General features: G+C 62.5%; 43 protein-coding genes and 3 pseudogenes. 23 read left to right on the top strand and 23 right to left on the bottom strand.

What is annotated here, in order from left to right; genetic code table 11:
- Positions 1-2,310: conjugal transfer protein TraG N-terminal domain-containing protein (locus VIG90_RS13795; RefSeq protein WP_331594099.1), on the top strand; the 2,310-nt coding region annotated here is incomplete at its 5' end.
- Here VIG90_RS13795 and VIG90_RS13790 read toward each other — a convergent pair.
- Both VIG90_RS13790 and VIG90_RS13785 read right to left on the bottom strand, forming a co-directional pair.
- Positions 2,307-2,507, bottom strand: a complete 201-nt coding sequence (locus VIG90_RS13790; RefSeq protein WP_331594098.1) for a hypothetical protein — start codon at positions 2,505-2,507, stop codon at positions 2,307-2,309. The genes VIG90_RS13795 and VIG90_RS13790 overlap by 4 nt on opposite strands.
- A gap of 204 nt (positions 2,508-2,711) precedes the next feature.
- On the bottom strand, positions 2,712-3,215 hold the full coding sequence (locus VIG90_RS13785; protein ID WP_331594097.1) for a hypothetical protein: 504 nt from the start codon (positions 3,213-3,215) through the stop codon (positions 2,712-2,714).
- A gap of 367 nt (positions 3,216-3,582) precedes the next feature.
- Between VIG90_RS13785 and VIG90_RS13780 the strand changes: the two genes are divergently transcribed.
- The gene (locus VIG90_RS13780; RefSeq protein WP_331594101.1) at positions 3,583-3,918 is read left to right on the top strand and encodes a DUF2322 family protein; all 336 of its coding nucleotides are present in this window, start codon (positions 3,583-3,585) and stop codon (positions 3,916-3,918) included.
- A 79-nt stretch (positions 3,919-3,997) separates the two neighbouring features.
- Here VIG90_RS13780 and VIG90_RS13775 read toward each other — a convergent pair whose 3' ends face one another.
- Both VIG90_RS13775 and VIG90_RS13770 read right to left on the bottom strand, forming a co-directional pair.
- A complete protein-coding gene (locus VIG90_RS13775; RefSeq protein WP_331594096.1) occupies positions 3,998-4,768 on the bottom strand; it encodes an isocitrate lyase/phosphoenolpyruvate mutase family protein in 771 nt (256 codons plus the stop codon).
- Positions 4,761-5,837: a saccharopine dehydrogenase family protein gene (locus VIG90_RS13770; RefSeq protein ID WP_331594095.1), complete on the bottom strand. Its 1,077-nt coding sequence runs from the start codon at positions 5,835-5,837 to the stop codon at positions 4,761-4,763. The genes VIG90_RS13775 and VIG90_RS13770 overlap by 8 nt, the downstream gene beginning before the upstream one ends.
- Before the next feature lie 92 nt (positions 5,838-5,929).
- Here VIG90_RS13770 and VIG90_RS13765 point away from each other — a divergent pair, with 92 nt between their 5' ends.
- Entirely contained in the window at positions 5,930-6,856 is a 927-nt protein-coding gene (locus VIG90_RS13765; RefSeq protein ID WP_331594094.1) for a LysR family transcriptional regulator, read from the top strand.
- A 95-nt stretch (positions 6,857-6,951) separates the two neighbouring features.
- Here VIG90_RS13765 and VIG90_RS13760 read toward each other — a convergent pair whose 3' ends face one another.
- The gene (locus VIG90_RS13760) at positions 6,952-7,170 is read right to left on the bottom strand and encodes a DUF3703 domain-containing protein (protein WP_331594093.1); all 219 of its coding nucleotides are present in this window, start codon (positions 7,168-7,170) and stop codon (positions 6,952-6,954) included.
- A 922-nt stretch (positions 7,171-8,092) separates the two neighbouring features.
- Positions 8,093-8,491 carry a RidA family protein gene (locus VIG90_RS13755; protein WP_331594092.1) on the bottom strand — a complete coding sequence of 133 codons (399 nt, stop codon included), beginning with the start codon at positions 8,489-8,491 and terminating at the stop codon, positions 8,093-8,095.
- Positions 8,492-8,646: 155 nt separating this feature from the next.
- Between VIG90_RS13755 and VIG90_RS13750 the strand changes: the two genes are divergently transcribed.
- On the top strand, positions 8,647-9,549 hold the full coding sequence (locus VIG90_RS13750) for a LysR family transcriptional regulator (protein WP_331594091.1): 903 nt from the start codon (positions 8,647-8,649) through the stop codon (positions 9,547-9,549).
- A gap of 251 nt (positions 9,550-9,800) precedes the next feature.
- Here the strand turns inward: VIG90_RS13750 and VIG90_RS13745 are convergent, their stop codons facing one another.
- From VIG90_RS13745 to VIG90_RS13720, 6 genes are all read right to left on the bottom strand, one after another.
- Positions 9,801-10,712, bottom strand: coding sequence for a hypothetical protein (locus tag VIG90_RS13745; protein ID WP_331594090.1), 912 nt, complete (start codon positions 10,710-10,712; stop codon positions 9,801-9,803).
- Positions 10,709-11,857, bottom strand: a complete 1,149-nt coding sequence (locus tag VIG90_RS13740; RefSeq protein ID WP_331594089.1) for a Gfo/Idh/MocA family oxidoreductase — start codon at positions 11,855-11,857, stop codon at positions 10,709-10,711. The genes VIG90_RS13745 and VIG90_RS13740 overlap by 4 nt, the downstream gene beginning before the upstream one ends.
- An 84-nt stretch (positions 11,858-11,941) precedes the next feature.
- Positions 11,942-12,823 carry a helix-turn-helix domain-containing protein gene (locus VIG90_RS13735; protein ID WP_331594088.1) on the bottom strand — a complete coding sequence of 294 codons (882 nt, stop codon included), beginning with the start codon at positions 12,821-12,823 and terminating at the stop codon, positions 11,942-11,944.
- 1,087 nt (positions 12,824-13,910) lie between these two features.
- Positions 13,911-15,296 (bottom strand): DUF2254 domain-containing protein, encoded by a 1,386-nt coding sequence (locus VIG90_RS13730; RefSeq protein WP_331594087.1) that lies wholly within the window; start codon positions 15,294-15,296, stop codon positions 13,911-13,913.
- Entirely contained in the window at positions 15,293-16,042 is a 750-nt protein-coding gene (locus VIG90_RS13725; RefSeq protein WP_331594085.1) for a hypothetical protein, read from the bottom strand. Before VIG90_RS13725 ends, VIG90_RS13730 begins: the two co-directional genes overlap by 4 nt.
- A complete protein-coding gene (locus tag VIG90_RS13720; RefSeq protein ID WP_331594084.1) occupies positions 16,039-17,007 on the bottom strand; it encodes a mechanosensitive ion channel family protein in 969 nt (322 codons plus the stop codon). The genes VIG90_RS13725 and VIG90_RS13720 overlap by 4 nt, the downstream gene beginning before the upstream one ends.
- A gap of 115 nt (positions 17,008-17,122) precedes the next feature.
- Between VIG90_RS13720 and VIG90_RS13715 the strand changes: the two genes are divergently transcribed.
- Complete coding sequence (locus tag VIG90_RS13715; protein ID WP_331594083.1) at positions 17,123-17,383, top strand: ion channel; 261 nt, start codon at positions 17,123-17,125, stop codon at positions 17,381-17,383.
- 23 nt (positions 17,384-17,406) lie between these two features.
- Here the strand turns inward: VIG90_RS13715 and VIG90_RS13710 are convergent, their stop codons facing one another.
- Positions 17,407-17,925 carry a DUF421 domain-containing protein gene (locus tag VIG90_RS13710; RefSeq protein ID WP_331594082.1) on the bottom strand — a complete coding sequence of 173 codons (519 nt, stop codon included), beginning with the start codon at positions 17,923-17,925 and terminating at the stop codon, positions 17,407-17,409.
- A 384-nt stretch (positions 17,926-18,309) separates the two neighbouring features.
- Here VIG90_RS13710 and VIG90_RS13705 point away from each other — a divergent pair, with 384 nt between their 5' ends.
- The 6 genes and pseudogenes from VIG90_RS13705 (at position 18,310) to arsB (ending at position 21,209) form a co-directional block, all read left to right on the top strand.
- Complete coding sequence (locus VIG90_RS13705) at positions 18,310-18,438, top strand: hypothetical protein (RefSeq protein WP_331594081.1); 129 nt, start codon at positions 18,310-18,312, stop codon at positions 18,436-18,438.
- Complete coding sequence (locus VIG90_RS13700) at positions 18,438-18,776, top strand: metalloregulator ArsR/SmtB family transcription factor (protein ID WP_331594080.1); 339 nt, start codon at positions 18,438-18,440, stop codon at positions 18,774-18,776. The genes VIG90_RS13705 and VIG90_RS13700 overlap by 1 nt, the downstream gene beginning before the upstream one ends.
- Before the next feature lie 12 nt (positions 18,777-18,788).
- Positions 18,789-19,283 carry an ArsI/CadI family heavy metal resistance metalloenzyme gene (locus VIG90_RS13695; protein ID WP_331594079.1) on the top strand — a complete coding sequence of 165 codons (495 nt, stop codon included), beginning with the start codon at positions 18,789-18,791 and terminating at the stop codon, positions 19,281-19,283.
- 16 nt (positions 19,284-19,299) lie between these two features.
- Positions 19,300-19,692, top strand: a pseudogene (gene arsC, locus VIG90_RS13690) (arsenate reductase (glutaredoxin)); the annotation flags it as partial.
- A 57-nt stretch (positions 19,693-19,749) separates the two neighbouring features.
- Positions 19,750-20,148 carry an arsenic resistance N-acetyltransferase ArsN2 gene (arsN2, locus tag VIG90_RS13685; protein WP_414695505.1) on the top strand — a complete coding sequence of 133 codons (399 nt, stop codon included), beginning with the start codon at positions 19,750-19,752 and terminating at the stop codon, positions 20,146-20,148.
- On the top strand, positions 20,148-21,209 hold the full coding sequence (arsB, locus tag VIG90_RS13680; protein ID WP_331594078.1) for an ACR3 family arsenite efflux transporter: 1,062 nt from the start codon (positions 20,148-20,150) through the stop codon (positions 21,207-21,209). Before arsN2 ends, arsB begins: the two co-directional genes overlap by 1 nt.
- Positions 21,210-21,345: 136 nt before the next feature.
- Here the strand turns inward: arsB and VIG90_RS13675 are convergent, their stop codons facing one another.
- Positions 21,346-21,924 (bottom strand): TetR/AcrR family transcriptional regulator, encoded by a 579-nt coding sequence (locus VIG90_RS13675; RefSeq protein WP_331594077.1) that lies wholly within the window; start codon positions 21,922-21,924, stop codon positions 21,346-21,348.
- 604 nt (positions 21,925-22,528) lie between these two features.
- Here VIG90_RS13675 and VIG90_RS13670 point away from each other — a divergent pair.
- From VIG90_RS13670 to VIG90_RS19820, 6 genes and pseudogenes are all read left to right on the top strand, one after another.
- Positions 22,529-23,074, top strand: coding sequence for a peroxidase-related enzyme (locus VIG90_RS13670; RefSeq protein ID WP_331594076.1), 546 nt, complete (start codon positions 22,529-22,531; stop codon positions 23,072-23,074).
- Positions 23,075-23,113: 39 nt separating this feature from the next.
- A complete protein-coding gene (locus VIG90_RS13665) occupies positions 23,114-23,749 on the top strand; it encodes a pyridoxamine 5'-phosphate oxidase family protein (protein WP_331594075.1) in 636 nt (211 codons plus the stop codon).
- Positions 23,746-24,342 (top strand): glutathione S-transferase family protein, encoded by a 597-nt coding sequence (locus VIG90_RS13660; RefSeq protein WP_331594074.1) that lies wholly within the window; start codon positions 23,746-23,748, stop codon positions 24,340-24,342. Before VIG90_RS13665 ends, VIG90_RS13660 begins: the two co-directional genes overlap by 4 nt.
- A gap of 89 nt (positions 24,343-24,431) precedes the next feature.
- Positions 24,432-24,908, top strand: a complete 477-nt coding sequence (locus VIG90_RS13655) for a DUF1348 family protein (protein WP_414695503.1) — start codon at positions 24,432-24,434, stop codon at positions 24,906-24,908.
- Between the two features lie 142 nt (positions 24,909-25,050).
- Positions 25,051-25,281: pseudogene (locus VIG90_RS13650) on the top strand (DUF3363 domain-containing protein); the annotation flags it as partial.
- 130 nt (positions 25,282-25,411) lie between these two features.
- Positions 25,412-25,531 (top strand): annotated as a pseudogene (locus tag VIG90_RS19820) (hypothetical protein); the annotation flags it as partial.
- Between the two features lie 21 nt (positions 25,532-25,552).
- On the opposite strand, the gene VIG90_RS13645 reads toward VIG90_RS19820, so the two are convergent.
- Both VIG90_RS13645 and VIG90_RS13640 read right to left on the bottom strand, forming a co-directional pair.
- A complete protein-coding gene (locus VIG90_RS13645) occupies positions 25,553-25,678 on the bottom strand; it encodes a hypothetical protein (protein ID WP_331594072.1) in 126 nt (41 codons plus the stop codon).
- A gap of 12 nt (positions 25,679-25,690) precedes the next feature.
- Complete coding sequence (locus tag VIG90_RS13640; RefSeq protein WP_331594071.1) at positions 25,691-26,581, bottom strand: AraC family transcriptional regulator; 891 nt, start codon at positions 26,579-26,581, stop codon at positions 25,691-25,693.
- A gap of 85 nt (positions 26,582-26,666) precedes the next feature.
- Here VIG90_RS13640 and VIG90_RS13635 point away from each other — a divergent pair, with 85 nt between their 5' ends.
- Positions 26,667-27,911 carry a putative glycolipid-binding domain-containing protein gene (locus tag VIG90_RS13635; protein ID WP_331594070.1) on the top strand — a complete coding sequence of 415 codons (1,245 nt, stop codon included), beginning with the start codon at positions 26,667-26,669 and terminating at the stop codon, positions 27,909-27,911.
- A gap of 292 nt (positions 27,912-28,203) precedes the next feature.
- Here the strand turns inward: VIG90_RS13635 and VIG90_RS13630 are convergent, their stop codons facing one another.
- Positions 28,204-29,172: an SDR family NAD(P)-dependent oxidoreductase gene (locus VIG90_RS13630; protein ID WP_331594069.1), complete on the bottom strand. Its 969-nt coding sequence runs from the start codon at positions 29,170-29,172 to the stop codon at positions 28,204-28,206.
- A 38-nt stretch (positions 29,173-29,210) separates the two neighbouring features.
- Complete coding sequence (locus tag VIG90_RS13625) at positions 29,211-29,966, bottom strand: SDR family NAD(P)-dependent oxidoreductase (RefSeq protein WP_331594068.1); 756 nt, start codon at positions 29,964-29,966, stop codon at positions 29,211-29,213.
- A gap of 158 nt (positions 29,967-30,124) precedes the next feature.
- Between VIG90_RS13625 and VIG90_RS13620 the strand changes: the two genes are divergently transcribed.
- Positions 30,125-30,736: a TetR/AcrR family transcriptional regulator gene (locus VIG90_RS13620; protein WP_331594067.1), complete on the top strand. Its 612-nt coding sequence runs from the start codon at positions 30,125-30,127 to the stop codon at positions 30,734-30,736.
- A gap of 317 nt (positions 30,737-31,053) precedes the next feature.
- Here the strand turns inward: VIG90_RS13620 and VIG90_RS13615 are convergent, their stop codons facing one another.
- Positions 31,054-31,485 (bottom strand): Rrf2 family transcriptional regulator, encoded by a 432-nt coding sequence (locus tag VIG90_RS13615; protein WP_331594066.1) that lies wholly within the window; start codon positions 31,483-31,485, stop codon positions 31,054-31,056.
- Between the two features lie 86 nt (positions 31,486-31,571).
- Between VIG90_RS13615 and VIG90_RS13610 the strand changes: the two genes are divergently transcribed.
- Entirely contained in the window at positions 31,572-32,351 is a 780-nt protein-coding gene (locus VIG90_RS13610) for a class I SAM-dependent methyltransferase (RefSeq protein WP_331594065.1), read from the top strand.
- A gap of 532 nt (positions 32,352-32,883) precedes the next feature.
- Here VIG90_RS13610 and VIG90_RS19885 read toward each other — a convergent pair.
- The 3 genes from VIG90_RS19885 to VIG90_RS13595 form a co-directional block, all read right to left on the bottom strand.
- Positions 32,884-33,282 carry an RES family NAD+ phosphorylase gene (locus VIG90_RS19885; protein ID WP_414695504.1) on the bottom strand — a complete coding sequence of 133 codons (399 nt, stop codon included), beginning with the start codon at positions 33,280-33,282 and terminating at the stop codon, positions 32,884-32,886.
- A 62-nt stretch (positions 33,283-33,344) separates the two neighbouring features.
- On the bottom strand, positions 33,345-33,779 hold the full coding sequence (locus tag VIG90_RS13600; RefSeq protein ID WP_331594063.1) for an antitoxin Xre/MbcA/ParS toxin-binding domain-containing protein: 435 nt from the start codon (positions 33,777-33,779) through the stop codon (positions 33,345-33,347).
- Between the two features lie 483 nt (positions 33,780-34,262).
- Positions 34,263-35,153, bottom strand: a complete 891-nt coding sequence (locus tag VIG90_RS13595) for a helix-turn-helix transcriptional regulator (RefSeq protein WP_331594062.1) — start codon at positions 35,151-35,153, stop codon at positions 34,263-34,265.
- A 234-nt stretch (positions 35,154-35,387) separates the two neighbouring features.
- Between VIG90_RS13595 and VIG90_RS13590 the strand changes: the two genes are divergently transcribed.
- The 3 genes from VIG90_RS13590 to VIG90_RS13580 all read left to right on the top strand — a co-directional run bounded on the left by VIG90_RS13590 (position 35,388) and on the right by VIG90_RS13580 (position 40,701).
- Positions 35,388-37,184, top strand: coding sequence for an acyclic terpene utilization AtuA family protein (locus VIG90_RS13590; RefSeq protein ID WP_331594061.1), 1,797 nt, complete (start codon positions 35,388-35,390; stop codon positions 37,182-37,184).
- A gap of 95 nt (positions 37,185-37,279) precedes the next feature.
- Positions 37,280-39,532, top strand: coding sequence for a TonB-dependent receptor (locus VIG90_RS13585; RefSeq protein WP_331594060.1), 2,253 nt, complete (start codon positions 37,280-37,282; stop codon positions 39,530-39,532).
- Complete coding sequence (locus VIG90_RS13580) at positions 39,532-40,701, top strand: MFS transporter (protein ID WP_331594059.1); 1,170 nt, start codon at positions 39,532-39,534, stop codon at positions 40,699-40,701. Before VIG90_RS13585 ends, VIG90_RS13580 begins: the two co-directional genes overlap by 1 nt.
- 272 nt (positions 40,702-40,973) lie before the next feature.
- On the opposite strand, the gene VIG90_RS13575 is transcribed toward VIG90_RS13580, so the two are convergent.
- Positions 40,974-43,731, bottom strand: a 2,758-nt coding sequence (locus tag VIG90_RS13575) for an autotransporter outer membrane beta-barrel domain-containing protein (protein WP_331594058.1), incomplete at its 5' end; no start/stop codon positions are given.

Here is a 43,731-nt window from a genome sequence, read left to right as displayed (position 1 = left end):
GCGCGCAGCGCCTCGAACCACTTGAGCAGCGAATCGGCACGCATCTTGTTGCCATTGAAGCACTTGGGGTGGCGTTCGCGCTGGGCCGCGATTGGCCCCGGCTCAGCCGGCCGGGCGCAGCGCTGGCTAACGCGCAGCGGCTCAGGCGTCAGCTCAAGCATTGTCACCTGCCAGGAGGCTTACACCGCCCTCGACGGGCAGTGGGTCAACGGCAGCAATGGCATTCTGGATCGCCTTGGCGAGATCTTCGGGCGCTCGCTTTATCCCAAGGCGACGACCAGCATTGCCAAGGCCAAGCTCTTCTCCGAGCTGCCGGGGGCCTATAGTTATCTTACCAGCACCTCGAAGTCTGCCGCGGATATCATGAAGCAGGCGGTGCTGATGAATGCGATGACGCAGTCCATGCATACCATGGCCGGCAGCTCTGGCGCGGCGGCCATCGACGTCTACGCTGCGACCCGGGCGGACCTGCAGACCCAGAATGCCTACCGGGCGATCAGCCATGCGGCCATGAAATGGGTGCCCATTCTCCAGATCGTCCTGACGGTCGTCTTTTATGCCATGTTCCCCGTGCTGTTCCCGCTGTTCCTGATGCCGCGCCTGGGCCCGTTGATGCTGCGCGGTTATCTGATGGGGTTCTTTTATCTGGCCGCCTGGGGGCCGCTGTACGTCGTCCTCAACATGATCCTGATGCTGAAGGCAGGCACTGACGCCACCGGCGCCGGCGTTGCCGGCAGCGGCGGGCTGACCATGGCCTCGAGCGCCGGGATTGCAGGGGTCATGGATGACGTGGGCGTGCTGGCCGGTTACCTGGTCGCCTCGATCCCCTTCATCGCTGCCGGCATGGCCAAAGGGGCGATGGCCATTGGCGGCCACGCCCATGCCTTCCTTGCGCCGAGCCAGGAAGCAGCCTCCGAGGCCTCGCGCGAGGCAACGACGGGCAACATCAGTTTGGGGACTACCAACTTTGACACCCACGCCTACAACAGCTTCCAGGGCAACCGCTGGGCAGTTGCGGGCGAGTTCTCCGGAGGCAGCGCATCCTTCGGCTGGCGGCAGGCAGATGGCTCGGTCCTGACCCGGCACGCCGGCACGGATGTCATGGATGTGGCGCGCTCCAACCTGCCGGTGGTGCCGTCGCTGACGCAGGCCATCGGGGCGGAGTACGGCCAGGCTTCAACCCAGGCTTACAGTCGCGGCGAGCAGCTGAGCCAGACGGCAGCCGAGCGCTTCAGTCAGGCCGTGCAGCAGTTCCGCGACTTCCGCACCCAGTTCAGCCGCGGCGAGACCACAGAGAACAGCTACGGCGTCAGGGATCAGGACAGCATCAGCCGGGCGTTCTCCACGATCGAACAAGCGGCCGAGACCATGGCGGCGCGGTTCGGGATCTCCGTGCAGGCGGCGGAGGAGGCTGCCACAAGATACTACTGGACCGGTCAGTTTAATGCAGGCGGTAGCATTGGAGTTAATGGAGGAGGAACTGGAGCCTCATTAGGTTTGACTTCAATGATCGGTCACCAAAGAAATCGCTCTGAATCAGAGCGTGTTGCAGCCGATACCCATGCCGAAGAAGTGAAGCAGTTTTTAAGAAACTTTGCAGAGGACAACCGCTGGGCCGAGCAACGTGAGGCGTTCAAAAGCGCAGCGGTTCAGAATTCAGACGGGGAGACGCGGACGCTTGCCAGTGCAATGACGGCAAACTTTGAGCAAGGCTCCAGCCTCGCGCGCGAAGCGCGCAAGTATTACGAGCAGGCTGAGCGGTTTGAGGAGAGCCAGCGACTGTACAGCCGAGGCGGAGCGGAGGTTTCGACCAGCATCAGTCAAGCCCTGCTGGAGTTTGCAATTGCCGAGCGGGAACGGACGCCTGAACTCTACGAGAACTTCGATCCGCGCAGCGGCGCGGACTGGAACGCGCAGGGCGGGCTGGTAGCGGCGGAGCGGGACCTTATGCTTCAAAAGTTCATGCAAAGCTTCGAAGAGCGGATCGAGGCGGATGCGAATTTACGTGATCTGCCTTCCTCGACCGGGATCGAGGGACCACGTTCGCTTAGTCAGTCGTCTCTTGAGCGTCGGTTCGAGAAGACGTCGCTTCGAGTTGACAATAACGGACTTGGACCTGACCCCGCGATGTCAAATGATGAAATTTCGAAAGCATATCAAGAGCGTACAGAAAGCTTAGATACTGGGGCTGCATATGTAGCTCCGCGCCTGAAGCACGGTGAAGCTCTGGCAGAGCAAGCCACTAGTCGTGTGGGTGGGAACCCAGCCAGCGTACTCGATAAGGCACACCGAGATGCAAGGCGAAATTAGTCTGCCATTATTATGTAGCGGAAGATATTAAAGGCAATGGCACCACCGATTGCAAAAATCGCAAAGGTCTTAATGCTAACTGGGTGTGGTCTTGGGAGGTTTGCCTCATCCTGTGGTAAGCGGACGCCATTTAGAGCGCGCCAAACGGGATCTTCCATTTGGAACTGCTCTTCGCCTGACGGCTGGTCATCGCGCATGGCTGTGCTCCTGCCATTAAAGGCAGTGCGCATTGTATGCTTAAGTGAAGCCCAGAACAATAACAGGCGGCCTCTCGGGTTTGCTCCGGTCAGAAAATAAAAGCGATATACTGAAGACTTCCTATCCTGTGTCAGGGCCGTGCGCTGGCTAACCAGGCGAATTACTGATTTCAACGACCACTTGACTGGACTGGTGATTACGCCTCAGAGCAAGTGCGTGCCGCGCTGCAGGGCAGCTCTGGTCTCGGCATTGACGATATAGACCGCATGGCGCTGCGCGCCCCGGTTGACGTGGGGGCGCAGGTAGCCTTCGTATTGCCGTTTGATCATGCCGGCAGCTTCAAGATCGGTGACGGCACGCGAGATGATCGTCTTGTTGGTTTGCAGAGCCCGCTCCCGCACAACCTGCTCGATCAGTTTCTCCGCAGCTTCCGGATCAGCAGGCAGCTCATCCTTCATCGTCGTCCGCAGGCGTTGCCGTAGTTCCTGACGGGCGCGGCTCTTGGCCATGAGCGGCAGAAGTTGGATGCCGAGCCAGTCCCTGATCGCAATCGGCTTGCCATCGATCTCGATCCAGGGTCCGGCGCGGCCGTCAGGACCGGCAACCTCTGAGATCAAGTTGAGAATAACGAAGGTCTGACGCGGCCTCTTGGAGACCTCTGCTAACTTCTCAAGGATTTTGCCAACAGAGAGTGCAGAGGTCGTCATAATACAGGTCCGCATCCGGTAATGTCATCAAATAAATGAATAGCAGAATACGCCTTTAATGTAACGTCGAATGCGGCGCAATTCTCCGCAAATTATAGATAAATTAATCTGCTGGATACCTTGGGGATGCCCGTCGGGCAGCATCTTCAATGTCCGTCAAACCGCATGCTGGCTCTCGCAAATTCAAATAAATTCCCTTGGGTGCGCTGCCGTCATGGTCCCTATATGGAGAGTTGGCATTGTCGTGCGCTGTGATTGGGCCCAATGCAGCTGTCGGGTGGCCATTTTTCGTGGGACCGATAGCGGACATCCGAAGATGATGCTACATGTCCGCGCAATTAACTCAGGAGTTCGAGACATGCTGGCGATGATTCAACCAGGCGCGACGTTCAAGGATAACCTTCAGCAGTTGCCGTCTATCGATGGTGTAAAGCGTATCGACCTTGTCGATGCGACAGGCGCTGTGGTTGCCAGCATTGAAAATCAGCCGGGCAAGCAGGGTTCGCTCGCCGTCTACCAATACCTGCACCAGATCTTTGGTACCCTTGATGCAAAAGCGGCCGAACACGGCCTGGCCGTGTTTGCCGAGCATACGGCGGATGCGCGCGGCCGCCCGGGCGCACATCCCAATGTCGACCGCCTGCTGGCGATCGCTGATGGCGGTGCTTCGTTGAGCATTAAAGTCATTGCCGCCAACCGCTGATCCGGCGATTGTACGCCCGAAGCAGGATTGACGGTTACTCTTGTCGATCCTGCATCCGGGCGTTTGCTGCCTTACTTTCTCAATTCGGCCGCCATGCCTTGAGGGTCTGACCCGCGGAATTCTCCAGTGCCTTCATCATGAGCAGGTAGGGTGCAGGGCCGTAGCTCACCCGCGCCACGCCCGCCTGCGCGAATTCGCCCGGGTCGGGCACGTTCGCGTCCAGCATGACATTAACGGGAAGAGTGCTTGCTGCAACCAGCTCCGCGACGCGCTCAACGTCCGTAAGACCGGGGATGAACAGGCCGTCTGCTCCGGCGTCGGCATAGGCCTTGGCGCGCTCGATCGCCGATTGCATGAGCGAAGCGTCGGAATTGCTCGCACCTTTTTGGAAGAACACGTCCGTGCGCGCATTAAGGAAGAAGGGGATGCCAAGCGCGTCAGCGGCACAGCGCGCCTTACGTATGCGAGCGACCTGCTGGGAGACTTCCCGCAGCGTTCCGTCCTGCGGGAGACTGTCTTCCATGTTGGCACCAATCGCGCCGGCCTCAATCGCTCGCTCGACCGTCTTTGCCGGATCATCGTAACCGCTTTCAATGTCGATGCTGACCGGCAAGTCTACTGCGGCTACGATCCGCTGCAGGTTGGCAATGACCAAGTTCAAAGGCAGTTTTTCTCCGTCTGCCAGGCCGTGGGCGGCGGCCACCGCCCAGCTGCTGGTTGCAAGCGCGGGCGTCTGCGTGGCCGCCACGGCACGCGCGCTTCCTGCGTCCCAGACATTGAAGAGCACAAGCGGTTTTCCGGCAACGTGCAGTGCCTTGAACTGTTCAGCCTTGGTCTTCTGATCAGCCATTTTCAGCCTCATTGGATGGAAGATGGATCTTAAAGCCTGGGTAGTGAGCCGCAAGCGCGTCCAGAAACCCGCGCGGCTCGAAAAGCTCGCCCAACGCAAATGCACCGCTGCCCGGGGCTTCGCCTCGCAGGATGCGCTCGGCAGCCTCAACGACGATGGGCGCCGTGATAGCGTAGATATCCTGCCCTAAGGCAAAGGCACGGCGGTGCCCGCCATTGCTCTTCGCGACGACGTCGATCACGAACTTTTGCGGTGAGCGGCCAAGTCCGTCGATTGCAACCGGTGCGGGCGTTTGTGGATCTCTCACCTCATCCAGCGCCCGCAGGTTGATAACGCTGCTGGCATTGGCAACACGCCGATCACGGGCAATTGTGATGATTTCGCTGAACGGCATGGGGGCAATGCTTTGGCGATGAAAAGGCGCCGGAAACTCCCACTCGCTTGGGAAGCCGGACGGCTCGATCCCAACGAACGCGCGATCGGACAACATGACCCGGGGCACCGTATTGCGTTGCCCGGTAATGCGGGTCCCCTGTGTCGGCTGCCAGCTGTCGAGCGCGACGCTGACCTGCACGTGGTCGGCCTTCTCCCAGCCTTCCATCGCCGCATGGGCGAGGAGACTGGCAAGGCCTCCGTAAAAGCTTGCCGCCGGGAGGATCTTGATGCCTGCCGTTCGTGCGGCATCGTCATAATCGGCAAAAGCTTCGCGTGCCGCCTGCTGTTCTGCCGTGACATCCAGATAGTGGATACCGCACCGCAGCGCGGCTTCGATGACCGGACGCGCCGTATCGAGGAACGGCCCGGCGCAGTTGATCACCACTCTTGCGCCGGTCAGCGCCTGATCGAGCGCTGCCGGGTCATCGAGTGCCGCAACGCGGGTCTCGGCGGCATCCAGGAGATCAAGCTTTTCGGCACTGCGGCCGACTGCGATGATGGGCAGATTGCGGCGCTTGAGCTCGGCTACCACGAAGCGCCCGGTGTGGCCCGACGCGCCGTAAACCGCGACCGCGGGAAGCCTCTTCGTCTGCCCTCCCAAGGAGGCCCTGATGTCGTCTGCCTGGTTGGTCATGCTGAATTCCTTCTGCCTGCACAACCGATAGACCCGGGCGACGATTGCGGATATAGCAAAGAAAAGAAATAACTTGTGCGATATCTGCAATAATGAAGCTGGCCAATCTCGAGCTTTTCGAAGACGTCTATCGGCGAGGCAGCTTTAGCGCCGTGGCCCGAGCGCGCAACGTTGCGCCCTCCGTCATCTCGCGAGCGATTGCCGCGCTGGAAGCCGAGCTTGGCACGCTGCTGTTCTACCGAACGACGCGCAAGATTGCCCCGACCGAGGCCGCAACCATGCTCGCCCTCGAGATCGAACAGCATCTGGACGCGCTTCGCTCGCTGCGCACCACGGTTGCGGACATGGCGGATGAACCGAGCGGGCTTCTTCGGGTATCCGCGTCGCACTCCTTCGGCATCCGACACCTCAGCCGCGCGATCCCTGCCTTCTGTGCGCAGTTCCCAAAGGTCAGGATCCAGCTGTCGCTCACAGACCAGCTGGTTGACATTATAGGCGATCGGTTCGATCTCGCGCTTCGGCACGGACCTCTAGCGGATTCCTCGCTGATCGTACGCCCGATTATTCGGACCCGCTACCATGTCTGCGCCAGCCCCGCTTATCTTGCAGCAACCGGCGCGCCGTCTGATCCGTCCGAGATCAGCAACCGGGACTGTCTGACGTTTCCGCTGCCGGGCTTTTCTGACATCTGGCGGTTCAGGGATGCCAATGGCCAGGAAGCAGAAGTGGCTATTGGCAGCGCGATGTCAGCGAACAGCGGCCTGGTTCTCAGAGAGTGCGCGTTGCAAGGCCTTGGGGTCGTCTTGCTCAGCGACTGGTTGATCGGAGAGGATCTCGTCGAGGGTCGATTGGTCGACCTGTTTCCATCCTATGATGTGACGCCGAGTAATTTTCAGACCGTTATCTCGGCCGTTTACCCCAACCGGAAGTACACACCCCAAAAGGTGAAGGCATTTGTCTCCTTCCTGCAGCAGTATTTCAACGCCGCGGATGGCGTCCAGACCGACGAGGATCACTGAGGAAGGAATGCGCCCTGCTAGGCCGGGAAGGGCACAGGACTGCCTGCGAGATGAAGCATTTCACTCTCCGACTGCTTCTGTCGGTCAGGAGGTGATCACCGCTCATCTGTTTTGGCCGCCGACACACCCGCCGCTATCAGCAGATCTCTCAGATCACCGGGAATGGCAGACGGTTCGGAGGGGCTGACATTGGCACGACCCGAGTTGCCCCACGGCAATCGGCCTGTGAGCGCACCAAGGGGCGCCAGTGCCAGGCGCAGGACCTGACCTGCCACTTCACGTCGATTGCCAGTCTTGAGCGCCAATGACAGCATCGCCCACCCGTGAGAATTCTCAAACGGACTCTCACTCGAACTGCTTAAGTCAAGTTGCCGATCAACATTCGGATATAAAGAGTCGGTTCGCTGGCGGACGGTCAGTGTCTCGAAACAGTAAACTGCTCGTAGAACGCCTGGAAGGACTCGACGACTGCCACAGCCACTGACCGACAACAAAGGGCGGCTTTTCCACATTCGTTCCCTACCTGGAAGCTGCTGGGCTGGAGCCGGCCAATTCCGGTTCACGATTTTAAGGAACCAATTCAGGAATTACGGCGCCAGTTTAGGAGTTAAGGAAACCCGACGCTCTCCAAGACGGTTTGACCAAAATGTCACTTTATCGAAAGCCGGCCTGATGAGTCATACTCGATGCTTGCAAGGGGAGGCCGGCTGCCAGTTGTTGGTGTTCCTGAAGAAGCGAATTACGGTGCCTTAACCGCGTACTGTGGTTCCTTAACTGCGTATTGGCGAGACAGCTAATGCCCGCCATCGGCTAAGCACTATATAGCCAGCACTGCGTGGCTCTCTTACGTACCGCTGCATGGGTGAGTGCGCCGTCTGAGCGGGTGTATGCCGGGCTTAGCCGATACGGAACGGCCGCTCCGAAATGATCGTCCTTCCAGAGCGGCCATTGCCAAGCAGCGGGTTTCAGCCGCGCTGGGAATCGAGCATTGCGTGCTCGGTCATAACCTGCTGGGCCTTGGAGGCGACGGCCGCAGTGTCCCTCGGCCGGTCGCCTCTCCTGCGGTAACGAAGTCGGGATTGTCCCACGCGTAACTTTCCCGTGCCTGTATCATCAGTAGGCGGGCGCGTGGCCGTCGCTCATGGGCGCCGCGTCCGCCTGTGCGCTTTGACCATATTTGGTCTGTCCAGACAGCGTGCCGCAGCCTGTTTTATGCTGAGGCCATCGATACCAGCGTCAAGCAGTCTGCGGGATGCGAGCGATGACCTTGATCTCGAAGTCGAAGCCCGCAAGCCAGTTCACTCCCACAGCAGTCCAGTTGGGAAAGGGCTCTTGCGGGAATATCTTTTCCTTGGCCGCTGTTACGACTGCGAACTGCGCTTCGGGGTCGGTATGGAACGTCGTCATGTCGACGATGTCGTCAAACGTGCAGCCCGCCGCCTTCAAGACCTCGCCGAGATTGCTGAAGGCGCGCTGGACTTGCTCCTCAAAGACAGGCTCCGGAGAGCCGTCCTCGCGGCTGCCGACCTGTCCGGACACGAAGAGCAGGTCGCCCGAACGGATGGCCGCTGAGTAACGGTTTATCTCGTAAAGTGCCTGGCGACTGGCAGGAAAGATCGTCTCGCGCTTGGTCATCTTCTTCTCCTTGTTGAGGAATGACGGACGCTGGAAGCGGCAGCCCCATACGGTCGTCCATCGGTCTCTTCCGGCTGGAGATAGAGATACCAAAGCCCGGTTTGTTCGATTAGACATTGAAATCGGGATAGCCTGATGCATAATTGCCAGCAATCATGCGCCCTTCTCTTAATGATCTAGCCGCCTTCGTTGCAGTTGCCACGCATCGCAGTTTCCGCAGGGCGGCTGACGAACTCGGGGTTGCGCCTTCCACGCTCAGTCACACGATGCGTGGGCTGGAAGATCAGCTTGGCGTGCGTCTCCTCAATCGCACGACCCGCAGCGTATCGCCCACCGAGGCGGGGGTTACCCTGCTCAGCCGTCTGCACGGCGTCCTCAGCTCCCTCGACGATGCTCTCGATGCGACGGCTGCATTTCGAGGCAGCGTGGCAGGCCGGGTTCGCGTGAACGCACCACGCGTGACCGCAGCAGCCCTGGTGCGGGACGTCCTGCCGATCATGGCGGAGCGGTTTCCAGACGTTAAGGTCGACCTGGTCGCCGAGGGGCGACTGATTGATATCGTGTCGGGCGGTTTCGACGCAGGCGTCCGTCTTATGGGATCCATCCCCAAAGACATGATCGCGGTGCCTTTCGGCAAACCGGTTGATTTTGTCTGTGTCGCATCGCCGGACTATCTCGAGCGCGCTGGCGAGCCTTCGTCTCCGGATGATCTCAAGTATCATCGCTGCATCGGCCACCGTCTGCCCAGCGGCAAGCTGTACCATTGGGAGTTCCAGCGCGCCGGGCAGGAGGTGACGATCGAGACGGACGGTGCCGTTGTTCTGGACGACGAGGACCTGATGGTTGAGGCGGCCGTGCGGGGCCTGGGCATCGCCTATGTTGCGAATTGGGCCGCCCAATCTGCCGTTGCCAAAGGGCAGGTGCGAACAGTGTTGTCCTCCTGGATGCACGAGCCCGAGAGAGTGGCGGTGTATTATCCAGGCCACCGGGCTGTGCCGCCGGCACTCCGGGCGTTCCTGGATGTGGTCAAGTCCGTATCGCCCCGGTTGGATTTGTGATCGGGTCCGGCCGTTTCCCTGTCCGAAGACGCTGGCCCTGCAAAAGATATGCAGGAAACCGGCGCCTCTTGTCAGCCTACCTGTGTGAAGACTCTCGGGTCATGAGCTGACGGAGCGCCGCATAGGCGTGCTGCCCCCGGGGCGGCGCGATCCGGATTTCCCGGACGGCCGCCCTTGGGTACAAGCAGCAACGGCCCCTTGCTCGTGCACGCACGACGCGCACCGCCCCCTGTCCTATGCGGCATCCTGGATCAGGGAATGATTTCCCGGCCTTCGCCGAAGATGAGCGACGCCTCACGGCTGTCGGTCGGCCCGGTGAAGCCGCGCCAGCCCAGCACCTCTCGCGCCTCAGCGGGCGGCAGGTGCAATATGTCTTCAAACTTTGCGGTGAACAGCATGTCCGACTGCTGTCCGATGGAATAACCATAGCTGAGGTTATGCCACAGTGTCGGCCACGCTCCCGGATAATGAAGCATCGTGCGCGTCATCCAGGGGAACATGATCAGTGTGTTCGTGGTCATCAACGCGCCCGCCAGCTCCGGGGAGAGATGGCGGAAGGCGTTGCCGGTGACGACGCCGGTGATGAAGTATTCGGCGACCGATCCGAAACCGATCTCGCCTAATATATGATAGCAGTCATGGGTCTGTCCCATGCGCAGATTCCAGAAGTCGAACGTGTTCGCCGGCTTCCAGTCGGGATTGGCCAGAAGGCGTGAGTTGAGCTCCGGCGAGAGATCGAACTCGTCCATATATTCGAACAGCTGTCGCCCGACTGACCCTGCCGGATATTGGCGCAGGTCATCCTTGGTGTAGGTGGAGAGAAAGCCTTCGCTCAGCCACTGGTCGAACTGGGGGTTTCTGCGCCGCTCCTCGCTGACGAGCCGTTCGATATGATCCGCATCAACCACCTCGTCCACCGCCTGCATCAGCGTGGGCAGGCCGTAGAGCAGCGGATAGTCATGGCCGTTGCGACGAAGGCTCTCGGTCGCGGTCCACTCGCGCACCCGCGCATCGTTGAGCCAGCGCGAGGAGCTGACGAGCACGCTGCTCTGCGTTCGCACCTTTCGGCGGCCGTTCAGATAGAAGACGGCCTCGCCCGAGGTCACTTCTTCTTCGGTCTCCAGCGGCGCAGCGCCGCCGTCCGCATTGGATTGCAGTGTCATGATCGAACTCCCGCATGTTGCGATATGGTGGGGACTACCGTGGCCGACCGGCTCGCCTCGTCGCACGTGACGAGCAGCCTCTGGATATCGACCGCGCGGCGGAAATCGGGGGAGACCGACCCGCCAGTGCGAATGGCCTCGCCCAGTTGCATGTAAAGGTTGCCAATGGAGGCCAGCGCCTCGCGGGAGGCGGAGGAACCGGGATAGGCGGCGTAACGGTCGGGCTCGGCCGGCACCGCCGGGCAATCGAGCTCGGTCGCGATGGGAATGGGCTCGAACGGGCCGCCGTGGCGCGTACCGTGCAGCACCAGAGATTCGATGGCGGGCAGCGTCGGATCGCGGGTGGAGATGAGAAGCGAGCCCTCCCGTCCGTCGATGCGCCAGCTTGTCCCCATGCCGGTCACCGACACGCCGGCGAGATCGACGTTGAACAGAGCACCGCTCTGCAGCCTGCCATGGAATTGCAGGTGGTCGAACGCGTCGCGCTCAATCGGCGCGCCGGTTTCGTCTATGGGAGGCAGATGGATGGCACCATTCATACGGATGTCGGCCACGCCGCCGAAATAATGATCCAGCGCGTCGAGCAGATGGCCGCCATAGATCGAAAGCAGCGTCGTTCCACCTTGCCGCATCGCCATGGCGCGCATCACCGGGCCGAAGAGGCGCGCCTGCAGCGTGACGCTGAACATGTCGCCGATAAAGCCGCCCGCGATGAGCCGCGCCGCCTGCCGCAGCGCCGGGGCCCCGCGCAAGTGCAGACCGATCATGGCCTTCACGTCCTGATCGCGGGCAAGAAGCGCAAGCTCCTCTGCCTGCGGCACGGTCAGGGCAAGCGGCCATTCGCAATAGACATGCTTGCCTGCGGACAGGGCGGCATGCGCGATTTCGTAATGATGGGGCGCCTTGACGCAGATGGCCACGAGATCGATGTCGGGATGGCGCGCAAGTTCGCCAGCATTGGTGAACCACAGGGGCGCGCCGAAAGCCTCGGATGCCCGCCGGGCACTTTCCTCGCGCGTGGTGCAGACGCCGTGGAGCGTGAAGCCGGGCAGCAGGTCCAGCACCCGGCGGTGAACCCCCGAACCCCAGCCGTAGTCGGGATTTGCGCCGACCATGCCAACCCGTATGGAGTCATCGCGCTGCATCGGCGTGCATCTCCCGTCTCTTTCATGTTTTCTCGGTGAGACTATACTCCGAGTCTAGTTTCGAGTCCAGTGCTGCGCCCGTGGCTATTCCCGCATGAACTCCAGCAGTTCCTGCGCTACGAGCTCAAGGCAGAGTTCGGCCTGCTCGCCTGTCATCTCCTCGCGCGCGATCTCCGCGCTGACCGCCGCCACCCGGTTCATGAGGAGGCGGGCGCGCATGCGCTGGCGCCGCGCCGCTTCATCCGGCCCTCGTGCACGCAGGAAGGCGCCGCTGCCCGCATCGCCAAGTCGATCGATCAGATGTTCTGCATCGTGAAGGATGCGCTGGCGAAAGTCGCTCTCGAAAAGCTGAAGCTGGGCGAGGAGCGGTGTTACGTAGCGGTGCTCGACATGCATATCGATGAAGGCGCGCATCCAGTCCTTTATCGCCTCCAGCCCTTGGGACGCGAGTGCCGGCAACCGGTCAAACAGTTCGACCGTCTGCGGCGCAATCTCGTCATAAATGGCGTGGGCCAGTTCCAGCTTCGATGCGAAATGCATGTAGAAGGTCGCCCGGCTGACACCCGCCCGACGGAAGATGTCCTCAACCCGGGCATCGAGATAATTGGCCTGCGCAAACACTTCGCGCGCAGCCAACAGGATGGCTGCGCGGGTCTTGTCCCGCCGGCGCTGGAGATAAACGGCCCGGCTGGGTGGCAGGGAAGCGGTCTTGGCGGCTCTGTCGTTCACTCGGTCCTCCAGGGCATTTATCCAACCCGGCATAGCGCAGGGATGCGACCGCCTCAATCGCGCCGCCACAAGGAGAACGACCGCCACCGCACGCAGGACCAGAAAGGACGTGCCTGGCAGCACGCCGGACATGAAACGCCGCAAGGGATCGTGCGAGAAGAGATAAGGGGTTGCCGGCTCCTGCCGTTTTGTGCCGTCCAGCCGTTGGCTTTGCTCGCGCAACAGGGCGACATTCAACGCGTCCAGATTGCAGAGAGCCGGCTTTCCCGTATCGGCCCGATGATGGCCGATGCGGAGGTATGGTTGCCAAGAGGCCCGTTCAGGGCAACCTTTGCCGGGCTCCGGCCGACGTCACCCTTGATTCGAACCACCACGCCCCATGGGGCAAGGACGCTTTCTGCCTGTGCCCGTTTCAACCCGCCGAAATGCGGCCGGCACTGCCTCTCAGCCAGCATTCTGTCGGCCAGGGGTTTCAGGCATGACCCGAGGCCGAGCGCGCACTCGGCGGGCAGATGCTGGCGCTCGGCCAAACGCTCTGACAGCAAATAGTGCGTCCACATCGCGACGGGAGACATCATGCCGTAACGTTCGGCGGCGGAAACCACACCGGCGATGTACCGGACGGGGCATTGGTCAGGCCATGATAGCGGATTGCGCCCGTCAGCACGCGCGCATCTTGCCCATGCACGACCTCCTCGGCCGGCATCGCCGCATCCGAGCGCTGCCGCCCGGTAAAGTCTGGACTCCGGGCGGCAGCCAGAGGAGACGCTGATATGCGGAGCGACAACTGGTCGATCAGAATCAGTAAAAAAAACCAGCCTGCTCCCTGATGGCCAAGTATCGTCCATGGGATATACCAGCTCGAACAGCGCGGAAACCCATGCAGGAGCGCACGCGCAAATCATAGACGGATAGCTGTGCAGGGCTCGACCGAAGGCGAGCGTTCGAGCCCTTTTTCAGTACGCGCTTTAGGAACCGGTAGGGGCTGGGGCGCCGCAGTTCGCCTATCAAAAAATCAACAGGTGGCTCCTCAGGCGGGGTTGCCAAAATGTCACTTTACCAGACGGCTGGCTAAAATGGCATGTCCGGCCGTTGCAATGGTGCGCTGTCGATGTGCCTTAAATCGCGAAATTTGGTGCCGTAAATGCGAAACGGTTCCTTGAATGCGAAATAGCGCTGCGAGGGTACCCTCGCAGGCGGCCGGAGCCGCCACACCTATCAGTTGGCAATGGGTCGCTTTACCCACAAACGAAGCACGTCATGAGCTCAAGGTCATTCACTCACCTCCGTGGGCGAGGCCCGATTTGCAGACTTGGACGCCGCTTCAGCACGGCGGGATATTGGTTGAGGAAAACCCAGCAGAGCCGCCCAGCCATGCCGCCTGATCTTCGTCGATTTCCTCGGGGTTCCGCGCGAGGAGGTCCCTGAGCTCCGCCGCCCGGGCCAGCACAGCCTTGCGATCCTCACCCGAGAGTTTCTCGGCGGCAAGGTCCGCGAATTGGGCCGTCTGGGACTGGAGCAGACGGATTTGATGGTCCCGCGCACATGCCGCACCGACCTCGCCCATCACGCGGAGGAAATGGAGCCCGGCGATCATGTCAGGCGCAACATAATGACGTAGGCGTCCGAAGGCGTTTTCCACAAAGTGGGCGAAATCGGCGGGATGTGCCAGTACTCGCGGCGTGCCCGCCTCATCCACGCGGACAGGGCGCGGCAGCTGGCGGCGCGCGAACTCGGTTGCGCCGGCGCCAAGCCAGTCGAGGCAGGTGACCGCCGTCATAGGATCGTTGACGCCGGGCGAGAGCGCGCGGGCGGCAATCTCGACCAGCTCGCTCACCAGAAACATGATGTCGTCCTCCGGCGTCCGCTTTTTTCCGGTCGCGAAGCACTCCCGCAGCGCATCGGCCACGTCGTCGTCCAGGCGCTCGGCCGGAGTAACATCGGCCAGGCCGCGTCCGGCCATCACAAAGTCTCCCGGCCGGTAACGAAGCCGGATCAAGAGGTCGTGCCGCACCGCAAGGTGCATCAACGCATCGTCATTGATCGACTGTAGATAACCCGTGGCAGCGCTCTGCACCATGCGCCACGATCTTGTCGGCGGCCAGCATGGTTCGGCATCCGGTTCCGGCTCTTCGCCGATCAGGGCGGGGAAGCGCCTGCCCGCATCCGCAATCAGCTGCTTCCCGATGCGTGCGACAACATGGTTGATGTGGATCGCCTGTGAGACATGGTTGATGAAGTAGATGAGCACTGCGATCGAGCAGATGGCCAGCAGCAGCGCCCCGATGACGGACAGCTGCGGCACAAAACCCTCGTTTCCGCCATGGATCGTGCGCAGCACGACGAGGGAATAGAGGAACGTTGCGATGAAGGTGCCGAGTGTCACCGTGTTGCCGCGATCAGTCATGAAGTTGGTGAGCACGCGCGGGCCGTATTGGCTGGAGGCGTAGGACAAGGCCACGATGGTGATCGAGAAGACCACGCCGGCGACAGTAATCATCGAACCGGCGATCGTGGACAGTACCTCGCGCGCACCGTCGGCACTGATCTGCTGGTACCAGGTGGCCCTGCCGAGCCAATCGGTGCCCAGATGGATATCGAGCCAGACCATTCCGCCGCCGAGCAGCACGGCCGCAAGCGCCATAAGGCTGGGCACGAACCAGTAGCTGGACCGTACGGCCAGCAGGATTGATCGCAGCCTAGCGCTCATGAGGTCGCCAGCAGCAGCACTGTGTACAGCGCCGCTCCCCCCGCGAAGGCCCAGAAGCGGCTCTCGCGTTCCTCAGGCAGCTCTTCCTTGAGCACGTTGAGGATCACTCCGCCTGCTAGGAAGGCGAACAGGCTGGAGAGAAGAAGCGGCGAAATCTCGGTGCTGATCCCGATCAGGTAACCGATCACCGGCGCGGCCGCGAGCAGCCAGCGACCGTAACGGTGATATGTCCCGCCATGCTGTCCACGCAGGCCTTGGTCGTTGACGATGAAATGCAGGCCCATAGCGATCGCGTAGATGATGAGCCCGCGCAGATCGCCTTCTTCCCGGTGCACCAGGAGGTATCCGATCAGCACATTGTAGAGCGCAAAGGCGCTCAGGTGCGTCCAGAACACTGTTGCCGGGATCTCTTTACCTCCATCCGCCTTGTTGGTCCCGCCGGCCGACCGAGCGAACCGCTCCACTCCATAGAACAATCCGAGGCCGGCAAGAGCGATCAGGTAGGCGTGGCTTTCGATACCAGCGAGGGGGCCGTCGCCGAGCCGCGTCCGCTCCTGCAGCGTCTCCTGATGCTGCGCCAGTTCAGGCAGCAGGTGCACGAATACATAGGCGACCGAGACGCCGCCGGCCGCTGAAAGCCAGACACTCCTCGGCGTCACGTTGAGAAACGTGAGCTTTCCCCCGAACACATGGACCAGCACGAACAGGAAGACGCTCGCCAAAGTGATCGTCTCGACCAGGCTCACCGGCCATTCTCCAGGTGGAGCGTGATAGCCGGCAGGCCGGTGATTTCGTAGGTGGCCGAAGCGATAGGGATACCCGCCACATCCAGTTGAGCCAGGATTTCGCGGCTCATCGCGTCTTTGATCTCCCTCGTGCCATGGTCCGGTGAGAGGAAACGAACGGTGAGCTCCAGCCAATTGTCGGTGAGGCGCCAATAGACCTTCGGCTCGATGTCGCCGATCGGCAGCCGGTAGCGGCGCTCCAGCTCCTCGCGATGCTTCGCCGTCAGCCGCTCCTCCGTCACCGCGTGGCGCCTCGCGGCCTCAAGCAGAAGGGCCTCCGCCCTGGCACGGTCATCGCCGTAGCGGATCGGAAGCCGCACCTCCTCCCAGACATAGGGGAAGTGAGAGGTGTAATTGTAGATCGGCTCGTCGAAGATCTTGTCGTTGCTGACAGTCACGATGCGGCCAGTGAACTGACGCGAGTGGACCCACATCGGCGGTTCGGCCGCGCTAACTGGCGGCGGCTGGCCCATCTCCATGATCTTGGTCTGCATGAAGGACAGCGCAATCACGTCGCCGCGCACACCGCCCATGACGATCCGGTCGCCGACGTTGAAGGTCTTGCCGCGTAGGATCACGAAATAGCCCGCGATGGCGGTGATCACCCGCTGCAGCGCAAAGGCCACGCCGGCAGTGACAAGGCCTAGCGCGGTGGTCAGTCGCGTCGGATCGTCGAACCAGATCGAAACAATTCCGAGGATCAGGATCGCTCCGGCAACAAGGCCCACCACTTGGCGGGCCCAGAACCGGTAGCGATTCAGGCGGGCACCCCGCCCTAGCGTACCCGAAAGCAGGCGCCGTCCCAGAGTTGCGGACAGCACGACCACTGCCACCAGAATAATGGTGAGCAGGAGCTTCTTGCCATTGTCCGGTGTGGCCCCGACAAGCGTAATGCCGAACAGCCGGAGCGCTTCGCTTCCTTCCATTCTCGTCCCCTTGTGGGGTGATTACGGTTCACGGACCGCATGGTTTCCGTGGGCGTCAGGGAACGCCGAGCGGCCAACGGGCCCTGACTGCTCGAACACGAGTTGGGAGGAGGTCATGGCATCGGCGGCTTCACCTCCTGGTCATGCCCTCTGGTGGACCGCAATGCTGGTAACTAATATAGGCTCCGACTTTTGGCCGTTGACCAGCAAGGGCCGGGTGCTTGCCCTCCTGCTGTCCATCTGCGGCCTGGCTGTCTTCGGCTGCATCACGGCCAGCTTTGCCAGCTTCTTCATCGGGCGCCACGCCTCCGAAGCCGACGCCCCGCTGACCGGCTCTGCGGATGTCGCACGGCTTGGCGAGGAAATCCGCAAATAGCGCCTGCAGTTCAGCCGAAGTGGCTAGACCCGGCGCACGCCTTCAAGCAGCTCTGGATCAACGTTGCCAGTCATCACCGCAATGTCTCCGGTGCTCTCCAGCACGACGGCGCGCACATCCTCCACCCTTTGTGCATTGGACATGCGGATCTTCTCCAGCAGGGTAGCCTGCGTGACCCTGGTCTCCTTCATGGCGGCTTCGAGGAAGCGACCGTGCTCCATCAGAAGAACCGGCGTGTTGTCGATCGCGTTCTCAAAGCGGCTCGAGCGCATTCGCCCCCGTGCGAGCAGATATTGCACCAGGAATAGGGCGCCGATGGCGCTCAAGGCCTGCACATATTCACTCCAAGTGCTGCGGGTTCCGGCCTGGGCGATGAGTGAGCCGGTGGCGATGGTCGCCGCGAAGTCGAAGGCCGTGGCCTTGCTGAAGGCCCTCAGTCCTACAATCCGCGCGAGCAGGAGCGTCCAAGCGACAGCAAGAGCGGTCAGGGCCGCAGCGCGCAGGACCGGTGCGGCCGCGCCGAGAATGCTGAAAATCTCCATGCATTGGCAACGCTCCACAAGCGGCTAGGTTCGGGATGCCGATGAGTGGCAATCCGAGATCGGCAAAAGGGGGGGCGCGGGGATGCACTCGCCAGTCTGGCGCTTAAGCGCCTGGTTAGACCGAGTTGGCGACTAAAGGCAGTCGTTCCGCTATCGTGAAGAATTTCGGATGCCGGGAGGCGTCCGAAAGTTCACCACTGTCGCCTCGCTGCGGAACGTCCCCTTCCGGCCCCATCACATCTAAGCCTCAGGTTCGCTGTTCACGCGCGCCAGCGTTCGTTTGATATCCGCCGACATTTTATTTCGATAATTGTAGAAATATCGGTTGACGCCTCATGGGTGGTCCTATTATTTCTACAGATGTCGAAACGACAGGAGTCGATCATGACCAAAGCTGCACTGTTGCGCTTCCTTGAGGAACTGGCTGGACTGACCAGTGCCAAACTCGGGCTGTGCTGCCATCGCGAAATCGTCAACCTGCCGCGCGTCGTGCGCCATGGCGGAGGCGCGTGATGGAAGCGGCGGCGGCTGTTGCAGCGTTCGGAGCCCTGGCGCAGGAAACCCGGCTGGCGGTATTCCGCCTCCTCGTTCAGGCTGGACCCGATGGCGTGACGGCAGGCGACATCGCCGAGGCGCTGAAGGTGCCTGCCTCTACCATGTCGCACCATCTGGCAACGATCGAGCGGGCGGGCCTTGCCACATCGCGCCGCGAGAGCCGCTCGATCTTCTACGCCGCCGACTATGAGGGCATCCGCAAACTGCTCACCTTCCTCATGGAGGACTGCTGCCAAGGCCGGCCGGAACTCTGCGGGACAGGCTCTACTGCCCAGTCATGTGACACCGTCTGCTGAAGGAAACCCGTGATGAAGCGTCTGCATGTTCATGTCGGGGTCGAGGACCTCGCCCAATCGATCCGGTTTTACTCGTCGCTGTTCGGAGCCGAGCCGACCGTTGCCAAGGCCGACTACGCCAAGTGGATGCTGGAGGATCCGCGCGTCAACTTCGCCATATCGGCGGGTCACGCCACAAGGGGCGTCGAGCACCTCGGCATTCAGGTGGAGGACGAAGCGGAACTGGCCGAGGTTTACGACCGTCTCAAGGCCGCCGATCGTCCGGTGCTGGAGGAGGGCTCCACCACTTGCTGCTACGCCAAATCCGAGAAAAGCTGGATCGCGGACCCCCAAGGCGTGGTGTGGGAGGCGTTCCTGACACACGGAGACTCCACTGTTTATGGCGGCGCTCCGGCGCTGGGGAGCCTGACGGCGCAATCCGCCAATGCGGTGGATAGCGCCTGTTGCGCCCCGGCGCTGCCCCAAAGCGCGAAGGCATCCTCATGCTCGAGCTCCTGCGCGGGCTGACATGAAAGGCAACACCATGACGGTCACGATTTACCACAACCCGGCTTGTGGCACCTCGCGCAATACACTTGCGCTCATTCGCGCCACCGGCGTCGAGCCGGTTGTCATCGAGTATCTGCAAACACCGCCCAGCCGAGAAGAACTGGTATCCCTCATCGCCCGCATGAAGGTGCCAGTGCGCGATGTTCTGCGCCGGAAGGGCACCCCTTTTGAGGAACTGGGCCTCGATGACCCGGCGCTGACCGACGATCAGCTTATTGACGCGATGCTGGCGCACCCGATCCTCATCAACCGTCCCATCGTGGTGGGCCCCCAGGGCGTGCGCCTCGCGCGGCCGTCCGAGGTCGTGCTCGAAATTCTCGATCAGCCCCTCACGCAGGATTTCATCAAGGAAGACGGCGAGGTTGTCCCGGCGGGGCAGCGGCTTGTCGAACTGCCCGAGGGCGGCCTGTCGGAGCTGCGGGGGATGCTGGAGGGCTCCGGCCTCCCCTGCGGTGACCTCGACGAACCCGGTCGCCGCTTCTATCGCTGGGAAGACGCGCAAGGGAATATCGGCTGGGCGGGCCTTGAGCCTTGCGGCGCAGATGGGCTGTTGCGGTCTCTGGTCGTCCCGGAGCTGCTGCGCGGGCAGGGCACAGGCGCGGCACTGGTGGAGGCGATGACAACGGAAGCCCGGCGGCTTGGCATCGAGCGCCTCTGGCTGCTCACGACCACAGCGGCTCCGTTCTTTGAGCGCCTCGGCTTTGATGTGGTGAAGCGCAGCGCAGCGCCGCCTTCGATCCAGGCAACCCGAGAGTTTCACGATATATGCCCGGCATCGGCAGTCTGCATGGTGCTGACGCTTGCGCCAGCAGGACACGCATAATGACAGACGCTGCGGTTTCCCGTTCACCGGCAATCTCCACCTTTGAGCGTTACCTGTCGGTCTGGGTGATCCTCTGCATCGGCGCAGGCATTGCGCTCGGGGCGGCACTTCCCGACTTCTTCAAGCTCGTCGCGTCAGCCGAAGTGGCGCAGGTCAACCTGCCCGTGGCAGTTCTGATCTGGCTGATGATTATCCCCATGCTGCTCAAGATCGATTTCGGCGCGTTGGGGCAGGTGCGCCAGCACGTACGCGGCGTCGGCGTCACGCTGTTCATCAACTGGGCGGTCAAACCCTTCTCCATGGCGCTGCTCGGCACCCTGTTCATCGGCTGGCTGTTCCGCCCGCTGCTGCCCGAGGCGCAGATCGAAAGCTATATCGCCGGGCTCATCCTGCTGGCCGCCGCCCCCTGCACAGCGATGGTCTTCGTCTGGTCGAACCTGTGCGAGGGTGAGCCAAACTATACGCTCAGTCAGGTGGCGCTTAATGACCTCATCATGGTGTTCGCCTTCGCGCCGCTCGTCGGCCTGCTCTTGGGCGTCGCCTCGATCACTGTACCGTGGAACACGCTGCTGCTGTCGGTCGTGCTCTACATCGTTGTCCCAGTCATCGCGGCGCAGATCCTCCGGCGCTCCCTGCTGGCCTCCGGCGGTCAGCCCGCGCTCGACCGGCTGCTGGCGACGCTCGCTCCCGTGTCGCTCGTCTCGCTGCTGACGACGCTGGTGTTGCTGTTCGGCTTTCAGGGCGAGCAGATCCTTGCTCAGCCTCTGGTGATCGCCCTGCTCGCCGTTCCCATCCTCATCCAGGTCTATTTCAATGCCGGGCTCGCCTACTGGCTGAGCAAGCGGTTCGGCGTTGCCTGGTGCGTGGCGGCTCCAGCGGCGCTGATCGGCGCCTCCAACTTCTTCGAACTGGCGGTGGCGGCCGCAATCTCGCTTTACGGCCTCAATTCAGGCGCGGCGCTTGCCACCGTTGTTGGCGTGCTGGTCGAGGTGCCGGTGATGCTGTCGGTCGTCGCCATCGTGAAGAAAACCCGCCGCTGGTACGAGGCAGCCGCTTCCTGACCGGGACCAGCGCCCGTGGGTGAATGAAAGGCGGCGGCATCCCAAGGTTTCCCTGATATCAGCGCCGCCGTGGATCGCCGCCGACAGGGGCTGAAGGAGGCCCCGCGCTTCAGCCAGGCCAGCTGCGCGGCTGCCATCAGGCTGGCACGGCGGCATCAAGAAGCGCTTCGGCGACCTGCTTTGCCGTTTGCGCGGCCTCGGGCATGGCGCGCACCTGTGCAGTCACGATCGCACCCTCCTTCAGGAGAGCCAGCTGTTCGGCAAGCACCCGCGGCTCCCTTGCTCCTGCCTGTGCACAGAGTTGTTCGATATACGCCAGAACCAGCCGCTTGTGCTCGGCGGCAGCGCGGTTGATCGGGTTTTCCTTATCGCCGAACTCACTGGCGGCCTTGATGAAGGCGCAGCCGGCAAAGCCCAGACCTGGGAAGGCGCCGCCGCGGAACCAGTCCTCGAGCGCATCGAACATCGCCAGCAGGCGACCACGCGGATGAGGAGAGGCCTGCTCCATTGCCCCCATGAGCCAGTCGCGGAACTGTTCGTGGCGCCGCTGCAGGGCCGCCAGGATCAGCTCGTCCTTCGAGCGGAAGTGCTTATAGAGCGTCATCTTCGCGACGCCCGACTCGGCGAGGATCTTGTCGATCCCGGTCGCGTGATAGCCCTGCGTGTAGAAAAGCCGCAGGGCGGTATCGATCAGTTGGTCTCGACGTGACTGCATGGTCGGTCCTCCGTACCGACCGGTCTATACACCCCGAGGCTCGACCTCGCCACAGCGGAGCATGATCGGCAAACAACCCGCTTGACGAATATACAGACCTGTCTGTATTGTCGCTGCAACTCGAACAGGCCGGATACGCCCATGTCGCTTCAAACCGCTCCGCAACCGGCTGAACCGCCAGGCAGTCACGCCGAGAGCGAGGAAGAGCAAACCATAGCGCGTGTCATGCTCGAAGCTGCGCTTATGAAACTCACAATGATCGGCTGGTCGCCGAGCCCGGTGGAGCTGCGGCATGGCCAGCAACCCCTAAGCTTCCAAGGCAATGCCAGAACCGCAGGCTCGGCTACAGCGGGTCTGGCACGATCCCGCACCGGGCGGCGGTCGCGGGCGGCCCTGGCTCCAGCAAGCCTGCTCATGGCCGCGGCGCTCCGGACTGCCGGCCGGACAGTGAAACTGCTGCGTCGCCGAATGCCGACAAACACCGGCTCGGGACAGGCATCACCCTGCCCGGAGCTGCCTCGCGCCCACCCGCCGTTTCGTACCTGTTGCATCTCGTAGCTTGCCCAACTTCAGCGCGCTGTCGCGCCTCAACAGGAGCAATCCCATGTCCCGCATCACTGCAGTCACCAACGATACCGCCTCGCCCGAACAGCAGGCGCTGTTCAATGCCATCCAGGCGCAGCTCGGCATTGTGCCCAACTTCCTCAAAGTGCTTGCCAACTCGCCGGCTGCGCTGCGAGCCTTCCTCGGTCTCCATGGCATCGTCGCCGAGGGGAGCCTCGATCCGCAGACCCGCGAGCGCATCGCCCTCGCGCTCGCCCAGGAGAACGCCTGCGAGTATTGCCTGTCGGCGCACACCGCCATCGGCCGCGAAGCCGGCCTCACCAACGATGAGATGGATGCCAACCGCGCCGGCACCAGTCGGGATGCCAGGGCAGCGGCTGCCGTCGCCTTCGCCCGCGCGCTGGCGGACAACATGGGCGATGTGACCAACGCCGAACTGCTGGCAATCCACAGCGCGGGCTACTCGGATGCCGAGATTGTCGAGATCATTACGCACGTTGGCATGAATATCCTCACAAACATCCTCGGCAGGGCAAGCCGGGTCGAGATCGACTTTCCCAAGGTCGAGCTGAAACAGGCAGCGTAAGTCCCGCAGCCTCTACCATCCGTCTGGGAGCCAACAGCCATGGCGCACCGCTTTTCAGAGATCATGTTTACGCCGAGCGTGAAGGCGCTCCAGGCGCAGTTCGGCTCGCGTGGCTCCTACCAGCGCCTCGCTGAGCCGGACGCACCCGCACGCGACCGGCTCAGCGAGAAGGAAGCCGGGTTCATCATGGCGCGGGACAGCTTTTACATGGCCTCGGTGTCTGAAACGGGCTGGCCCTACGTCCAGCACCGTGGCGGCCCCACGGGCTTCCTCAAGACGCTCGACGAGCAGACGATCGGCTTTGCCGACTTCCGCGGCAACCGGCAGTACGTCAGTACCGGCAATCTGCTGCGCGATGATCGGGTGTCGTTGATCCTCATGGATTACCCGAACCGCCGCCGTCTGAAAATTCTGGGCCACGCCCGGATCATCGACATGGACGCCGAGCCCACGCTGATCGCCGCCCTCGAGCTGCCTGACTATCGGGCCCGGGTGGAGCGCGGATTTCTGATCCGTATCGCGGGCATCGACTGGAACTGTCCCCAGCACATCACGCCCCGCTTCACGGAAAATGACATCGAGGCTCTCCTCGAGCCTCATCGCCACCGGATCACCGAACTCGAGCGCGAAAACGCTGAGCTGCGCGTCCGGCTGGCAAACGAGGCTCAGCCATGATCACGCTCTACAGCCTGGCACCCTCGGGCAATGCCCAGAAAGTCCGCATGGCGCTGCGCTTCCTCGGGCTTGTCTTCGAGGAGGTGCAACTGACCGGTGGTGCGCACAAGCGTCCACCGTTCACCGACCTCAAACCGCTCGGCCAGGTGCCGGTGCTTGTTGATGACGAGGTGGTTTTGCGCGACAGCCAGGCCATTCTCGTCTACCTCGCCGCCGCCTACCGCCCGGGCGAGTGGGACGGATACGATGCTGCCGAGCGTGGCCGCATTGCCCATTGGCTATCACTGGCCGCGGACGAAATCGCGCAAGGGCCGAACCGCCTGCGCCTCGCTGCCCTCTTCGGGGTGACGATCGACCCTATCGCTGCCGCCGCCCGGACGAAGCGTGCTCTTGATCTGGTCGAGCGGCAACTCGAGGCGAGCGGCTGGCTCGAAGGCGGACGGCTGACGATCGCCGATCTCGCCTGTGCGCCTTATCTGGCGTTGCGCCCGCAGGGCGGGGTTGATCTTGGCGCCTATTCGAACGTGCGCGCGTGGACCGCGCGCGTCGCAGCGCTACCGGGCTTTCCGGTGATGACCGGGTGGGGCGCCTGATGCGTGCCCGATCCGCAATTCGCACGCCTGCTTACCTGCGCCTGACGCGCCGCGCCCCAATCTTGCGCCCATCCAGAGGAGACATGATCATGACCGAACCGCACGCCCATCCCCCGCTGCCGCCCTTCACCGCCGAGACCGCCGCGCAGAAGGTGCGCCTGGCGGAGAATGCCTGGAACAGCCGGGATCCCCACCGCGTGTCGCTTGCCTACACCCCGGACAGCCAATGGCGCAACCGCGCCGAGCTTCTGCAAGGGCGCGACGGGATCGTGGCCTTCCTCATGCGCAAGTGGTCGCGCGAACTCGACTACCGGCTGGTCAAGGAGCTCTGGGCCTATTCGGGTGACCGCATCGCGGTGCGGTTTGCCTACGAGTGGCATGATGACAGCGGCCACTGGTACCGCTCGTACGGCAACGAGAACTGGGAGTTCGACGCGAGCGGCCTGATGCGGCGGCGCATCGCCAGCATCAATGACCTGCCGATTACAGAAAGCGACCGGAAGCTCCATTGGCCTCTCGGTCGCCGCCCCGACGATCATCCCGAGCTGACCGCACTCGGACTTTGATCTTCTCGCTCACCCTTCTCGCCCTCAGCAGGGAGACGAGCATGCTGCGGCTGCCATCAAACGCTGCGCTCGGCCTTATCGACATCCAGCAAGCTTTGAATGATCCAAGCTGGGGTTTTGGGAACAATCCGGATGCAGGCCGTTGGTCGTCTTGGCCAAAACACCGCCACACTTGCCGCCAATGCGGTTGACAAACGGCGCGACATGGCTGGACCGGTGGTTGCTTCATCGCGAAATAGCCGATCTTGCCCCTGTTGGATTCGGCCAGCAGGTGCGCAAGGCCCTAGACCAGCGCGAAGAACATCACATCGAACAAAGCGGCGCCAACCGAGCGCGTAACGGCCGCATCTGCTACCGGCGCAGCCTTCCCGCCATTTGACGTGAGTGAGAGGCTGCCTGTGTTGCCGCGCAGATGGCCGAAGCAGAGGGTGACCGTTCCACGCGTAGTATCGTGGGGTATAGCTGGCGCATAGAAGGCGCGGGCCGAGGCATATAAATCACTTATTGAACCGAAAAATGCTTGGTTCGCGCACTCCCATGGCTCGCTGATTCAGACGCTCGCGGTTGCCCAATATCTTAACTTCCGCCACGCTGCGGACGCGCTCGGAGCGGCACAATCCAGCGTTATTGCTCGAGTGAAGGCGCTAGAGGAAGCCGTAGTCCGCCGTCTCCTGACCGCCTGCAACCGAGCCGAACTGGAGGAGGGCCGCCGCCCCGAGCTGTCTTGTCGGCAGTGCTCCCCGCGTCGAAGGCAGGAGCCGACGTGCCATGGCGCCCGCGTATCAGATCGATCGATGATCTGAACCTAGCCGCGCCAGCCGGAGGGAAGACTGCGATGCGACATGCCTGCGGTAGGCCGCAGGCGGCGCTCCGAACCGCGCTTTGAATCTTCTGGTGAACTCCGAAAGGTCGGAAAACCCGCACGACAACGAAATGTCGAGAACCGAGAGGTCCGTCGTTGACAGCAGATCCGCGGCGGCTGTCAGTCTTCTGTTCAGGATATATGCGTAAGGCGTCACGCCGGCGACCTGACGGAAGATTCTCGCAAAGTGAAACTTTGAGATGCCGATCTGGCGGGCCAGCAGGTCGAGCGTCAATGGCTCATCGTACGAATTGTTGATAAGATGAATGGCTGCCGCCACTCTTGCTTCGTCCTTGAGCGTGGCCGGCGTCTCAGCCGCATCAAAGGCAGTTGCGAGAACGGCGGAAGCCAGGCAGTATGCAGTGGCCTCCGCCTCGGCGAGCGACGCATTTTGTGCCAGCCGGGAGGCCTCGTGAACAAACGGAAGAAGATGATCGAGCGGCGGGAGCCTGTGCTCGCGAAAATGCAGTCCGCCGACGCCGCGCAGCCCCCGCCTAGCGTCCTCAATAAGGCTCGGGTCGTAATGGAAGGCGATGCAGCGATCCCCATGCCCGTGTTCGTGCGAACATTCAAAACAGGCATGCTGATTGCCAAGAAGGAACGACCCGGGAGCCATCACGCGGCGGCCGTGGGTCGAGCGATAGACGAACGACCCTGAAACGACGGCGGAAATCGAGACCCACTGGTGAGCCTCCTCGAACGGCGTATCTCCAGGCCCGGCCGTGCACAGGATATCGCTGACGCGCCAGCCTGGCCCTTCTGCAAGCACGCGCACGCTTGCCTTGTCCTGTTCTTGCCCCGTGTCCGCCATGCCCCACGATAGCAAGATTCACCAAGAGTTGTCACGCTGGAGCCATTAGTTCTCTGGCCAGACTTGAAGAGCAGGAGCAAAGGGAATGGGCGACTATAGCCGGCGCACGGTGCTGATTGGTGCGGCCGTCTTGCCGCTCGTGCCCTCCAGGCTTCTGGCGACAGGGGATATGCGAATGGTTCGTGATAAAGAGATCATCTGGCGCCGTGTCATGGACGATCTCAGCTTTGAGCATGCCTATGTCCGGCAAGGCCCGTCCGGCCTGAGCTTTGGCGGCACCGTCCTTGTTTCGGAGAAAGGTGCGCCGCTGCGTATCGAGTATCAGGGCGATTGCGATGACATGTGGCAGACGCGCAAGGTCGCCCTGGCGCAGACCTATCATGGATCCGCCGCCAGCCTGCTGCTGGAGCACGACGGGCGCGGGACGTGGAGGCGCAATGGCGCCACGGCACCAGACCTTGCCGGTTGCACTGATGTCGACCTCGGCGTCAGCCCGAGCACGAACGCACTTCCCGTGAACCGCCTGCGGCTCGCTCCGGGGGCGTCGAGCACCATTCGGGCGGCGTGGGTTCGCTTCCCGTCGCTCGATGTCGAAGTTGCAGAACAGTCCTACCAGCGAATTGCGGACCGCCGCTATCACTACCGCAGCCTCGCGAGCGGCTTCGAGGCACAGGTCGAGGTCGACGAGGACGGTTTTCCCACCGACTATGCAGGCATATGGCTGCGCCTTGGCGCCGGCGGGCTTGCTCGGCAGCCATCCGCCATGCACGGCCAGCCGGGCTTTGCCGGGGCGCTGGTATCGCCCGGCCCGGCCGACGACATGGCCGACGTCGCGGCGGATTTCGGATGGCTCGTGGGCGGGTGGTCGGCCGACGTGTTCGACTATGATCCCGACGGCGAGGTCCGAACGGGCGCTGGCGAGTGGTGGTTCTCATGGGTCCTTGAAGGCCGCGCAATTCAGGATGTCTGGATCTCGCCGCCGCGCGCCCTGCGTTGCGCCTCTTGCGCGCCACAGACAGCGAACAATCGCTACGGCACATCGCTTCGCCACTTTGACCGAGATGAGGGACTGTGGCGGATCACCTGGATCAACCCGGTCAGCGGCGCCGTAAACGCACTCTCCGGCCGCCGGGACGGCAACAGGATCGTGCTCCTCGGAGAAGGAGACGGCGATTCCATTCGATGGAGTTTCAACGATATCAGCAATCAAAGCTTCGTTTGGACGGGCGAGCGGCTGGGCAAAGACGGGACGTGGCGAAAGGAGGCCGAGTTCCGTTTGCGCAGGATCGCGAGTATGCGTGCAGTCTCGCCCCGTCAGGGATCGGTCTAGCACGGACGGGTTCATGCCGTGCACAATGTCTCCCTGTCGCCAGCTTGCGGGTTCCGCGGGGAACGGCAGGCACCACCAACAATTTTAGAAACGACCGCTTTGCTGGCAAACTTGGCGGATCTCTGTGATTCAAGAGATTGCCTGATCAGGCAGCGACAGGCGAGGGATGACTGCGTTAACGGGAATTTCAGGCCGGCTTGCCCCGTGGCCAGGAACGAAGGACCCGCACAGGACCTTAAAAGCCCCGATCGGATTGTACTCCGGCCGGGGCTTTGGATGTGCGCCTTGGGCGTCAGGATATGATGCTGAGCAGCGCCTCGCTCTTTGCCCAGAGGGCCGTGGCGCTCCCGGCATCAAGCGCATAGGATCGGACGCCGTCTGCAAACGGGTTGGGTATGTCATTGATCGGCGCGACCGCGCAGTCCTCCAGATAGTGTCCGCCGATTTCATCCTTGTCAGCCATGAACGCCGCCCAGACCGAGGTTGCGGCAGCCTGCGGGATGTCTTTCAGTGCTGCCGGCGCAAGCCCGGAATCGGCGCGGGCCCTGCCGGCGGTCTCGAGCAGGACCTGCAGGTCCTGCGCTGAGAGATGGCGGGGAAGGTTGGTCAAGCTGTTTCCAGGCATCACCGAAGCGGCCCGGATGCCGCGATGGCGGTACCGCCGATCGAACTCCGCGGCGAAGAGCGATGCGGCGGTTTTCGATCGGGCGTAGGCGATAAATGGATCATAGGGCTGGGTCTCAAAATTGAGGTCATCCAGGTCGATGTCAGAGGCGCGGTGCGCCTGGGAGGAGAGCACCACCAGGCGTCCGCCATCGGCAAGCAGCGAGGAGATCCGGTTGACAAGCGCAAAATGGCCGAGATGGTTGATCCCGAGCTGGCTCTCAAAGCCGTCAACCGTCCGGCCAAAGGGCGTTGCCATGACGCCGGCATTGGCGATGATGGCGTCGAACGAACGGCCATCCGCGAGCAACTGGTCGGCGCAGGCTCGAACGCTCTTGAGAGATGCCAGATCAAGCCTGATCAACTCAAAATTGCCGCCGCTTTGCGCTGCTGCGGTCCGGGCCGGTGCAATGACAGGCGCGGACTTGGCAGTATCCCGGACAGCCCCGACGACACTGGCGCCCCGCAGGGCCAGGGCGCGCGCCGTCTCCAGTCCGATGCCTGATGCGGCGCCTGTCACGAGGAACCGCTTGTCTTTGAGATCAGTGCCGGCCAGCACGTCATCGGCGGTCGATGTTGCACCAAACTTGGTGGTCATCTCTAGTTCCTTCATGTGGAAAGGGTGGTCCCCAGTGATCAGATCTGGACGCCGCCAGCAACGTCGATCACGCCGCCGGTCATGTAGCCTCCGTGCGGTCCCGCCAGAAAGCAGACGAGGGCAGAGACTTCCTCGAGCGTTGCGATGCGACGGATCGCGTGCATGTCCATGACCGCCTCGGGCAGGTTGTCGCGTACGTCTGCGGCCATGTCGGTTGGCATGATGCCGGGCTGGACGACGTTGACCGTGATGTTGCGTCCGCCAAGATCGCGGGCGACGCCTCTGGCATAGCCGGCGATGGCCGCCTTGGTTCCGGCATAGTCGGCAACGCCGGGGAAGGGGATGCGGGTGCTCAGGGCCGAGCCGATGAAGATGATGCGACCGCCATCGGAAAGGACCGGAGCTGCCGCGCGCGTCGTCGCCACCGCGCCCATGACGTTGACCTGCCACTGGCGGTCGAGATTGGCCGTGTCGAGATCGGGGTCATCGACCGTCTGACCCTGCACGGCAATGGCGGCATTGTTGATGAGAATATCAAGCCTTCCGAAGTGCTCCACCACTTTGCTGATCAGCGGCCCGGCCGCGGTCGCATCGGCCTGGTCGCTCTGGATTGCCAGGGCGCGCACGCCTTTTGCCTTCAGCGTGTCGACGATGGCATCGGCTTTTTGCTTTGATGCGACATAGCTGATTGCAACGTCCGCACCCTGGGCGGCAAGGGCTTGCGCGATCATAGCGCCAAGACCGCGCGAGCCGCCGGTAACGAGGGCAACCATGCCCTTGAGTGAGTTCGACATGCCAGAACCTTTCCCTGTGAGATGAGGGCAACGCCGGACTTTGGCGGCTGCCAGCTCGATTACCATAATGAGCATTACAATAACGATCGTTATGAAATGTGGACATGGCCTGTCAAGTGGTTTAATAACGACCATTATGAAAAAGCTGAGAGGAGCCGATGGGACGGCACCGTGAGTTCGATGTGGAAAAGGCGCTGGATGCCGCGCTCTGCGTCTTCTGGCGCAAGGGTTACGAGGGTGCGTCATACGCCGACCTGACCGCGGCGATCGGCGTGGAAAGGCCCGCCCTGTACTCTGCCTTCGGCAACAAGGAATCCCTCTTCCGCCGCGCTCTGGAGCGCTACGAGGAGCGATACATGGACCACTTTCCCAGGGCGCTGCAGCTGCCCACGGCGCGGGAAGTTGCGGCGCATATCCTCTTCAGCTCGGCCGAGCTCAATACCCGGTTTCCTGACCAGAGAGGATGTCTGGGTATTCATGGGAACCTGGCAGGCACGGATGACTCAGAGGCCGTCCGGCAAGCTCTGGTCGAGTTTCGTGCAAAGGGCGAGGCGCAGCTGCGTGCCCGCTTCGAGCGGGCAAAGGCGGAGGGCGACTTGCCGGAGACAGCCAGACCGGATGCCCTTGCAGCCTACCTGATGGCGGTTCTTCACGGCATGGCCGTGCAGGCAAAGGCCGGCTTCAGCCGCGAGATGCTGGAGGCGGTTGCCGAGCAGGCGCTGGCGGGCTGGCCCGCGGGCGGCACTGCGCCGTCAAACAAGTCAGCCTGAACTTCACACCCAAACGATCTCCTGCTCCCTGTCCTGCTGAACCCGCCTGTGCTCTCAAAACAGATGGGTTCGGCAGCGAGCCGTCGGGATGTCGGAACCTGAACAATGCCGTCGCATCATACGACCGGAGCCGTGGCCCAGCGGGGCGGGCATGCCGTCAGGCAGTGTGCCCGCGAACTGCGGATCGCACCGGATTACCGGGCGTCGAAGCCGCCGGGTCTGGGTCAACTGGCGGGCAGGGCGACATACCATGCGGTAACTGGCGTGCGACCAAGGGCGTGAAAAGCGGCCGTCTGCTTCAGTCGCTTCGCGGGCTTTCAGGGCCTGGCACTGCAGCGTTCGCCAAAGCTGCGAGCCAGTTCGGCGAGCGTGACGGCGCCCAATCGCGCCAGCAGCAGCGCCTCGGCCTCGTGCAGGACGTCCTCCAGCGCTTCGTTGACTGCCTTCTCGACGGCGCACTCCGGGTTCGCGCGTTCGCTGCCGATGGCAAAGACGCGCGGGCCACCCACCGCGCGGTGAATATCCAGAAGCGAGACCTTCTCCAGGTCCGCTGCAATCTCCCAGCCGCCGCCATGGCCTTTCTCCGAGCGCACGTAACCGGCCTTGCGCAAGCCTGCCATCGTGCGCCGGACAACCACCGGGTTCGTCCCGAGCATGCGTGCGATCGCCTCGGACGTGAGAGGGCCGTCGTGGCGCGCCATGTGGAGCAGCACGTGAAGCATTCGGGAAAGGCGACTGTCGGCGCGCATGACATACTCCCTCGCACGCCAGAACGGATTGGCAAACACGCAGAATCAAGATACTTTTAAAGTTACATGATTCGTGGAGCATCCCGATGCGTGAATTTGAAAATCCCGATCACTGGGACAGCGCGGCCCGGCATTATGAGAAAACTGCTCATCCGTTCACAGCGCAGTTTGCCCAAGCAGCGCTCGCGCGTGTGCCGCTGACGCACAAGAGCCGCGTTCTGGACGTTGCGGCAGGCACCGGCGCGCTTGCGCTTGCGGCGGCGCGAACCGGAGCCCATGTGCTGGCCACCGACTTCTCGCCCGGCATGGTCGCCCGGATCGCAGCGGCAGGGCTGCCCAACATCGAGGCGCAGGTGATGGACGGGCAGGCGCTCGCGCTGCCGGATGGCGGTTTCGACGCTGTCTTCTCCATATTCGGCGTAATCATGTTCCCAAACTGGCGCAAAGGATTGTCGGAGATGGCGCGGGTGACGCGCCCGGGCGGGTGCGGGGTGGTGGCGACGTGGCAGGATCAGGGCGCTGCAACGTTTCTGCTGCTCGGCCAGGTTCGGCGGAAACTGTTCCCGGAACGCGAAGGCTTGACGATGCCGGCGGCTGTCCAGGCGCTGAGCATTCCGGAGGATTTCGCCCGCGAACTGGTTGCAGCGGGCTTCGGGGATCCGCAGATCGACCAGGTGACGTTCGACTACAAACTCGACATGCAGGCACTGGCCGAGCCGGATACGCTGTTTGGCATGTCCCCGGACTGGACCAGTCTGAACGAGCTCGAAAAATCCGAAGTGGTTGCAGAGGTGCGGAAAATGGCTGGTGATCGGCCCGTTCTTCCTGTTCCCTCGACCGCACTTATCGGTACAGCCCGCCGCTGAAGGCGGGCCACAGGGTGCCCCAATGCCGCAAGTTGGGCGTGGTCACTGAGGGCCGGTGCGCCGGGATTGCTGCAAAGGCCTGGCGCCGGATGTGCGGGCGGGTATGCGGCCGGATGTGCGGTTGCCTGCGCCTGCGGAGCAGTTTCAAATATCATCGCACGATCGGCCCTGTCGTGGGCGGAGCGCGACCTGTTAAGGCCAATTGAACTGTGCGGGCGGGGTCAAGCCAAAACCGCCGCTGCGATATAGCCGTGCCGCTCCCCGCCGGCAAAATTGACAACAAATTGACGACCTGTGACCGTCGCTGCCGTAAAGCGCGAGGCATGAGTCTTGCCTGCTGCCAACCGGCAACATCTGGCCGCGACAGGCTGACAGCGCTCGTGACGGCTATTTTAACCGATTTTATGCAGCCGGTCGCTGAACTGATGCCGGTCGGCCATAGGCCTGTTATCCCCTGCCCAGGCGACAGCTCATCTATGCCCGCTTCGATTGCACGCTCGAAGCCATGCGTCGAAGGGCAGTGACGATCTGGCTAAATCAGGCGCGAGTCCAACACAAACCGTTCGGTTGCAGCGACAGCGATCTCCCTCACGGCCGGGTGCCTGTGGTTGATGATTACGTTCATATCCGGTGCGTCTTCAAGTGGGACGATGGCTGACGGCACCCTCAGCAGGGGCGCAGTCAGGGCTTGGTGCCAAGCATCGCCCCTTGCTTGCGTCAGACTCTCCTGGCGCTGCCACCCGAAGGGCAGCTGGGCCACATTGATGGTTTCCATGCCAAGTGCATCCGGTACATGATACCGCACCATGACCAGTTCGGGCAGCAGGTCCGGATCCTGAACATGAACCAGCTTCTCCAGAACGCACAGCGGTGGCGAGGTGGCGCAATAGGTGACAGCATGGCCGACTGTATTCCAGCGCCCATCAAGCAGCAGGCCATAGCCGCCATCGAATGCCTCAACGTGCTGTCGACTGGATAGGGATCACAAGATCATCAGGCAGCGGCGCCCCAGGCGATCTTGGCAAGGATCGTCTCGACAACACGGGCCCCGGCTTCGGTTTGCGCCAGCGCCAAGGGGGTCTCGCCATCAAGTTCGACAAGCGGACGGCGCAACCAGGTGTTGGCCTTCTCCATACTGCCGAAGGTCACCTCGGCCAGCGTCTGAACCCATAGGAGCCGGACGATGCGATCCGACTCCTCGATGGTGAGAGGCTGGTTCTTCTCAGCGCGGTGCCTGCGGGTCCGCTGCGGGATGACCCACCGCTCGATCTCCTGATCCGTCAAGCCGGCCTGAGCCAGTCCTTTGAGAGCGCTTAGAGGCAGACGCCGCCGCACTGCCAGGGCCAGATCCGCCTGGGAACGCACCGCCCCGCCAAGCACGGGCTCTCCACCAAGCTTGCGGGCAACCTCTGCAACAATGATAGACATAGGCAGCGGCTCCACCCGTTGGTCTGCAGCATTCGCCATTTTCTGGCAAGTCGCCGGAGCTGCAAGTTCCTTATGGCAACCTGTCGTTCTGGCCGTCGCGCAACGCCGCTTATAGTTGCGCACTGCGCCGATATTGGAGAGCCGATGCGCCACCGCCCGTGGTACCCTCAAACTGCTCATGTAAGCCGAACATCCCGCATGCTCTCAGCAGCCATCGCCGTCAGTCGAAACGTCGATAACATCCTGCGCCGTCTTGATCCGAGTGAGAACAGCATCGAACGATACGGGCTCGTCGCCGAGCAGGCCACGTGCCGCGATCCGCTTTCGTGCATGTCGGTCCATCGGTCTGCGACGCCAGTTGCAGAAGGCTCTGGTTTGCCGGACTTCGACCATGTCGGCTGCACCACAGAGCATACAATAAGCGTCAGCTGTATGTGATTTATTTGTTTGCTGGTGGCGCGGGCTCTTGCTTTTTTCAGAACGCTACGTCAGGCGGCAGCTGGCAGGAAGATGGCAGTCAGCGATGCCGGCGCGGTGTCTCTGGCGGTACTGCGACGGCGTGGCGTTTGTCATCCGCTTGAAGGCAGCAGAGAAGTTCTGCGGGCTTGAGAACCCCAGAGATGCCGCGATGGTTTTGAGCGGCATGTCTGTCTGCAGGAGGCGGACGGCCTTTTCAAGTTGGCGGGCCTCGACATGTGCCTGCAGCGTATGGCCTGTCGCCGTCCGGAAGGCGCGCATCAAGTGACGTTCGCTGACACCGCACAGCTCTGCCAGTTCATAATTGGCGGGAGGCTTGCCCATCTCACGCAGGCGACTGTCGATACGGCGGAGCTGCCACTGCGCAAGTCCGCCCTTGAAATGGGGCTGGCGGTTCCGGTGAACGAGTGCGCGGGACAGCTCTACCGCCATGGCCAGCCCCAGTGAATCTACGAGCAGTTCGCTGGCAAAGCCAGGTTGCTTCAACTCCTGGATCAAATGGGCGATCAAGGGAGCGATGGCGGGCGAGCTCAGGTTCCATCCGACGGTTGGATCAATTCGCGCCGGATCGAACCCCATCTCCATCATTTGCTCAACAAGCTCGTTCGAGAAGACGCAGCCAAGGCTGCGTATGGTTCCTGCAGCGCGGGGCTTGATGAGGATCGGCGCCCCGCAGGACAGGTAAGAGGTCCTGCCCAGCGGCCGGAGCCGTTTATCCCCGCTGCGGATGTCAGCTGCCGAGACGGTGTCGGCATGACTGGAGACCAGGTTGACCAGCACATTCGTCGCCATGACCACCTGGATGGGCTCCGCCTTCGTCCAGACGCTCTTGCGCAGCTGGACGGTGAGCCTGGGTGATGCAATCTGGCGTTCCACTTCAAACAGGCTGCTCTGCATCGGCCGATCCCTCCGCACAAATCTGTCCTGTCACCATCTTACTGCCTTGTGCGGCTGTCGCAAATGCGTCCTGCGACGGCACGTCGTGCCGCGGTTCCGCCCGCCATTGCCGCACTTCATGAAGACTATGGCGGCCTTGCAGCAATCCGGCGCTCTGGCAGAGGTCCGCATCGTTGTCTGCTCGCGGATTTTCCGTATCGACTGGTCAAGGGATATGCATGAGGGAGGATAATCATGCCCAACCGTATGGTCAGGATCGGCGGCGCGTCGGCAGGCTTCATCGACAGCGCGATTGCAGTGCCTCAGTTGCTCAAAGCAGGTGTCGATTACCTTGCGTTCGACTGCATGGGCGAGGGGAACATGCCGATTCTGGCCCGTCGCCTTGATGAAAAATCCGGCACTGGCTACATGGCCGAGTTCCTTGAACATCTCCGGGCAAATCTCGGCGAGATCATGGCCAAGGGCGTTCGTGTCGTCGCCAATGCCGGTGGCCTCGACCCTCGCGAGTGCGCTCTTGCCATTGAGAAACTGGCAGCCGAACTGGGGTTGAAGCCGGTTGTCGCTTATGTGGAAGGTGACAATATCCTGAGCCGTGCCGACGCGTTGCGAGCGACCGGCTACCGCGACATGTTCTCGGGCGCACCCTTTCCGGACAAGCGCATCACGACCGCCAACGTTTATCTCGGCGCTCTTCCGATTGCCGAGGCGCTCTCGCGCGGCGCGCAGATTGTGGTGACGGGCCGTGTCGTCGACAGCGCCGCAACGCTGGGACCGCTGATCCACGAGTTCGGCTGGTCGAGGGACGATTATGACATGCTGTCCGCCGGAACTCTCATCGGGCATCTGCTTGAATGCGGCGCGCAGGCATCGGGCGGTATCTTCACCGATTGGGAAGATGTGCAGGACTGGGCCAACATCGGCTATCCGATCGCCGAGTGCCATCCGGATGGCACAGCCATTATTACCAAGCCAGAGAACACCGGCGGATTGGTTTCCGTCGGGACGGTATCCGAGCAGCTCCTCTATGAGGTCAGCGATCCGCAGCGCTATTTCGTGCCGGACGTGACATGCGACTTCAGCGAAGTCCGGGTTGAACAGGTCGGCGAGAACCGGGTGAGAGTGTCGAATGCGAGGGGGTATCCGCCGACGTCCACCTACAAGGCGCTGCTGACTTACGATAACGGTTGGCGCGGCTCTGCCAGCTTTGTCGTCAGCGGGGAAGATGCCGTGCGAAAGGTAGAGCGCATCGGCCAGGCCCTGATCGATCGTACCCAGGAGATGCTGCGCCAGCGCAATCTGGGCGAATGGCGGGAAACGCGCGTCGAGACGATCGGTGCGGAGGGCTCTTATGGCGCCAATGCCCAGTCTCTGGCCCGCGAAGTCCGCGAAGTCGTCTGCCGCATCGTAGCGGATCACGACAGCCCGCAGGCAGCGGGCCTTCTGGTCTCCGAGCAGTTCACCGCAGGTATTTCAATGGCGCCCGGCAATGCCTGCGTTCCGCTCGGTCTTGGCGTGACGCCTCTGTTCAGGCTTTTCCCGGTTCTCATCGAGAAGAAGTTGATCGAGGCTCGGGTGATTATCAATGGCACGGAGACGCAGGTCCCCATCCCGAGCGAAGGCGGGTTCCAGGACAGCCAGGTCAAGGAGCTGTCACTGCCGCAGCAGGCGACGCCCGAGACGCCCTCTGTTGTGCATTTGCGGAAGCTTGCCTGGGTGCGAAGCGGTGACAAGGGCAACATCTCCAACATCGCCGTCATTGCTCGCAAGCCTGATTATCTGCCCTTCCTTCTTGCGGCACTGAGCGAGCAGGCCGTGGCGGAATGGTATGCACATCTGTTCCCGGATGGCCGGCCGGGTGAAGTGCACCGCTATGAGGCCCCCAGCCTGAACGCGGTCAACTTTACGCTGCACGCGGCGCTGGAAGGCGGCATCACGGCGTCTCTGCGCTTCGATCCGATGGGGAAGGCACTGGGTCAGCAACTTCTGCGGTTCCCGGTCCCCGTCTCGGCGGCGGTGGCGCAGCAGCTCTGAAAGCTTGACGTCAAAAAGCAATAAAAGACAGGGGAGTGAACGTGATGAAGAAGCCGGTGGGTTGTGTATCCCTTATTGCGCTTGCAGGCGCAGCCATGGCTGTGCCTGTCCAGGCACAGACAGCCGACGAGACAGTCAGCGGGCTTGGCGAAATCGTCGTGACGGCGCAGCGCCGCAGCGAGAACCTGCAGCGAACACCGATCGCCATCAGCGCGGTGACGGCAGATGTCGTGGAGAAGCTGGGCATTTCGGAGGTAACCGATCTGGCCAACATCGCTCCGAACCTGAACGTGCTGCCTGGCACATCAACCTCGGTTGGCAGCGTGATCACGCTGCGCGGCATCGCAACGCCGACGGACGAGATGATGACGCTCGATACGCCGATCGGTCTTTATATCGACGGAGTCTATCTGGCCCGCTCGGGCGCAAGCGCGTTCGACGTGGGCGAGATCGAGCGCATCGAGGTGCTTCGCGGCCCGCAAGGGAGCCTTTTCGGCCGGAATACCACAGGCGGCGCCGTCAACTTCATCACACGCAAACCCTCCGAAGACTTCGGGCTGATCGCCAAGGCGGGAATTGGCCGGTTCGGCAGCTGGAACAGCAAGCTCACGCTTGATACCGGGCGGATCGCAGACAGCGCCCGCGTGACGCTGTCCTACGCGCACCGCGAGCGCCATGGCTTGACCGACAACGTGCTGGCGCGCAGTCGAAACGATCCAGGCGCTCAGAATATCGACAGCGTCCGCGCGGCGGTCACGCTCGACCCTTTGGACGCCGTCACGATCGACTACGTGTTCGATTATTCAGACCGCAATGCCCATCCCTATGCCTTTCAAATGATCAACGCCACGAGCATGGTGCGGGCATATCTGGACAACTCGCCGGCCCTGGGCGGCAACGCGCCCCTCATTCAGAAAGAACGGGTAAAGGAGATCGCGCTGGACAACGATGGCGGTGCGCATGACCGCATCTGGGGGCACATGGTGCGTCTGGCGGCGGATTTTGACCAGATTACAGTCAAGACAACGACCGCCTTTCGAGGCTGGAATTCCAAGTCCCGCGCAGACCTTGATGGCCAGGGGGGGCTGAGGGGCCTGCTGTTCTCTGGCAACCCCTACGATCCGGACCTCGGGGACGTCGGGCTGTTCCATTCTTCCAATAACCGGCGGCAGCGTCAGTTCAGTCAGGAATTCGAAATCGCCTCTGCTGGCGACGGCCCGCTCCAGTGGGTCGCCGGCGCCTTCTACTTCCTTGAAACCGGTCGCGAACGTGCGCCCCAACAGGCGGTCGCTGTCGTCGACGTGCGAACCTTCCTGCCGGAGGCGCAGCGTGCGCTGTTCCCAGCGGCACTGGCCTATCAGGGCTTTGTCAGCCCTGGCTTGCTGGAATATCGTTCCAAATCGCGGTCAGAGGCTCTCTTTGGGCAAGTCAGCTATCGCCCGGAGGCGCTGGATGGCCGCTTGGGCCTGACGATCGGGGGGCGCTACAACTGGGACAAGAAGTCGGTGAACCAGACGGCGCCGTTCATCAACAATGACAGCGTCAGCTTCAGCGAACCGACCGGAAACGCCACCCTCGACTACCGCGTTACAGGAGACGTCAACGTCTACGGCCGCGTCGCCCGAGGCTACCGGTCGGGCGGCTATTCTGTGCGCAGTTCCCAGTCTCCATTCCGCCCGGAGAAGCTCTGGTCGTATGAAACGGGGATCAAGGCGGACTTGCTGGACAACCGTCTCCGGCTGAACGCGGCGGCATTCATCAACAGCTATACAGACCAGCAAGTCTCGCAACCGGTGCTGAACCCCAACGGCACCTTTGGACAGATCATCGTCAATGCAGGCAAGACAAGCTATCAGGGCGTCGAACTGGAAGCCGTCGCGATACCGGCCCAAGGCCTGACCCTGACCGGCTCGCTGGGATATATCGATATCGACATCAAGCGCTTCGATGCGTTGGGCGGTGATATTGCAGGCAGCGCCAAACCTCAAAATGCGCCGTCCGTGACGGCAAATGCCAGCATGGAATACGCGTTCGACATGGGCAGCTTTGCGACCCTGACCCTGCGGGGCGACTGGAACTACCGTTCAAGGATGTACTTCTTCGCCACCCCGGTCGGCATGCCGTTCTTTGATGATATCGTCAGCCCCGGACGTTCGCTGGTGGACGCGCAGATCCGCCTGGACGACGTTGCCATTGGCAATGGCGACTGGTCGCTGACCGCGTTCGTGAAGAATTTGACCGACAAGAAGCACACGACGCGAGCCATCGACTTTGGCGCACTTGGATATGCCGGTGTGTGGTACGGCGACCCGCGCACCTGGGGCCTTGAGCTGTCGGTGCGCTTCTGATGCAGGGTCATAACCCTAGCGCACTCGAGACGACCACTGCGGTGCTCGGCACCGCAGTGGTCAGCCTTGTAACAACGCCATTGGTGCCGGCACTGCCGGCGCTGGCGGCATCTTTTGCAGGCGGTACGCTTGATGCGAATCTCATCGCGCAGATGCTGATGGCCGCTCCGGCCGTCATGGTCATCCTCGGCGGTCCGCTCAGCGCGTTGCTCCTCAAGGTCTGCTCGATCCGAACGGCTCTGCTCGGGCTGGTGAGCCTCTTTGCCGTTGCAGGTAGCGCGGGACTGGTCCTGGACAGCCTGGCACTGCTTTTCGCATCCAGGCTGCTGATCGGATTATGTGCCGGTGCTGTATCCACCCTCAGTCTCGCGCTCATTGCCACGCGCTATGAAGAGGGCGTCCGTAACCGCCTCTTCGGCTGGACATCTGCATGCGGGTCTTTCCTGGGCATGGGCGGTCTGCTTCTGGGCGGCCTTTTGGTGGAAGCCCTGGGCGCGCGCGGGCCGTTCCTGCTTTATCTGGCAACGACGGTCCTGCTCGCCATGGTGTTCGCCACCCGCAAGGAGGGAACGCCGCCCGCCGGGCGGAGGACGCAGCCCCTGTCCGACTTGCGGCCGCTGCTTTCGACATACCTTCTGTTGCTGATGGCGGCAGCGGGCCTGTTTTTCCTCCATGCAAAGGGGCCGTTCCTGCTGACCAGAGTCGAGATCGCAAGCGCATCGAGCATAGGACTTGTTCTTTCTCTTGCCGCCGTCATTTCGGCGGTCAGCGCAGCCCTTTTCGCGCCGCTGCTGCGATGGATCGGCGTGCCTCATCTTTTGCGGCTCACCTTCTTGATGCTGGGATGCGGCGTTGCGCTGGCTGCACTTGCGTCCAGCCCCGTGCTGCTGCTCTCAGGGTTCGTCCTGCTCAGTATCGGCGGCGGTATTGTCGCGCCGCTTTTCAAGACGATCATCCTCGGCAAGGCGGCAGCCGCAGTTCAGGCGCTTGCTGCCGGCTTGATCCTCTCCAGCCTGTATGTTGCCCAGTTCATGGTGCCATTGGTGATCCATGGCCTTGAAGAAATCGTGGGCCAGGGTGCGGCTCTTTGGATGTTTGCAGGGGCTCTGGCGCTCCTGGGGGTTGGAGTCCGAGGACGGCGCAAGGGCTTTGGCTGGCGGGCATCCTAACTTCGTGCTCTTGTCGGCACTAAAGGATGTCCTGATCGTCACCGGCCGTCCGGAGGCCGGCTGCGCGATGCTTACCATAAGTCAAGATTACCGGGATGCGGCATCGGCTGCTTTTGTAAAGCACAGCCCGGTCTGCTGTTAATGTATCGCCTTGGGTCGGTGTCTTGGAGGCAAGACACCGACCCAAGGCTGCGGCTTCGAGCTCAGGCTGATCAGCGGCGCTCATGGACTGAAGCCACATAGGAGACAAGGCTGCGGCAGCCTTGTCTCTATCAGAACCGCACAGCCAAGCGCGCCGACAGGTCATGTTTTTCAACGCCCCCGGCAAATTGGCCGCTGTAGCCGAGGCCGAGCGATGCCCGCTCGCTGACATCCAGTTGGACGCCGGTCTGGAGCCGCGCGACGTCCTGTGCCAATGGGCTTCCCACAACCGCAAACAGGTCGCCGCCCGGAAAGCCGTGGCGAGAGGTTGGCGCCGTGACACTGAAGGCATGCTGCCAGCCGAAGCTGCCGTGTACAGAGGCAGGCAGGCTGCCGAGGTCGAACCCAAGGCGTGCATTGAACCCAAGCGTGCCGAAGGTGACGGCCAGATCTTTGCCGCTCCCTGAGAGTGCTGCGGTGCCACCGGTCTCGCCAAAGGATTCCACGGTGTTAATCACGTGAGCAAGACTGGCGAACGGCTCTAGCGCGGCCTTTCCAAGATGGACTGCCCAGGCTGCCTCAGCGAAAGCCTGTACGCTTGCGGCCTTGTATTCGGCACGCACATTCTGGGACAGGGCAGCAACAGTCACGTCGCGCCGGGTTTCCAGATCGTGCCAACTGTAGGCCGCGCCGCCACGCAGGCTGATGCTGCCAAGGCGCGCGCCCCAGTAGAAGCCAAGGTGATAGCTCTCCGCCTCGCTGGATGATAGACGCTGGCCGACTGTCAGATCGGCGTTCCCGTAGCCTGCGACCAGACCTGCGCTGCCATCGCCCAAAGCCACGTCCCAACCAAGCAAGATGCCTTGGGTATTGTGCGTCAGCCGTGCGGCGTTGCCGTTGCCGCTGCGGCTGCCCCAGCCGCTGAAAGTCTGCCCCCATAGGCCGCCGCCGGATCCGCTGCGCAGTTGCTGCGAAACCGCCTCGCGTACGAAGCGGCTGTCCTCAATGAGAACCGAGCGGGCAGAGGCATGGATCTCGCCTGAAAGCAGATCAAAGCTGTGCTGAACGCGCGCTGCGTCATCGGGCAAGGTCAGGATCGCATCGTACACCGCATGGCCCGCGCCGAGACGCTCCGCCGCCGTTGCCGTGGCGAGCTGATTGCGGGTCACTACCTTGTCCTGAAACTTGGCGGTATTGCGCGTCAATTCCAGCGATACTTCGCGGGCGGTGTAAGACAGGGTAGGCGTCAGGAAGGCGAATTTGGATAGCGCACCGCCGAAGGTGCCCTCGATGCCGCCGCCAGCCGTCAGGATAGTATAGCGGGCGAAGGGCCGATACTCGCCTTCCTCGCCCACATGCAGGACCGTGCCTCCCTCAAGGCGGATCTTCCCGGTGACATGGACGCGATCGCTAGCGGCGCCGGCGGGATCACTCTCCACCTCATAGAGCGAACCCGAGCTGAGGGTGAGGTCACCTTTGACTGTCAGGGTGCCGATGGAGTTGCCCGGCGCGAGGACTGCCTTATCGCCAACGACCGTGCTGCCGACAGTGCCCGAGCCGCTGAGGCGGCTGCCCCCGTTCAACTGGAGGGTGCCGCCAAGGCTGCCGGCGCCGGTCTTGCCGACCACCATATGACCGCCCGCAAGCCGGACCATTCCGGCAAATCCGCTGTTGTCACCGGTGAGGATGAGCGTGCCGCTGCCCTGTTTGGTGAGGCTGCCGCTGCCGGCGAGGCTGCCGGCAAAGCTGGTATCCGTGTTCTGCGCGATGGTCAGGCTGGCAGCGCCCAGCGCAAGGGTGCCGCCGGTGCCGGAGAGTGAGCCCATGGTCAGCGCGTGACCATTCAGGTCGAGCGTCCCGCCGTTGACGATGTAGCTGCCGTTCTGAACGAAAGCGCTGGCGATGCCGGCCCGCAGCGTGCCGTCTTTGACAATCGTGCCGCCGGCGTAGCTGTTGGCACCGGTCAGCGTCAGCGTGCCGCTGCCCTGTTTGGTGAGGCTGCCGCTGCCGGTGAGACCGCCGGCAAAGGTGGTATCCGTGTTCTGCGCAACCGTCAGGCTGGCAGCGCCCAGCGCAACCGTGCCGCCGGAGCCAGAGAGCGAGGCCATGGTCAGCGCATGACCATTCAGGTCGAGCGCACCTCCGTTCACGGTATAGCTGCCGTTCTGGACGAAGGCGTTGGCAGTGCCGGCCCGCAGCGTGCCGGCCTGGACCACCGTGCCGCCGGTGTAGCTGTTGGCACCGGTCAGCGTCAGCGTGCCGCTGCCCTGTTTGGTGAGGCTGCCCGCGCCGGTGAGACTGCCGGCAAAGACGGTATCCGTGTTCTGCGCGACGGTCAGGCTGGCAGCGCCCAGCGCAATGGAGCCGCCGGCACCGGAGAGCGCGGCCATGGTCAGCGCGTGACCGTTCAGGTCGAGCGTGCCGCCATTGACCACGTAGCTGCCGTTCTGGACGAAGGCGTTGGCGGTGCCGGCCCGCAGCGTGCCGGCCTCGACCACCGTGTTGCCGGTGTAGCTGTTGGCACCGGTCATCGTCAGCGTGCCGCTTCCCTGCTTGGTGAGGCTGCCGCTGCCGGTGAGACCGCCGGCAAAGACGGTATCCGTGTTCTGCGCAACCGTCAGGCTGGCAGCGCCCAGCGCAACCGTGCCGCCGGAGCCGGAGAGCGAGGCCATGGTCAGCGCATGGCCATTCAGGTCGAGCGTGCCGCCGTTGACGATGTAGCTGCCGTTCTGGACAAAGGCGTTGGCGGTGCCGGCCCGCAGCGTGCCGGCCTCGACCATTGTGCCTCCGGTGTAGCTGTTGGCGCCGGTAAGGACGAGCGTGCCCAGGTCCGTCTTGACCAGCTGAGAGGAGCCGGTCAGCGCCGCCTCGATGGTCGCCGCGAACCCG

The organism is Pedomonas sp. (assembly GCF_036515995.1).
Classification (GTDB): Bacteria; Pseudomonadota; Alphaproteobacteria; order Sphingomonadales; family Sphingomonadaceae; genus Pedomonas.
Note: the sequence above shows the minus strand (reverse complement) of the source record. Positions and strands in the feature narration are given on the sequence as shown.

Excerpts from the sequence above, each read along its gene's own strand:
- VIG90_RS13655 (WP_414695503.1), top strand. The coding sequence starts at position 24,432 with ATGACCGAACCGCACGCCCATCCCCCGCTGCCGCCCTTCACCGCCGAG.
- VIG90_RS13745 (WP_331594090.1), bottom strand. The coding sequence starts at position 10,712 with ATGACACTGCAATCCAATGCGGACGGCGGCGCTGCGCCGCTGGAGACC.
- VIG90_RS13695 (WP_331594079.1), top strand. The coding sequence starts at position 18,789 with ATGAAGCGTCTGCATGTTCATGTCGGGGTCGAGGACCTCGCCCAATCG.
- VIG90_RS13670 (WP_331594076.1), top strand. The coding sequence starts at position 22,529 with ATGTCCCGCATCACTGCAGTCACCAACGATACCGCCTCGCCCGAACAG.
- VIG90_RS13720 (WP_331594084.1), bottom strand. The coding sequence starts at position 17,007 with ATGGAAGGAAGCGAAGCGCTCCGGCTGTTCGGCATTACGCTTGTCGGG.
- VIG90_RS13765 (WP_331594094.1), top strand. The coding sequence starts at position 5,930 with ATGAAGCTGGCCAATCTCGAGCTTTTCGAAGACGTCTATCGGCGAGGC.
- VIG90_RS13710 (WP_331594082.1), bottom strand. The coding sequence starts at position 17,925 with ATGGAGATTTTCAGCATTCTCGGCGCGGCCGCACCGGTCCTGCGCGCT.
- VIG90_RS13620 (WP_331594067.1), top strand. The coding sequence starts at position 30,125 with ATGGGACGGCACCGTGAGTTCGATGTGGAAAAGGCGCTGGATGCCGCG.
- VIG90_RS13730 (WP_331594087.1), bottom strand. The coding sequence starts at position 15,296 with ATGAGCGCTAGGCTGCGATCAATCCTGCTGGCCGTACGGTCCAGCTAC.
- VIG90_RS13595 (WP_331594062.1), bottom strand. The coding sequence starts at position 35,153 with ATGCAGAGCAGCCTGTTTGAAGTGGAACGCCAGATTGCATCACCCAGG.
- VIG90_RS13625 (WP_331594068.1), bottom strand. The coding sequence starts at position 29,966 with ATGTCGAACTCACTCAAGGGCATGGTTGCCCTCGTTACCGGCGGCTCG.
- VIG90_RS13790 (WP_331594098.1), bottom strand. The coding sequence starts at position 2,507 with ATGCGCGATGACCAGCCGTCAGGCGAAGAGCAGTTCCAAATGGAAGAT.
- VIG90_RS13615 (WP_331594066.1), bottom strand. The coding sequence starts at position 31,485 with ATGCGCGCCGACAGTCGCCTTTCCCGAATGCTTCACGTGCTGCTCCAC.
- VIG90_RS13610 (WP_331594065.1), top strand. The coding sequence starts at position 31,572 with ATGCGTGAATTTGAAAATCCCGATCACTGGGACAGCGCGGCCCGGCAT.
- VIG90_RS13640 (WP_331594071.1), bottom strand. The coding sequence starts at position 26,581 with ATGGCGGACACGGGGCAAGAACAGGACAAGGCAAGCGTGCGCGTGCTT.
- VIG90_RS13635 (WP_331594070.1), top strand. The coding sequence starts at position 26,667 with ATGGGCGACTATAGCCGGCGCACGGTGCTGATTGGTGCGGCCGTCTTG.
- arsN2 (WP_414695505.1), top strand. The coding sequence starts at position 19,750 with ATGCTGGAGGGCTCCGGCCTCCCCTGCGGTGACCTCGACGAACCCGGT.
- VIG90_RS13600 (WP_331594063.1), bottom strand. The coding sequence starts at position 33,779 with ATGTCTATCATTGTTGCAGAGGTTGCCCGCAAGCTTGGTGGAGAGCCC.
- VIG90_RS13630 (WP_331594069.1), bottom strand. The coding sequence starts at position 29,172 with ATGACCACCAAGTTTGGTGCAACATCGACCGCCGATGACGTGCTGGCC.
- VIG90_RS13660 (WP_331594074.1), top strand. The coding sequence starts at position 23,746 with ATGATCACGCTCTACAGCCTGGCACCCTCGGGCAATGCCCAGAAAGTC.
- VIG90_RS13740 (WP_331594089.1), bottom strand. The coding sequence starts at position 11,857 with ATGCAGCGCGATGACTCCATACGGGTTGGCATGGTCGGCGCAAATCCC.
- VIG90_RS13590 (WP_331594061.1), top strand. The coding sequence starts at position 35,388 with ATGCCCAACCGTATGGTCAGGATCGGCGGCGCGTCGGCAGGCTTCATC.
- VIG90_RS13700 (WP_331594080.1), top strand. The coding sequence starts at position 18,438 with ATGGAAGCGGCGGCGGCTGTTGCAGCGTTCGGAGCCCTGGCGCAGGAA.
- VIG90_RS13705 (WP_331594081.1), top strand. The coding sequence starts at position 18,310 with ATGACCAAAGCTGCACTGTTGCGCTTCCTTGAGGAACTGGCTGGACTG.
- VIG90_RS13715 (WP_331594083.1), top strand. The coding sequence starts at position 17,123 with ATGGCATCGGCGGCTTCACCTCCTGGTCATGCCCTCTGGTGGACCGCA.
- VIG90_RS13780 (WP_331594101.1), top strand. The coding sequence starts at position 3,583 with ATGATTCAACCAGGCGCGACGTTCAAGGATAACCTTCAGCAGTTGCCG.
- VIG90_RS13580 (WP_331594059.1), top strand. The coding sequence starts at position 39,532 with ATGCAGGGTCATAACCCTAGCGCACTCGAGACGACCACTGCGGTGCTC.
- arsB (WP_331594078.1), top strand. The coding sequence starts at position 20,148 with ATGACAGACGCTGCGGTTTCCCGTTCACCGGCAATCTCCACCTTTGAG.
- VIG90_RS13760 (WP_331594093.1), bottom strand. The coding sequence starts at position 7,170 with ATGCTGTCATTGGCGCTCAAGACTGGCAATCGACGTGAAGTGGCAGGT.
- VIG90_RS13665 (WP_331594075.1), top strand. The coding sequence starts at position 23,114 with ATGGCGCACCGCTTTTCAGAGATCATGTTTACGCCGAGCGTGAAGGCG.
- VIG90_RS13770 (WP_331594095.1), bottom strand. The coding sequence starts at position 5,837 with ATGACCAACCAGGCAGACGACATCAGGGCCTCCTTGGGAGGGCAGACG.
- VIG90_RS13750 (WP_331594091.1), top strand. The coding sequence starts at position 8,647 with ATGCGCCCTTCTCTTAATGATCTAGCCGCCTTCGTTGCAGTTGCCACG.
- VIG90_RS13585 (WP_331594060.1), top strand. The coding sequence starts at position 37,280 with ATGGCTGTGCCTGTCCAGGCACAGACAGCCGACGAGACAGTCAGCGGG.
- VIG90_RS13645 (WP_331594072.1), bottom strand. The coding sequence starts at position 25,678 with ATGGCACGTCGGCTCCTGCCTTCGACGCGGGGAGCACTGCCGACAAGA.
- VIG90_RS13675 (WP_331594077.1), bottom strand. The coding sequence starts at position 21,924 with ATGCAGTCACGTCGAGACCAACTGATCGATACCGCCCTGCGGCTTTTC.
- VIG90_RS13755 (WP_331594092.1), bottom strand. The coding sequence starts at position 8,491 with ATGACCAAGCGCGAGACGATCTTTCCTGCCAGTCGCCAGGCACTTTAC.
- VIG90_RS13785 (WP_331594097.1), bottom strand. The coding sequence starts at position 3,215 with ATGACGACCTCTGCACTCTCTGTTGGCAAAATCCTTGAGAAGTTAGCA.
- VIG90_RS13775 (WP_331594096.1), bottom strand. The coding sequence starts at position 4,768 with ATGGCTGATCAGAAGACCAAGGCTGAACAGTTCAAGGCACTGCACGTT.